The 55257-nt window shown below is 65.4% G+C and carries 54 protein-coding genes (2 of these 54 only partly in view); 25 read left to right on the forward strand and 29 right to left on the reverse strand.

What is annotated here, in order from left to right:
* Positions 1 to 212 carry the start of a sulfurtransferase gene (locus tag VUG52_RS25670; protein ID WP_050707372.1) on the reverse strand. 643 nt of this gene lie to the left of the window's left edge, so only the first 212 of its 855 coding nucleotides appear in the window; the start codon lies at positions 210 to 212; the stop codon falls past the left edge of the window.
* 35 nt (positions 213 to 247) lie between these two features.
* Entirely contained in the window at positions 248 to 913 is a 666-nt protein-coding gene (locus tag VUG52_RS25675; protein ID WP_050707373.1) for a TetR/AcrR family transcriptional regulator, read from the reverse strand.
* A gap of 145 nt (positions 914 to 1058) precedes the next feature.
* On the opposite strand from VUG52_RS25675, the gene VUG52_RS25680 reads away from it, so the two are divergent.
* The 6 genes from VUG52_RS25680 to ggt all read left to right on the forward strand — a co-directional run bounded on the left by VUG52_RS25680 (position 1059) and on the right by ggt (position 7350).
* Positions 1059 to 2489 carry a coniferyl aldehyde dehydrogenase gene (locus tag VUG52_RS25680; protein WP_331832247.1) on the forward strand — a complete coding sequence of 477 codons (1431 nt, stop codon included), beginning with the start codon at positions 1059 to 1061 and terminating at the stop codon, positions 2487 to 2489.
* Between the two features lie 12 nt (positions 2490 to 2501).
* Positions 2502 to 2987 carry a hypothetical protein gene (locus tag VUG52_RS25685; RefSeq protein WP_050707375.1) on the forward strand — a complete coding sequence of 162 codons (486 nt, stop codon included), beginning with the start codon at positions 2502 to 2504 and terminating at the stop codon, positions 2985 to 2987.
* A gap of 130 nt (positions 2988 to 3117) precedes the next feature.
* Complete coding sequence (locus tag VUG52_RS25690) at positions 3118 to 4716, forward strand: GMC family oxidoreductase (RefSeq protein ID WP_331832248.1); 1599 nt, start codon at positions 3118 to 3120, stop codon at positions 4714 to 4716.
* A gap of 111 nt (positions 4717 to 4827) precedes the next feature.
* Positions 4828 to 5307, forward strand: a complete 480-nt coding sequence (gene coaD, locus VUG52_RS25695) for a pantetheine-phosphate adenylyltransferase (RefSeq protein ID WP_028689146.1) — start codon at positions 4828 to 4830, stop codon at positions 5305 to 5307.
* 109 nt (positions 5308 to 5416) lie between these two features.
* Positions 5417 to 5668, forward strand: a complete 252-nt coding sequence (locus tag VUG52_RS25700; protein WP_011531711.1) for a YfhL family 4Fe-4S dicluster ferredoxin — start codon at positions 5417 to 5419, stop codon at positions 5666 to 5668.
* A complete protein-coding gene (gene ggt / locus VUG52_RS25705) occupies positions 5668 to 7350 on the forward strand; it encodes a gamma-glutamyltransferase (protein ID WP_331832251.1) in 1683 nt (560 codons plus the stop codon). Before VUG52_RS25700 ends, ggt begins: the two co-directional genes overlap by 1 nt.
* A gap of 90 nt (positions 7351 to 7440) precedes the next feature.
* Here ggt and mutM read toward each other — a convergent pair whose 3' ends face one another.
* Both mutM and VUG52_RS25715 read right to left on the reverse strand, forming a co-directional pair.
* Positions 7441 to 8253: a bifunctional DNA-formamidopyrimidine glycosylase/DNA-(apurinic or apyrimidinic site) lyase gene (gene mutM / locus VUG52_RS25710; protein WP_050707378.1), complete on the reverse strand. Its 813-nt coding sequence runs from the start codon at positions 8251 to 8253 to the stop codon at positions 7441 to 7443.
* Positions 8254 to 8256: 3 nt separating this feature from the next.
* Positions 8257 to 9075 carry an HDOD domain-containing protein gene (locus VUG52_RS25715; RefSeq protein ID WP_172402408.1) on the reverse strand — a complete coding sequence of 273 codons (819 nt, stop codon included), beginning with the start codon at positions 9073 to 9075 and terminating at the stop codon, positions 8257 to 8259.
* Between the two features lie 252 nt (positions 9076 to 9327).
* Here VUG52_RS25715 and VUG52_RS25720 point away from each other — a divergent pair, with 252 nt between their 5' ends.
* Positions 9328 to 10524 carry a class I SAM-dependent rRNA methyltransferase gene (locus VUG52_RS25720; protein ID WP_050707380.1) on the forward strand — a complete coding sequence of 399 codons (1197 nt, stop codon included), beginning with the start codon at positions 9328 to 9330 and terminating at the stop codon, positions 10522 to 10524.
* Between the two features lie 83 nt (positions 10525 to 10607).
* Here VUG52_RS25720 and VUG52_RS25725 read toward each other — a convergent pair whose 3' ends face one another.
* Positions 10608 to 12284 carry a DUF4153 domain-containing protein gene (locus VUG52_RS25725; RefSeq protein ID WP_331832252.1) on the reverse strand — a complete coding sequence of 559 codons (1677 nt, stop codon included), beginning with the start codon at positions 12282 to 12284 and terminating at the stop codon, positions 10608 to 10610.
* 317 nt (positions 12285 to 12601) lie between these two features.
* Between VUG52_RS25725 and ilvD the strand changes: the two genes are divergently transcribed.
* Positions 12602 to 14443, forward strand: coding sequence for a dihydroxy-acid dehydratase (ilvD, locus tag VUG52_RS25730; RefSeq protein ID WP_331832253.1), 1842 nt, complete (start codon positions 12602 to 12604; stop codon positions 14441 to 14443).
* Between the two features lie 171 nt (positions 14444 to 14614).
* Here the strand turns inward: ilvD and VUG52_RS25735 are convergent, their stop codons facing one another.
* The 4 genes from VUG52_RS25735 to serA form a co-directional block, all read right to left on the reverse strand.
* Complete coding sequence (locus VUG52_RS25735) at positions 14615 to 15637, reverse strand: putative 2-aminoethylphosphonate ABC transporter substrate-binding protein (RefSeq protein WP_050707383.1); 1023 nt, start codon at positions 15635 to 15637, stop codon at positions 14615 to 14617.
* Positions 15638 to 15667: 30 nt separating this feature from the next.
* Positions 15668 to 17392, reverse strand: coding sequence for a putative 2-aminoethylphosphonate ABC transporter permease subunit (locus VUG52_RS25740; RefSeq protein ID WP_262950708.1), 1725 nt, complete (start codon positions 17390 to 17392; stop codon positions 15668 to 15670).
* Between the two features lies 1 nt (position 17393).
* Positions 17394 to 18452, reverse strand: coding sequence for a putative 2-aminoethylphosphonate ABC transporter ATP-binding protein (locus VUG52_RS25745; protein WP_262950710.1), 1059 nt, complete (start codon positions 18450 to 18452; stop codon positions 17394 to 17396).
* A gap of 183 nt (positions 18453 to 18635) precedes the next feature.
* Positions 18636 to 19865 carry a phosphoglycerate dehydrogenase gene (serA, locus tag VUG52_RS25750; protein WP_262950711.1) on the reverse strand — a complete coding sequence of 410 codons (1230 nt, stop codon included), beginning with the start codon at positions 19863 to 19865 and terminating at the stop codon, positions 18636 to 18638.
* A 170-nt stretch (positions 19866 to 20035) separates the two neighbouring features.
* Between serA and VUG52_RS25755 the strand changes: the two genes are divergently transcribed.
* The 4 genes from VUG52_RS25755 (at position 20036) to VUG52_RS25770 (ending at position 24188) form a co-directional block, all read left to right on the forward strand.
* Positions 20036 to 21433, forward strand: a complete 1398-nt coding sequence (locus VUG52_RS25755; RefSeq protein ID WP_262950712.1) for an FAD-binding oxidoreductase — start codon at positions 20036 to 20038, stop codon at positions 21431 to 21433.
* A gap of 25 nt (positions 21434 to 21458) precedes the next feature.
* The gene (locus VUG52_RS25760; RefSeq protein WP_050707388.1) at positions 21459 to 22124 is read left to right on the forward strand and encodes a fumarylacetoacetate hydrolase family protein; all 666 of its coding nucleotides are present in this window, start codon (positions 21459 to 21461) and stop codon (positions 22122 to 22124) included.
* Positions 22125 to 22275: 151 nt separating this feature from the next.
* Positions 22276 to 23196, forward strand: coding sequence for an SdiA-regulated domain-containing protein (locus VUG52_RS25765; RefSeq protein ID WP_262950714.1), 921 nt, complete (start codon positions 22276 to 22278; stop codon positions 23194 to 23196).
* An 86-nt stretch (positions 23197 to 23282) separates the two neighbouring features.
* A complete protein-coding gene (locus tag VUG52_RS25770; RefSeq protein WP_262950715.1) occupies positions 23283 to 24188 on the forward strand; it encodes an SdiA-regulated domain-containing protein in 906 nt (301 codons plus the stop codon).
* A 71-nt stretch (positions 24189 to 24259) separates the two neighbouring features.
* Here VUG52_RS25770 and rpiA read toward each other — a convergent pair whose 3' ends face one another.
* The gene (gene rpiA, locus VUG52_RS25775; protein ID WP_011536226.1) at positions 24260 to 24934 is read right to left on the reverse strand and encodes a ribose-5-phosphate isomerase RpiA; all 675 of its coding nucleotides are present in this window, start codon (positions 24932 to 24934) and stop codon (positions 24260 to 24262) included.
* A gap of 133 nt (positions 24935 to 25067) precedes the next feature.
* Between rpiA and ilvA the strand changes: the two genes are divergently transcribed.
* Both ilvA and VUG52_RS25785 read left to right on the forward strand, forming a co-directional pair.
* Entirely contained in the window at positions 25068 to 26582 is a 1515-nt protein-coding gene (gene ilvA / locus VUG52_RS25780) for a threonine ammonia-lyase, biosynthetic (protein WP_262950716.1), read from the forward strand.
* Positions 26583 to 26710: 128 nt separating this feature from the next.
* Positions 26711 to 27136: a DUF2269 domain-containing protein gene (locus VUG52_RS25785; RefSeq protein ID WP_262950717.1), complete on the forward strand. Its 426-nt coding sequence runs from the start codon at positions 26711 to 26713 to the stop codon at positions 27134 to 27136.
* Positions 27137 to 27256: 120 nt separating this feature from the next.
* On the opposite strand, the gene VUG52_RS25790 is transcribed toward VUG52_RS25785, so the two are convergent.
* Positions 27257 to 27913: an HAD family hydrolase gene (locus tag VUG52_RS25790; protein WP_050707394.1), complete on the reverse strand. Its 657-nt coding sequence runs from the start codon at positions 27911 to 27913 to the stop codon at positions 27257 to 27259.
* Between the two features lie 141 nt (positions 27914 to 28054).
* Here VUG52_RS25790 and VUG52_RS25795 point away from each other — a divergent pair, with 141 nt between their 5' ends.
* Together VUG52_RS25795 and ptsP are read left to right on the forward strand one after the other, a co-directional pair.
* Positions 28055 to 28534, forward strand: coding sequence for an RNA pyrophosphohydrolase (locus VUG52_RS25795; RefSeq protein WP_028688498.1), 480 nt, complete (start codon positions 28055 to 28057; stop codon positions 28532 to 28534).
* A 22-nt stretch (positions 28535 to 28556) separates the two neighbouring features.
* The gene (ptsP, locus tag VUG52_RS25800) at positions 28557 to 30830 is read left to right on the forward strand and encodes a phosphoenolpyruvate--protein phosphotransferase (protein WP_050707395.1); all 2274 of its coding nucleotides are present in this window, start codon (positions 28557 to 28559) and stop codon (positions 30828 to 30830) included.
* A gap of 109 nt (positions 30831 to 30939) precedes the next feature.
* Here ptsP and VUG52_RS25805 read toward each other — a convergent pair whose 3' ends face one another.
* On the reverse strand, positions 30940 to 31686 hold the full coding sequence (locus VUG52_RS25805; protein WP_050707396.1) for an NRDE family protein: 747 nt from the start codon (positions 31684 to 31686) through the stop codon (positions 30940 to 30942).
* A gap of 131 nt (positions 31687 to 31817) precedes the next feature.
* On the opposite strand from VUG52_RS25805, the gene VUG52_RS25810 reads away from it, so the two are divergent.
* From VUG52_RS25810 to VUG52_RS25820, 3 genes are read left to right on the forward strand one after another with little or no spacing between them, the layout of a single operon-like run.
* Positions 31818 to 32600, forward strand: a complete 783-nt coding sequence (locus VUG52_RS25810; RefSeq protein ID WP_050707397.1) for a sulfite exporter TauE/SafE family protein — start codon at positions 31818 to 31820, stop codon at positions 32598 to 32600.
* A 16-nt stretch (positions 32601 to 32616) separates the two neighbouring features.
* Positions 32617 to 33426 carry a prolipoprotein diacylglyceryl transferase gene (gene lgt / locus VUG52_RS25815; RefSeq protein WP_050707398.1) on the forward strand — a complete coding sequence of 270 codons (810 nt, stop codon included), beginning with the start codon at positions 32617 to 32619 and terminating at the stop codon, positions 33424 to 33426.
* Between the two features lie 48 nt (positions 33427 to 33474).
* Positions 33475 to 34446, forward strand: a complete 972-nt coding sequence (locus VUG52_RS25820) for a thymidylate synthase (protein ID WP_050707399.1) — start codon at positions 33475 to 33477, stop codon at positions 34444 to 34446.
* A 102-nt stretch (positions 34447 to 34548) separates the two neighbouring features.
* Here VUG52_RS25820 and cadR read toward each other — a convergent pair whose 3' ends face one another.
* Entirely contained in the window at positions 34549 to 34992 is a 444-nt protein-coding gene (cadR, locus tag VUG52_RS25825) for a cadmium resistance transcriptional regulator CadR (RefSeq protein ID WP_050707402.1), read from the reverse strand.
* 110 nt (positions 34993 to 35102) lie between these two features.
* Here cadR and VUG52_RS25830 point away from each other — a divergent pair, with 110 nt between their 5' ends.
* Together VUG52_RS25830 and VUG52_RS25835 are read left to right on the forward strand one after the other, a co-directional pair.
* Positions 35103 to 37334, forward strand: a complete 2232-nt coding sequence (locus VUG52_RS25830; protein WP_050707403.1) for a heavy metal translocating P-type ATPase — start codon at positions 35103 to 35105, stop codon at positions 37332 to 37334.
* Positions 37335 to 37502: 168 nt separating this feature from the next.
* Positions 37503 to 38372: a LysR family transcriptional regulator gene (locus VUG52_RS25835; RefSeq protein WP_050707404.1), complete on the forward strand. Its 870-nt coding sequence runs from the start codon at positions 37503 to 37505 to the stop codon at positions 38370 to 38372.
* Between the two features lie 58 nt (positions 38373 to 38430).
* Here VUG52_RS25835 and VUG52_RS25840 read toward each other — a convergent pair whose 3' ends face one another.
* Entirely contained in the window at positions 38431 to 38907 is a 477-nt protein-coding gene (locus VUG52_RS25840) for a DUF4399 domain-containing protein (RefSeq protein ID WP_050707405.1), read from the reverse strand.
* 228 nt (positions 38908 to 39135) lie between these two features.
* Here VUG52_RS25840 and VUG52_RS25845 point away from each other — a divergent pair, with 228 nt between their 5' ends.
* Positions 39136 to 39618 (forward strand): transporter substrate-binding domain-containing protein, encoded by a 483-nt coding sequence (locus VUG52_RS25845; RefSeq protein ID WP_050707406.1) that lies wholly within the window; start codon positions 39136 to 39138, stop codon positions 39616 to 39618.
* 176 nt (positions 39619 to 39794) lie between these two features.
* Here VUG52_RS25845 and VUG52_RS25850 read toward each other — a convergent pair whose 3' ends face one another.
* Positions 39795 to 40298 carry a DUF523 domain-containing protein gene (locus tag VUG52_RS25850; RefSeq protein WP_050707407.1) on the reverse strand — a complete coding sequence of 168 codons (504 nt, stop codon included), beginning with the start codon at positions 40296 to 40298 and terminating at the stop codon, positions 39795 to 39797.
* Positions 40285 to 40908 carry a 2OG-Fe(II) oxygenase gene (locus tag VUG52_RS25855; RefSeq protein ID WP_050707408.1) on the reverse strand — a complete coding sequence of 208 codons (624 nt, stop codon included), beginning with the start codon at positions 40906 to 40908 and terminating at the stop codon, positions 40285 to 40287. Before VUG52_RS25855 ends, VUG52_RS25850 begins: the two co-directional genes overlap by 14 nt.
* 121 nt (positions 40909 to 41029) lie before the next feature.
* On the opposite strand from VUG52_RS25855, the gene VUG52_RS25860 reads away from it, so the two are divergent.
* Complete coding sequence (locus tag VUG52_RS25860; RefSeq protein ID WP_050707409.1) at positions 41030 to 41782, forward strand: DUF2059 domain-containing protein; 753 nt, start codon at positions 41030 to 41032, stop codon at positions 41780 to 41782.
* On the opposite strand, the gene VUG52_RS25865 is transcribed toward VUG52_RS25860, so the two are convergent.
* Positions 41783 to 42709: an alpha/beta hydrolase gene (locus tag VUG52_RS25865; RefSeq protein WP_331832255.1), complete on the reverse strand. Its 927-nt coding sequence runs from the start codon at positions 42707 to 42709 to the stop codon at positions 41783 to 41785.
* 191 nt (positions 42710 to 42900) lie between these two features.
* Here VUG52_RS25865 and VUG52_RS25870 point away from each other — a divergent pair, with 191 nt between their 5' ends.
* Complete coding sequence (locus tag VUG52_RS25870; RefSeq protein ID WP_050707411.1) at positions 42901 to 43458, forward strand: DUF6436 domain-containing protein; 558 nt, start codon at positions 42901 to 42903, stop codon at positions 43456 to 43458.
* Here the strand turns inward: VUG52_RS25870 and VUG52_RS25875 are convergent.
* Positions 43437 to 44003, reverse strand: a complete 567-nt coding sequence (locus VUG52_RS25875) for a sugar O-acetyltransferase (protein ID WP_331832256.1) — start codon at positions 44001 to 44003, stop codon at positions 43437 to 43439. The genes VUG52_RS25870 and VUG52_RS25875 overlap by 22 nt on opposite strands.
* 88 nt (positions 44004 to 44091) lie before the next feature.
* Between VUG52_RS25875 and VUG52_RS25880 the strand changes: the two genes are divergently transcribed.
* Entirely contained in the window at positions 44092 to 46458 is a 2367-nt protein-coding gene (locus VUG52_RS25880) for a penicillin acylase family protein (protein ID WP_331832257.1), read from the forward strand.
* Between the two features lie 84 nt (positions 46459 to 46542).
* Here the strand turns inward: VUG52_RS25880 and VUG52_RS25885 are convergent, their stop codons facing one another.
* From VUG52_RS25885 to VUG52_RS25935, 11 genes are all read right to left on the reverse strand, one after another.
* Positions 46543 to 47415, reverse strand: coding sequence for a transporter substrate-binding domain-containing protein (locus VUG52_RS25885; RefSeq protein ID WP_262950736.1), 873 nt, complete (start codon positions 47413 to 47415; stop codon positions 46543 to 46545).
* Positions 47412 to 48185 carry an amino acid ABC transporter ATP-binding protein gene (locus VUG52_RS25890; protein ID WP_331832258.1) on the reverse strand — a complete coding sequence of 258 codons (774 nt, stop codon included), beginning with the start codon at positions 48183 to 48185 and terminating at the stop codon, positions 47412 to 47414. Before VUG52_RS25890 ends, VUG52_RS25885 begins: the two co-directional genes overlap by 4 nt.
* Positions 48182 to 48841, reverse strand: a complete 660-nt coding sequence (locus VUG52_RS25895) for an amino acid ABC transporter permease (protein ID WP_050707416.1) — start codon at positions 48839 to 48841, stop codon at positions 48182 to 48184. The genes VUG52_RS25890 and VUG52_RS25895 overlap by 4 nt, the downstream gene beginning before the upstream one ends.
* Entirely contained in the window at positions 48822 to 49487 is a 666-nt protein-coding gene (locus tag VUG52_RS25900) for an amino acid ABC transporter permease (protein WP_186732404.1), read from the reverse strand. Before VUG52_RS25900 ends, VUG52_RS25895 begins: the two co-directional genes overlap by 20 nt.
* A gap of 553 nt (positions 49488 to 50040) precedes the next feature.
* Complete coding sequence (locus VUG52_RS25905; protein ID WP_050707418.1) at positions 50041 to 50826, reverse strand: MetQ/NlpA family ABC transporter substrate-binding protein; 786 nt, start codon at positions 50824 to 50826, stop codon at positions 50041 to 50043.
* 181 nt (positions 50827 to 51007) lie between these two features.
* Entirely contained in the window at positions 51008 to 51955 is a 948-nt protein-coding gene (locus tag VUG52_RS25910) for a sigma 54-interacting transcriptional regulator (RefSeq protein ID WP_050707419.1), read from the reverse strand.
* Positions 51956 to 52017: 62 nt separating this feature from the next.
* The gene (locus tag VUG52_RS25915; RefSeq protein ID WP_050707420.1) at positions 52018 to 52599 is read right to left on the reverse strand and encodes an alpha/beta hydrolase; all 582 of its coding nucleotides are present in this window, start codon (positions 52597 to 52599) and stop codon (positions 52018 to 52020) included.
* Between the two features lie 231 nt (positions 52600 to 52830).
* Positions 52831 to 53232: an ExbD/TolR family protein gene (locus VUG52_RS25920; protein WP_028688526.1), complete on the reverse strand. Its 402-nt coding sequence runs from the start codon at positions 53230 to 53232 to the stop codon at positions 52831 to 52833.
* A gap of 1 nt (position 53233) precedes the next feature.
* Complete coding sequence (locus tag VUG52_RS25925; protein WP_028688527.1) at positions 53234 to 53956, reverse strand: MotA/TolQ/ExbB proton channel family protein; 723 nt, start codon at positions 53954 to 53956, stop codon at positions 53234 to 53236.
* A 30-nt stretch (positions 53957 to 53986) separates the two neighbouring features.
* Positions 53987 to 54775: an energy transducer TonB gene (locus VUG52_RS25930; protein ID WP_050707421.1), complete on the reverse strand. Its 789-nt coding sequence runs from the start codon at positions 54773 to 54775 to the stop codon at positions 53987 to 53989.
* Positions 54776 to 55160: 385 nt separating this feature from the next.
* Positions 55161 to 55257 carry the final stretch of a sulfate/molybdate ABC transporter ATP-binding protein gene (locus VUG52_RS25935; protein ID WP_011536261.1) on the reverse strand. It continues 893 nt past the right edge of the window, so 97 of the gene's 990 nt are visible here — the last part of the coding sequence; the start codon falls outside the window, past its right edge; it ends in the stop codon at positions 55161 to 55163.

Raw genomic sequence — 55257 nt, forward strand, 5'->3', positions numbered from 1 at the left:
AACGGGTGACGCCCCGTGCGGCCCTTGACCACCGGCCCGCTCAGGTCACGCTCGAGGTCGGCGAAATGCGCCCCGGCGATATGCCCCTCGGCATAGCTGCGTTGGCCGTAATCGACGTCCTCCAGGGCAAAGCGGCAATCGAGGATCACCAGGCCGGGCGCGTCCAGGCGTTCGGCCAGCTGTTGCGGGGTGATCAGTTGCGCAAGGGGCATGACAATCTCCTGATGAATGGCTCGAAGACCCCGGATCACTGCTCCAGGGCCTGGTTGAACGGAACGTGGAACTCATCGCACAACGCCTGCACCGCGGCACGCGAGCCTGGGGTGACATACCCCAGTTCCAGCACCACCACCTGATAGACGCCGCGCATGAACGCTTCTTCACCCAGGTGCGCGCAATGCTCACGGGTGGTGCTGAGAAAACGCACCCAGGAGGTCAGCACGATCCACGCGTTGATGGTCAGCGACTCGATCTGCGGGCCGTCCATGCTCAAGATGCCGGCCTCGACGAAGCCGCGGTAGATCGCCTGTCCCTGCAGCAGACAGCGCCGCGAGAAACGCCGGTAACGGGCGGCCAGCTCCGGGTCGCTGTCGAGCAGGTGCTCCAGGTCGCGGTGCAGGAAACGGTAGTTCCACATCGCCGCCAGCAGCGCCTTGAGGTAGAAGCGCTTGTCCTCGACGGTGGCGATGCGGCCCTGGGGCGGGCGCAGGAAGCTGTCGACCAGCTCTTCGTACTGGTTGAACAGCACGGCGATGATCGCCTGCTTGTTGGGGAAGTGGTAGTACAGGTTGCCGGGCGAGATCTCCATGTGCGCGGCTATGTGGTTGGTGCTGACGCAACGCTCGCCCTGCTGGTTGAACAGCTCCAGGCTGCTCTGCACGATGCGCTCTCGGGTCTTCATGCGCGGGGCCATGCTCAGCTCCAGTCTCCAGCTTGATTGATCGGGCCCATCTTACGGCTTCCCGCAGGTCGGGTGCACCGCCGGCCAGGTGAAAAAGAGTGCACCATCGTACCAATTAGAGTATATGCTCTATTCACTTATCACCCCCGGAGCCGCCATGACCTCGCCTGCCGTCCTCCCCCCTGTGCAATCCGACCTCGACCTGCAAGCGACGTTCGACGCCCTGCGTCGGGCCTTCGCCGACAACCCGATGCCCCCGGCCGCGCAGCGTCGGCAGTGGCTGAAAAGCCTGCGCGAGGCGCTGCTGGCAGAGCAGGAGACGCTGATCGCGACCATCGACGCCGACTTCAGTGGCCGCAGCCGCGACGAGACGCTGATCGCCGAGCTGATGCCGTCGGTCCTCGGCCTGCGCGACGCGGAAAAACAGCTGGGGCGCTGGATGCGCGCCTCGCGGCGCAAGGTCGGCCTGGCCTTCCAGCCCGCCAGCGCGCGGGTTGAGTACCAACCACTGGGGGTGGTGGGGATCATCGTGCCGTGGAACTACCCGCTGTTCCTCGCCATCGGCCCGCTGACCGGCGCCCTGGCCGCCGGCAACCGGGTGATGCTCAAGCTCAGCGAGTCCACACCCGCCAGCGGGCAGGCCATCAAGGACCTGCTTGGGCGTGTATTCCCCAGCGACCTGGTCAGTGTAGTACTGGGCGAGGTGGAGGTCGGCCAGGCCTTCGCCCGCCTGCCTTTCGACCACCTGCTGTTCACTGGTGCCACCAGCGTCGGCCGCCATGTGATGCTGGCCGCCGCGCAGAACCTCACCCCGGTGACCCTGGAGCTGGGCGGCAAGTCGCCGGCCATCGTCTCGGCCGACGTGCCGCTGGACACTGCCGCTGAACGCATCGCCTTCGGCAAGACCCTCAATGCCGGGCAGACCTGCGTCGCCCCCGACTACGTGCTGGTGCCCCGCGAGCGCCTGGACGCCTTCGCCGACGCCTACCGGCGTGCCGTGCACCGCTTCTATCCGCGCCTGACCGACAACACCGACTACAGCGCGATCATCAACGAGCGCCAACTCGGTCGCCTCAACCGCCTGCTGGATGATGCCCGCGAGCAAGGCGCCCAGGTGGTCGACCTCTACCCCGACGAGCCCCGCCAGGGCCGCCATCTGCCGCCACACCTGCTGCTGCAGGTGCACGACGGCATGCAGGTGATGCAGGACGAGATCTTCGGCCCGCTGCTGCCCCTGGTGCCCTACGACCGCCTGGACGACGCCCTGGCCTACATCAATCAGCGTCCCCGGCCCCTGGCGCTCTACTATTTCGGCTACGACAAGGGCGAGCAGGCACGGGTACTGCGCGACACCCACTCCGGCGGGGTCTGCCTCAACGACACCCTGCTGCACGTGGCCCAGGATGACCTGCCGTTCGGCGGCGTCGGCCCGTCCGGCATGGGCCACTACCATGGCCACGAGGGTTTCCTGACATTCAGCAAGGCCAAGGCCGTGCTGGCCAAGCAGCGCATCAATGCCGCCAAGACGATCTACCCGCCCTATGGCAAGGCCTTGCAGCGCCTGGTCTACAAGCTGTTCATCCGCTGAGTGCCGGCGCCTGTGCATCGCCGCGACCTGCTCAGGTTCAGCTTCGGCGCCAGCCTGTTCCTGGGCGCCACCAGTTTGGTCGGCTGCTCGCCGCAGACGGCCTCGCCCGGTTATCAGGTCCTGCGCGATGATGACCTGCCTCTGCTGCAGGCCCTGATACCCGTCGTGCTGGCGGGTACCCAGGCTTCCACCGAATGGGTGCTGCACAGCCTCGACCACAAGCTGGCGGCGCTGTCGCCCGCCATGCTCAAGCTGACCCGGCAACTGTTCGACGTGCTCACCCTGCCCCTGACCCGAGGGCCGCTGACCGGTATCTGGGGCGGCTGGGCCAGCGCCACGGACAGCGAGCTGGAGCGCTTTCTCGAACGCTGGCGGGACAGTTCGCTGAACCTGCTGCGCCAGGGTCATGCCTCGCTGCTGCAACTGCTGCTCATGGCCTGGTACGAACGCCCCGAGGCCTGGGCGGCCTGCGGCTATCCAGGACCGCCGAAGATCTGACCTGTCACATACTCCTGTGGGAGCGGGCTTGCCGCGCGAACACCGGCAAAGCCGACGCCAGGCACAGCGCTGCTTGCTTCGCGGGGCAAGCCCGCTCCCACGAACCGTCGACTCATAAAAAGGGAAGCCAATGCCCGTCCCCGACCCGTTTCGCCAAGGCCTCGCTCGAGGCTGGATCACCCACGATGGCTCGCGCCTGGAGCAGGACCTGAGCCTCGAAGCCGACGTCGCCGTGATCGGCAGCGGCGCGGGCGGCGCCACAACCGCCGAACGGCTGAGCGCGGCCGGGCTGAAGGTGCTGCTGATCGAGGAAGGCCCGCTGAAGACCAGCAGCGACTTCCACCTACTTGAGCACGAGGCCTATGCCGATCTCTACCAGGAGGGCCTGGGTCGCCTGAGCAAGGACGGCGCCATCACCATCCTGCAGGGCCGGGCGGTAGGCGGTACCACCCTGGTCAACTGGACCTCGAGTTTCCGCACGCCGCCACAGACCCTGGAACACTGGGCCCGCGAACATGGGGTCAAGGGCCTGGACAGCGACAGCCTGAAACCCTGGTTCGAACGCATGGAGCAGCACCTGGGCATCAGCCCCTGGATGATGCCGCCCAATGCCAACAACGACGTGTTGCGTCGCGGCTGCGAGGCGCTCGGCCTGCGCTGGGCGGTGATCCCGCGCAACGTTCGCGGCTGCTGGAACCTGGGCTACTGCGGCATGGGCTGCCCGGTCAACGCCAAGCAGTCGATGCTGGTCACCAGCATTCCGGCCACCCTCGAGCAAGGCGGCGAATTGCTTTACCTGGCCCGCGCCGAGCGCTTCAGCCACGACGGCCAACGCATCGACCACCTGCAATGCCAGGCCCTGGACGCCCAGGGGATCCAGCCCACCGGCCGACAGGTGCTCGTGCGTGCCCGGCATTACGTACTGGCCGGCGGCGGCATCAACAGCCCGGCGCTGCTGCTGCGCTCCGGCGCGCCCGACCCTCACCAGCGCCTGGGCAAACGCACCTTCCTGCACCTGGTCAACTTCAGCGCCGCGCAGTTCGAGGCGAAGATCGACCCGTACTACGGCGCGCCGCAGTCGATCTACAGCGACCAGTTCCAGTGGCAGGACGGCGTCGCCGGCCCGGTCGGCTACAAGCTCGAAGTCCCGCCACTGCACCCGGCCCTGGCCAGCACCCTGCTCGGCGGCCATGGACAGGACAATGCCCTGCGCATGGCCGAGCTGCCCCATACCCACGTGATGCTGGCGCTGCTGCGCGATGGTTTCCACCCGGACAGCCCCGGCGGCCAGGTGGAGTTGCGTGGCGATGGCTCGCCGGTGCTCGACTATCCGGTCACCGACTACCTGCGCGACGGGCTGCGCCGGGCCTGGCACAGCATGGCGCAGATCCAGTTCGCCGCCGGTGCCCGCCGGGTGCTGCCGGTGCATGCCGATGCCCGGTATGCCGACAACCCGGTACACGCCAAGGCATTGATCGACAACCTGCCCCTGGAACTGTTTCGCATGCGCCTGGGCAGCGCCCACGTCATGGGCGGCTGCGCCCTGGGCGAGGATCCGCGCCAGGCGGTGTGCGACAGTCTGGGCCGGCATCACCAGCTGGAAAACCTGTCGGTCCACGACGGTTCGCTGTTCCCCACCAGCATCGGCGCCAACCCGCAGCTGTCGGTCTATGCCCTGACCGCCCTGCTCAGCGAGGCGCTGGTCGGCCGCCTGGCATCCGGCGCATGACAGCCAATAGCCATGCTGTCTATAGTGCCATCGACCAGCCACGCGACTTGGCCGGGCGCAATCGCTGCGCTACCATCCGACTCCCCAACGCACTCCAGCCAGGATGACGCGATGAACCGAGTGTTGTACCCGGGTACTTTCGACCCCATTACCAAAGGCCATGGCGACCTGGTCGAGCGTGCTTCGCGCCTGTTCGACCACGTGATCATCGCCGTGGCGGCCAGCCCCAAGAAGAACCCCCTGTTCCCCCTGGAACAGCGGGTAGCGCTGGCCCGCGAGGTCACCAAGCACCTGCCCAATGTCGAAGTCATCGGCTTCTCCTCGCTACTGGCGCATTTTGCCAAGGAGCAGAACGCCAATGTCTTCCTGCGCGGCCTGCGCGCGGTGTCCGATTTCGAGTACGAGTTCCAGCTGGCCAACATGAACCGCCAGCTGGCGCCGGACGTCGAGAGCCTGTTCCTCACGCCGTCCGAGCGCTATTCGTTCATTTCCTCGACGTTGGTCCGGGAAATCGCCGCGTTGGGCGGTGATATCAGCAAGTTCGTCCACCCTGCCGTGGCCGACGCGCTGACCGAGCGCTTTCGCAAGTAAGCCTCGCGGTCACGATGTCGCGCCCGCGTGCACTGCGGGCGCGAATCCGGCACAATTGTGCCCATCGCTTTGAAACATGCCCGGGCCCAACGCCCCGGCCGGAGTCCCCATGTCCCTGATCATCACCGACGATTGCATCAACTGCGACGTCTGCGAACCCGAGTGCCCGAACGCCGCCATCTCGCAAGGCGAAGAGATCTACGTGATCGACCCGAACCTGTGCACCCAGTGCGTCGGCCACTACGACGAGCCCCAGTGCCAGCAGGTCTGTCCGGTGGACTGCATCCCCCTGGATGAAGCCCACCCGGAAACCGAAGACGAACTGATGGCCAAGTACCGCCGGATCACCGGCAAGGCCTGATGCCGTTCGTCGCCGCGCTTCGCCACGCAGCCCTCGGCGCCCTCCTGGCGCTGCTGGCCCATGGCGCCCTGGCCGCCGGGCCAGGCCAGGCGGCGATCGCCAGCCCGCACGGTGAAGCCACCGCGGCGGCAAGGCAGATCCTGCAGCAGGGCGGCAACGCCTTCGATGCCGCCGTGGCCATCGGCGCCACGCTGGCCGTTGTCGAGCCCTATGGCTCCGGCCTTGGCGGTGGCGGCTTCTTCCTGCTGCGCGAGAGCGCCGACAGCCCACGCTATGCCTTCCTCGACGCCCGTGAGCGCGCCCCGGCCGCCGCCCGGGCCGACATGTACCTCAAGGACGGCCAGGTGCAGGCGGGCCTGTCGGTCAATGGCCCACTGGCCGCGGCCATCCCCGGCCTGCCCCAGGCGCTGGCCGACCTGGCCGCGACCCACGGCAGGCTGCCGCTCAAGGACAGCCTGGCCCCAGCCATTCGCCTGGCCAACCAGGGCTTTGCCGTCGATCGCATCTACCGCGACCGCGCAACCATGCGCCTGAGTGCCCTGCGCGACAATGCCGAAAGCGCCCGGCTGTTCCTCGCCGACAACGACGTACCGGCGCTCGGCACGGTGATTCGTCAACCGGAACTGGCCGCGACCCTGCTGGCGTTGGCCGAGCATGGGCGCGACGGTTTCTACCGTGGCCCGACGGCCCACCGGCTGGTCGATGGCGTGCGCCAGGCCGGCGGCGTCTGGACCCTCGATGACCTCGCCGGCTACCACACCGCCTGGCGCGAGCCGCTGCGTTATCCACTGGCCGACCAGCGCGAGCTGATCAGCAGTCCGCCGCCCTCGGCCGGTGGCGTGGCCCTGGCCCAGAGCCTGGCCATGCTCCAGCGCCTGCCCTGGCAGAGCGCCGAACCCATGCAGCGCAGCCATTATGTGATCGAAGTGCTGCGCCGGGCCTACCGCGACCGCGGCCTGCTGGGCGACCCGGACTACGTGGCCAACCCCATCAACCGCCTGCTGGCGCGCCAGTACCTGACCGGCCTGGCCGACAGCATCGACGTGCGCCAGGCCACCCCCAGCAACGCCCTGCCGCCTTCGCCGGCCTGGCGCGAGGGCGACCACACCACCCACTTCACGGTGATCGACGCCGACGGCAATGCGGTGTCCGCCACGCTGTCGGTCAACCTGCCGTTCGGCGCGGCGTTCAGCGTGCCGGGCACCGGCGTTGTGCTGAACAACGAGATGGACGACTTTGCCGCCGATCCCACCGGCAGCAACAGCTATGGCCTGGCCGGCAGCCCGGCCAACGCGGTGGCGGCGGGCAAGCGACCCTTGTCGAGCATGAGCCCGACCTTCATCGAAAGCCCAAGGCAGTTCGCCAGCTTTGGCACGCCCGGCGGAAGCCGGATTCCGAGCATGGTGCTGCTGTCGGTGATGGGCTTCCTCGAAGGGCGGCCGGTGACCGAGTGGCCGGCGACGCCGCGCTACCACCATCAGTACCTGCCGGACGTGGTGGAGCATGAGCCGGGGACGTTCAGCGCTCAGCAGAAGGCCGAGCTTGAGGAACGTGGATATCGGCTGAAGGATGTCGGGCGCCAATACGGGAATCAGCAGGTGCTGTATTGGGACAAGGCTGGCGGGACCGTGGAGGCGGCCAGTGACCCCAGGGGTGTAGGGCAGGCGGCGGTAGTCGACTGATCCGGCCCTATCGCGGGGCAAGCCCGCTCCCACGACTGGCTTGGCTCGCTTTCGTGGGAGCGGGCTTGCCCCGCGATAGGGCCTGAGGCATCAGCGCTGGCATTTTGGGCAGAACACGCTCGCCCGCTGCCCCAGCTTCACTTCACGCAACTCGGTGCCACACACCTTGCACGGCTGCCCACCGCGCCCATAGACGAACAATTCCTGCTGGAAATACCCCGGCTGGCCATCGCCACCGATGAAGTCGCGCAAGGTGGTCCCGCCCTGCTCGATGGCTGCCGTCAGCACCTGCTTGATCTCGATAGCCAGCTTCAGGTAACGCGCCCGGGAGATCCCACCTGCCTCGCGGCGCGGGTCGATCCCGGCGGCGAACAGTGCTTCGGTGGCGTAGATGTTACCCACCCCCACCACCACCGCGTTGTCCATGATGAACGGCTTGACCGCCATCGACCGACCTCGGGACAGCTGGAACAGCCGCTCGCCGTCGAACAGGTCGGTCAGCGGCTCCGGCCCCAGGCGAATCAGCAGTTCATGGTTGAGCGGATCGACGCTCCAGAGCATGGCCCCGAAACGGCGCGGGTCGGTATAGCGCAGCATCAGCCCTGACTCGAGCTCGATATCCACATGCTCGTGCTTGGCCGCCGGCAAGCCCAGTTCGACCAGGCGCAGGTTGCCCGACATACCCAGGTGGCTGATCAAGGTGCCGACCTCGGCGTTGATCAGCAGGTACTTGGCGCGGCGCTCGACGCTGACGATACGCTGCCCCGACAGGCGCACGTCGAGGTCTTCCGGGATCGGCCAGCGCAGGCGCCGGTCGCGAACCACCACACGACTGACCCGCTGCCCTTCCAGGTGGGGCGCGATGCCGCGCCGCGTCGTCTCGACCTCTGGCAGTTCCGGCATGACTCAGTGCCCGCCCATTTCGCGGATGTTCTGCTTGAGCTGCTCGAAGTCGTATTCGGTCAGGCCGATGTAATCCAGCACCAGCGGGCCAACCATGTTCCACTCGTGATCGACGCTCTGGTTGCCCAGCACGCGGTAGGAGGCGCAGATATGCTCGGACATCTTCAACACCGCCAAGAGGTTCTTCAGCTGGGTCTGGGTATTGCGCGAGGATTCGTCGCGGAACACCGCCAGGGCGTTGTGGTGGTTGGCGATGGCGGCGCTGATGTGCTCCGGCAGGCGCCAGGACTTGGCGGTGAAATAGCCGACCACCGAGTGGTTGGTGTTGAACACGCGGTTCTCGGTGTCCACCACACGGACCTCGTCATTGGTCTTGGCGTAGGACTCCTCCAGCACTTCCATGTAGTTGGGGAAACGCTTGTGCATCAACGGCACGCCGCAGTCGTGGAACAGGCCCAAGGTGTAGGCCTCGTCCACCGCCTGGATGCCGGTGCGCTTGGCCAGGGTCAGGCAGGTCATGGCCACGTCCTGGGCGGTGTCCCAGAACGGGTTGAGGGTGACGATGGTCTCGTCGGTCATTTCACCCCTGATCGACTGGGCGTTGATCAGGTTGATGATCGAGCGGCTACCCAGCAAGTTCACCGCGCGCTGGATCGAGCCGATCTTGTTCGCCAGGCCGAACTGCGCCGAATTGACCAGTTTCAACAGGGCGCCGGACAGACCGGGATCCTGGCTGATCAGCTTGGCGATGGTCTCCAGGTCCGGATCGGGCATGTACTGCTCGAACTGCAGGTCGACCATGATCTGCGGCTGCGGCGGGATGGTGATGCCCTGCAGGGCTTGCTGAATCTGTTCGGCGGTAAGTTCCTGGGACATTCGTGCATTCTCGCTGGGGACGGGGGATTCTAACCCTGTACGCCGGCAGGGTAACTATCAGTGGATCGTTGGATCCAAGAATTTCTTTAGCCTGCCGGAGCCGGTCGGCCCCAAGACGAGGCTCGCGCTTGGTCGCGCCCACCAGCGAAGCCGAGGCCAACACGGTATACTCCCGCTCTTTTTTCCCGGAGCGACGTCATGTCCCTGCCCAGCCTTCGCCTCAAAGCCAATGCCGACCGCCGCCTGCGCGCCGGCCACCTGTGGGTCTACAGCAATGAAGTCGACGTCGCCGCGACCCCGCTGCAAGGCCTGAAGGCCGGCCAGCAGGCCATCCTCGAAGCCGCCAACGGCAAGCCCCTGGGCGTGGTGGCCATGAGCCCGAACAACCTGATCTGCGCCCGCCTGCTGTCGCGCGACGTCAAGCTGCCGCTGGACAAGTCGCTGCTGGTGCACCGCCTGAACGTGGCCCTGTCGCTGCGCGAGCGCCTGTTCGACAAGCCGTGCTACCGCCTGGTCTACGGCGACTCCGACCTGCTGCCGGGCCTGGTGGTCGACCGCTTCTTCGACATCCTCGTGGTACAGCTGGCCTCGGCCACCATGGAAGCGCACAAGGACGACGTCATCGCCGCCCTGGTCCAGGTCCTCAAGCCTAGCGGCATCCTGTTCAAGAACGACTCCGCCGCCCGTGACGCCGAAGGCCTCGGCCGCTATGTCGAGACCGTCTACGGCGAAGTGCCGGACTGGGTCGCGCTGGAAGAGAACGGCGTGAAGTTCGAAGCCCCGGTGCGCGAAGGCCAGAAGACCGGCTGGTTCTACGACCACCGCATGAACCGCGCCCGCCTGGCCCCCTACGTCAAGGGCAAGCGCGTGCTCGACCTGTTCAGCTACATCGGTGGCTGGGGCGTGCAGGCCGGCGCGTTCGGCGCCAGCGAAGTATTCTGCGTGGACGCCTCGGGCTTCGCCCTCGACGGTGTCGAGCGCAACGCCGCGCTGAACGGCATCAGCGAGAAGCTGACCTGCATCGAAGGCGACGTGTTCGAGGCCCTGCGCGAGCTGAAGGCCGCCGAAGAGCGTTTCGACGTGATCATTGCCGACCCGCCCGCCTTCATCAAGCGCAAGAAGGACCTGAAGAACGGCGAGGCCGCCTACCGTCGCCTCAACGAACAGGCCATGCGCATGCTCACCAAGGACGGCATCCTGGTCAGCGCCTCGTGCTCGATGCACCTGCCCGAGGACGACCTGAACAACATCCTGCTGACCAGCGCCCGCCACCTGGACCGCAACCTGCAAATGCTCGAGCGCGGCGGCCAGGGCCCGGACCACCCGGTGCACCCGGCGATCGCCGAAACCCGCTACATCAAGAGCATCACCTGCCGGTTGCTGCCCAACAGCTAAGCGGCGTTTCTTTGAGACTGCCGCGAAAGGGCCGCAGAGCGGCCCCGGCTCTCTCAAACGCTCACGCTCATGCGCGCCAACCGCTACCGCCTGAAGTCCGGCACCAATTCCTGCCCATCGATGCTGAGCGTCTTGTAACGCGGAGCCACCAGTTTCACCGCGCCCTCGCGAATGCCCCTGGCCAGGCCCTCGAGGTTTTCCATCTTGCCGCTCAGGCTGCCCACCTCACGCCACTCCCGCTCTTCCCAGGTGAACACGAACACACTCGATGCATAGGTGTGCCGGGGGATCATCAACACTTCATTGTGCCCATCACCATCCAGATCGACCGCCCACAGGTAGCATCCCTTGCCACCGCACTGGCTTTGGCCAAGGGTCGAGTCGGCGAGTGACTCGCTGGTGGATTGCACGGGCCCTAGCCACTCGAACTTCGGACCATACGTTTCGACCACCTCCGGCCGACGTACCTGCGCCATCAACGCCAGCAATTGCTCGCGGCGACCCGCATCGAACAGTTCATCCGTTTCCAGCCGCTTCTCCAGTTGCTCGAAGGCTGCACGCCCAGGCTGACCGAGGTCGCGGTACAAGGTCCCGGCATCGAACTCGGTAATCGGCGTGCGTCCACCGAGCAGGCGCTCTACCTGACTTTTCGCACTCAACACCTGCGGGTCGAGCAACGGTGTGTAGAACAGCACTATCAGCACCGCGCTGAGCAAGGCGATCAACGGGTTGCTCAGCCGTAGGCTATTCAGCCAGGCCTGCCGTGAGCTTGCCACCGCCCACACCGCCGCCAGGCTGTGCGCCAGCATCACACCCACCAACAGCATGGCCATGATGCGCGATGGGGTCAGACCGTACTGGTCGATGCGCATCCAGCTGGCATAAGCCGCCAGGCCCACCAGTACCGGCAGGCAGAACAGGCTCGCTTCGACCAAGCGCTTGAGCGGCGCAGGATAGGCATTGCCTTGATGGCCGTCCTGAAACACGCCATTGGCCAGGAACAGGTTGATACCTGCCAGCACCAACAGCAGAGCGGTCGAATAGCCCGTGTCCCACACCGGCTGCAGGCCGCTGAAGGGCAGTGTCAGGGTGAACACCACGGCGATCAGCGCACTCAACGGCAACAGGAAGCGACAGAGTGTCAACAGGATGCCGCGCAACAACCCAATGACCTTCTCGTTGTCCCGCCCCATGCGCATCCCCAGGGAGAACACCACCGGCAGTACCAGCCAGAGAAACACCGGGGACTCCACTGCGTCCGTGACCTGTGGTATGCCGAGCATGCCGAACAGCAACGCACACAGCCACAGCAACTGCCAGAACAGGCCGGTCAACAGTTGCGCCAGAAACAGGATGAACACGTTGTTCCAGGCATGCCGGAACAGGTCCTCATAGCGCGGCCGCCCATTTTCGCGGGTCGGCCAGGCAAGAATGAACGCGGTGCCGATATAGCCCAGCACGACGGCGGCCAGGAACCAGGTCTGCTGCAGCCAGCCCATGCGCTCGCTATCCAGGACCCAGGCACTGATCCCGCTGATCAGCAGGGTCAGCCCCAGCACCAGCCAGCCGGTGCCACGCTGGCGCACCGCGTTGCCGAGCAGTTGCAGGTTCACGCCGGCCACGACCACCGCGGCGCACAGGGCTACCGACAGGTTGAAGCCAAGCAGCTCGCCTTGCCCCTTCACGGTGGTGAGCAGCACCAGGCCCTGGATCAGGCCGATGACGACGTAGAACAATAAGGAGCGACTTGGCGCTGGCATTGCAAATCCTTTTGGCCAGTGGGGTAGAAGGCGCGCAAGTCTACCGAAACCTGCCTGAATCATGCCAAGGCCTTTACCTTGGGGGCTGGCGACAGCCAATTATCACAACGCCATTCCCTCGCGGGCGCGGCGGTGTAGAATCGAGCCATTCATCGCCAGACATCCCCGGCGGGTTTATGAGCTCTGGTCGAGCCTGCGGCGATCCCGCGCGGTCCTTCGATCCCCCATCCGTGCCAGTGGCAACCGGCCCAGGCGTTCAGGACAAGAGAAGCTCACTCCCCTAGTTAGATACCTGATTTAGCCGCCAGGAGCGCTCCATGCCTGATTATCGTTCCAAGACTTCCACCCAAGGCCGTAACATGGCCGGTGCCCGTGCCCTGTGGCGCGCCACCGGGATGAAGGACGAAGATTTCAAGAAACCGATCATCGCCATCGCCAACTCGTTCACCCAGTTCGTCCCGGGGCACGTGCACCTGAAGGACCTGGGCCAACTGGTCGCCCGCGAGATCGAACGCGCCGGTGGCGTGGCGAAAGAGTTCAACACCATCGCCGTGGACGACGGCATCGCCATGGGCCACGACGGCATGCTGTACTCGCTGCCCAGCCGCGAGATCATCGCCGACGCCGTCGAGTACATGGTCAACGCCCACTGCGCCGATGCCATCGTCTGCATCTCCAACTGCGACAAGATCACCCCCGGCATGCTGATGGCCGCCCTGCGCCTGAACATCCCGGTGATCTTCGTCTCCGGCGGCCCGATGGAAGCCGGCAAGACCAAGCTGGCCAGCCACGGCCTGGATCTGGTCGACGCCATGGTCATCGCCGCCGACTCCAGCGCCTCCGACGAGAAAGTCGCCGAGTACGAGCGCAGCGCCTGCCCGACCTGCGGCTCGTGCTCCGGCATGTTCACCGCCAACTCGATGAACTGCCTGACCGAAGCCTTAGGTCTCGCCCTGCCGGGCAACGGCTCGACGCTTGCGACACACTCGGACCGTGAGCAGCTGTTCCTCACCGCCGGCCGCACCATCGTCGAGCTGTGCAAACGCTACTACGGCGAGAACGATGCGTCGGTACTGCCGCGCAGCATCGCCAACTTCAAGGCGTTCGAGAACGCCATGATGCTCGACATCGCCATGGGCGGTTCGACCAACACCATCCTGCACCTGCTGGCCGCGGCCCAGGAGGCCGAGGTGGACTTCGACTTGCGCGACATCGATCGCCTGTCACGCAAGGTACCGCAGCTGTGCAAGGTGGCGCCGAACATCCAGAAGTACCACATGGAAGACGTGCACCGCGCCGGCGGCATTTTCAGCATCCTCGGCTCGCTGGCCCGTGGCGGCCTGCTGCACACCGACCTGCCGACCGTGCACAGTCCAAGCATGGAGGAAGCCATCGCCAAGTGGGACATCACCCAGACCGATGACGAAGCCGTGCACACCTTCTTCAAGGCAGGCCCGGCCGGTATCCCGACGCAGACCGCGTTCAGCCAGTCGACCCGCTGGGAAACCCTGGACGATGACCGCGAGAACGGCTGCATCCGCAGCTTCGAGCACGCCTACTCGCAGGAGGGCGGCCTGGCCGTGCTGTACGGCAACATCGCCCTGGACGGCTGCGTGGTGAAGACCGCCGGCGTCGATGAGTCGATCCACGTGTTCGAAGGCACCGCGAAGATCTTCGAGAGCCAGGACAGCGCCGTGCGCGGCATCCTCGCCGACGAAGTGCAGGCCGGCGACATCGTCATCATCCGCTACGAAGGCCCGAAAGGCGGCCCGGGCATGCAAGAGATGCTGTACCCGACCTCGTACCTGAAGTCCAAGGGCCTGGGCAAGGCCTGCGCCCTGCTCACCGACGGTCGTTTCTCCGGCGGTACCTCGGGCCTGTCGATCGGCCACGCCTCGCCGGAAGCGGCAGCGGGCGGCGCCATCGGCCTGGTGCGCGATGGCGACAAGGTGCTGATCGATATCCCCAACCGTTCGATCAACCTGCTGGTCAGTGATGAAGAGCTGGCCGAACGTCGCGTCGAGCAGGACAAGAAGGGCTGGAAGCCGGCCGAGGTGCGTCCACGCAAGGTGACCACCGCGCTCAAGGCTTACGCCCTGCTGGCTACCAGCGCCGACAAGGGCGCAGTGCGCAACAAGGCAATGCTCGAAGGGCTGTGAGGCTCTGACGGCATCACCAGTGTGGGAGCGGGCTTGCCCCGCGATGCGGTGTATGGCACCGGCATAGCCGGTGATCGCGGGGCAAGCCCGCTCCCACGTTTCCCCAGTCAAATCAAGGAACTATGTTTTTGTTCCATTAGAGCGGGCATACCCACCAATGAGGTCGACGCGTTACTGTTGCGCGACCTTTTCCGACTTGCCGTCATAGCGCTTGCGCCACTCGCTGAGGATCTCGTCGCGGTTCTTCGAGGCCCAGGCGAAGTCGTTCTTGATCAGGCGCTGCTCGTAGTCCGCCGGCAACTCGGTCTGCGGCTTGGCGATACCCGGCGCAGCGAGCACGGCGAAGTTCTCCTTGTACAGCTCCATGGCCGCGGGGCTGGCGGAGAAGTCAGCCAGGCGCCTGGCGGCATCGGCCTTTGGCGAGCCCTTGATCACCGCGGTGGCTTCGATCTCCCAGCCCAGGCCTTCCTTGGGCAGCACGATATCCAGCGGCGCGCCCTGGCGCTTGAGCTGCACGGCCGGGTATTCGAACGAGATGCCGATCGGGAATTCACCGGCGGCCGCCAGCTTGCACGGCTTGGAGCCGGAATGGACGTACTGGCCGATGTTCTGGTGCAGCGCATCCATGTAGGCCCAGCCCTGCGGTTCGCCGAAGGTCTGCAGCCAGGCGCTCACATCCAGGAAGCCGGTGCCGGACGAGGCCGGGTTGGGCATGACGATCTTGCCCTTGTATTCAGGCTTGGTCAGGTCCTGCCAGCTCACCGGCTTGCTCAGGCCCTGCTTCTCGGCCTCGACGGTATTGAAGCAGATGGTCGCGGCCCACACGTCCATGCCCACCCAGGCCGGCGGGTTGGCGGCGTCGCGGTAGTTGGGCGAGATCTTGCCCAGGTCCTTCGGCGCATAGGCTTCGAGCATGCCGTTCTGGTCGAGGATGGCCAGGCTGGAAGCGGCCAGGCCCCACACCGCGTCGGCCTGCGGACGGTCCTTCTCGGCCAGCAGCTTGGCGGTAATGATGCCGGTGGAGTCGCGCACCCACTTGATCTCGATGTCAGGGTTGGCCTTTTCGAAAGCCTGCTTGTAGCTCTTGAGCTGCTCGGCCTCGAGGGCGGTGTAGACCGTCAGCTGGGTCGCGGCCGAGGCCTGCAGGCTGAAGACGGCGGATACGGCAGCGGCAAGTGCGAGGGGCTTGAACATGATGCGGTTCCTATCAGTGTGGGCAGTCGGTCAATGGCCTGGCGCGCGCTGGCGCCAGGCCTGGGAGCGGCGCAGCAGGCCGCGTGAGGCACCGGCCAGCAGCAAGGATGCGGCGGCGCTGGTGAGCAGGATCAGGGTCGACATGGCGGCGGCGCCGCCGACGTTGCCGGCGTCGTCCATGTTCAGCACGGCGACGGCGGCGAGGATGGTGTCGGGGCTGTATAGAAAGATCGCCGCCGACACGGTGGTCATCGCCGAGACGAACAGGTAGCGGATGATGTCCAGCAGCGCCGGCAGGCAGATCGGCACGGTGACCCGCATGAAATGCTTGTACAGCGGCGCCTTGAGCGACAGCGCGGCGGCCTCGAACTCGCCATCGAGCTGGCGCAGGGCCGTGGTGGCGGTCATCTGCGCGGTGGTCAGGTAGTGGGCGATGGTGCACACCACCAGCAGCGCCATGCTGCCGTAGAACACATGCAGCGGGTTGCCGTTGAGGTTGAAGAAGAAAACGTAGCCCAGGCCCAGCACCAGGCCAGGCACCGCCATCGGGATGAAGCTGAGCAGGCGCAGCAGCTGGTTGAGCAGGCGCTGCCCGTGGGTCTTCTCCATCAGGTAGGCGCCGGTGAAGATCACCACGCTGCCGATCAGCGCGGTGCCGATGGCCATGGTCACGCTGTTGCGGTAGGCCAGCCAGCCGCCACCGGCGGTGTCCTCGAACATGTAGTGCTTGAGCGACAGCGACAGGTTGTACGGCCAGAACTTGACCAGCGACGAGTACACCGCCATGCCGATCACCGCCAGCAGTGCCGCGCACACCAGCAGCGCGATGGCCAGGAAGCAGCCATCGCGCAGCCGCGACGGCTTGGGCTCGAACACCTGGGCGCGGCCGCTCATGGCCTCGCCCTGGCGGCGGCGCAGCCAGGCATCGACGCTGAAGCTGAGCAGTGCCGGTACCAGCAGCACCATGCCGATCAGCGCGCCGCGACCGAACTGTTGCTGACCAACCACCGCCTTGTAGGCTTCCAGGGCCAGTACCTGATAATCCCCACCCACCACGACAGGCACGCCGAAGTCGGTGATGGTCAGGGTGAACACCAGGCAGAACGCGGCGAACACCGCCTGGCGCGTGGCCGGCCAGGTGATGCTGAAGAATGCCCGCGCCGGCCCCGCCCCCATGCTTGAGGCAGCGTCGAACAGCCGTGCGTCGGCCAGCGACAGCGCCGAAAGCAGGATCATCAGGGCGTGGGGGAAGGTGTAGATGGCCTCGCCGAGAACGATGCCCCAGAAACCGTAGATATTGTCGCTGAACAGCCCACGCAGCAGGCCCTGGTTGCCGAACAGGTACACCAGCGCGATGGCCGGCAGCATCGATGGCGCCAGCAGCGGCAGCAGCGAGATGCCGCGCCACAGGCCCTTGGCCGGGATCAGCGTGCGTTGCAGGGCATAGGCGAACAGGTAGGCCAGCGGCACGACGATGGCGGCGACGGTGAACGCCACCGACAGGCTGTTGCCGAGCAGCCAGTGGAAGTTCTCGCTGGCGAACAGCTCACGGGCAGCCGGCAGTCCGCCGCCCTGCCCGGCTTCGGCGCTGAAGCCGCGCCAGAAGATCGCCAGCAGCGGCATCAGCACCGCCAGCACCAGCAGGATCAGCAGCAGGCTCTTGCCACCGACCACGAACAGGCGGTCCCCCAGGGCGACACCGCTGCGAGGTGCGGCCTTGGCGGCGGTGAGCGACAGGGTCATCGGCGCGGCCATCTCAGGCGAACACCTGCAGGCTCTGCGGCGGCAGCGCCACCCAGATGTCCTGCGAACCCAGGCGCGGCATCGCCTCTGGCGCCAACTCCGCGAGCAACGCGTGGCCCGGCAGGGCCTTGAACTCGAAGCTCATGCGGCAGCGGTTGCCGAGGAAGGTGATCTCGCGGACCTTCGCCGGGAACAGGTTTTCCTCGTGTACCACCGGGTTGACGGTGATCGCCTCGGGCCGGCAGAACAGCCGGCCGCTGCTGGCACCGGCGGCATTGGCCGCCAGGCGCATGTGCAGGCCGCCGACCTGGGCATGGCTGTCGCCGCTGCGCTGGAACGGCAGCCAGTTGCCCTGGCCGACGAATTCGGCGACGAACGGCGTGGCCGGCTGGTCGTAGATTTCCTGGGGCGTGGCGTACTGCTCGACCTGGCCGTTGTTCATCACGGCGATGCGGTCGGCCATCAGCATGGCCTCGTCCTGGTTATGGGTGACCATCAGCGTGGTGATACCCAGCTGGCGCTGCAACTGGCGCAGTTCGGTACACAGGTGCTCGCGCACACGGGCGTCCAGCGCCGACATCGGCTCGTCGAGCAGCAACAGCGACGGCGAAGGCGCCAGGGCGCGGGCCAGGGCCACGCGTTGTTGCTGGCCGCCGGACAGCTGGCCGGGGTACTTCTTCTCGCTGCCGGCAAGGCCGACCAGTTCGAGCATTTCACCAACCCTCTGGCGCGAGGCCTCGCGGTTGTTGCCGGTCAGGCCGTAGGCGATGTTGGCTTCGACGGTGAGGTTGGGGAACAGGGCGTAGGACTGGAACAGGATGCCGTAGTCGCGGGCCTGGGGTGGCAGCTCGGAGATGTCGCGGTCGCCGATGTACAGCGTGCCACGGTCCTGGCGCTCGAGCCCGGCGATGCAGCGCAGCAGGGTGGTCTTGCCACAGCCTGACGGGCCGAGCAGGCACACCAGCTCGCCGGCGGCGATGTCGAGGGAGACGTCGTTGAGTGCGGTGAAGGCGCCGAAGCGCTTGTGGATACCGCGCACTTTCATCTGTGCGCCTGGAGTGGCGTTGTTCATGGCAAGGCCTCATCGAAGAGATGGGGCCATGCTAGGAAGGCTGTGAGACGGTTGTGTGGCGAGGGGGCAAAAACGAGTGATAGTGGTATTGGTGGATTTTTGTAGCGACCATCCGGCTTTCAGTCGTTAGCCGAATAAAAAAGGGAGGCCACCAGGGCCTCCCTTTTCATGACGCAGTGAAACTCAGAACAGTACGCGCGAGCGGATGGTGCCCTTCACGTGCTGCAGTTTCTCCTGGGCCAGGTCCGAGTACTCGGCGTCGACGTCGATGACCACGTAGCCCACCTTCTCGTTGGTCTGCAGGAACTGACCGGAGATGTTGATGGCGTTTTCGGCGAACACCTTATTGATCTCGCTGAGCACGCCCGGGATGTTTTCGTGGATGTGAAGCAGGCGGTGTTTGCCCGGGTGGGCCGGCAGGGCCACTTCCGGGAAGTTGACCGACGATACGGAGGTACCGTTATCACTGTACTTGACCAGCTTCTCGGCCACTTCCAGGCCGATGTTGGCCTGGGCCTCGGCGGTGGACCCGCCGATGTGCGGGGTCAGGATCACGTTGTCCAGGCCGCGCAGCGGGCTTTCGAACTCTTCGTCGTTGGAGCGCGGCTCGATCGGGAACACGTCGATGGCGGCGCCGATCAGGTGCTTGTCCTTGATCGCGGCGGCCAGGTGGTCCAGCTCGACCACGGTGCCACGGGCGGCGTTGATCAGGATCGAGCCCTTCTTCATCGCGCGGATTTCCTTCTCGCCGATCATCCACTGGGTGGACGGCAGCTCAGGCACGTGCAGCGAGACGATGTCGGCCAGGCCCAGCAGCTCGTGCAGGCTGGTGACCTGTACTGCGTTGCCCAGCGGCAGCTTGGTCAGCGGGTCGAAGAAGTACACCTGCATGCCCAGGCTTTCGGCCAGGACCGACAGCTGGGTGCCGATCGAGCCGTAGCCGACGATACCCAGCTTCTTGCCACGGATCTCGAAGGAGTTGGCCGCACTCTTGATCCAGCCGCCACGGTGGCAGGAAGCGTTCTTCTCGGGGATGCCGCGCAGCAGCAGGATGGCTTCGGCCAGCACCAGCTCGGCCACCGAACGGGTGTTCGAGTAAGGGGCGTTGAACACGGCGATACCGCGCTCGCGGGCCGCTTCCAGGTCGACCTGGTTGGTGCCGATGCAGAAGCAGCCGACCGCGACCAGTTTCTTCGCGCAGTCGAAGATCTCTTCGGTCAGTTGGGTGCGCGAACGGATGCCGATGAAGTGGGCATCGGCGATCTTTTCCTTCAGCTCGGCTTCCGGCAGCGAACCAGTGAGGTATTCGATGTTGGTGTAGCCGGCAGCCTTGAGGGTATCGACCGCGTTCTGGTGCACACCTTCAAGAAGAAGGAACCTGATCTTGCTCTTGTCGAGAGAAGTCTTGCTCATCTGCGTAAACCTGTATCCCGGAGAAAAATGGCGAGGAGGGTAAAGCGGCGCGGCGTCGGCCTTAGCACGAACGGCGGGAGGGCTATGCTAGCATACGCGACACAACCTGAGCTTATCCCGACAGGTGAAGCCTGCTCAGGGTGACTATGAATAAGTCGAGAGTTCCAGCGATGACCCAGTCCGTGGTAATTGATGAGCTGATGACCCTGGTCGACCCTGGCAAGGTCCTCACCGACCCGGCCTCGCTCGAGGCCTACGGCAAGGACTGGACCAAGCACTACCCGCCGGCGCCAAGCGCCATCGTCTTCCCCAAGTCCGTCGAGCAGGTGCAGGCCATCGTGCGCTGGGCCAACCGGCACAAGGTCGCCCTGGTGCCGTCGGGCGGGCGTACCGGGCTGTCGGGCGCCGCCGTGGCCGCCCATGGCGAGGTGGTGGTGGCCTTCGACTACATGAACCAGATCCTCGCCTTCAACGAATTCGACCGTACCGTGGTCTGCCAGCCAGGGGTCGTCACCCGCCAGTTGCAGCAGTTCGCCGAGGACCAGGGGCTTTACTACCCGGTGGACTTCGCCTCGAGCGGCTCCAGCCAGATCGGCGGCAATATCGGTACCAACGCCGGCGGGATCAAGGTGATTCGCTATGGCATGACCCGCAACTGGGTGGCCGGGCTGAAGGTGGTCACCGGCAAGGGTGAGCTGCTCGAGCTGAACAGGGACCTGATCAAGAACGCCACCGGCTACGACCTGCGCCAGCTGTTCATCGGCGCCGAAGGCACCCTGGGCTTCGTGGTCGAGGCGACCATGCGCCTGGACCGCGCGCCGCGCAACCTCACCGCCATGGTCCTGGGCACCCCCGATTTCGACGCGATCATGCCGGTGCTGCACGCCTTCCAGGGCAAGCTCGACCTGACGGCCTTCGAGTTCTTTTCCGACAAGGGCCTGGCCAGGATCCTCGCCCGGGGCGATGTGCCCGCGCCGTTCGAAACCGACTGCCCGTTCTATGCCCTGCTGGAGTTCGAAGCCAGTACCGAGGAAGTGGCCAACGAAGCCCTGGCCACCTTCGAGCACTGCGTCGAGCAGGGCTGGGTGCTCGATGGCGTGATGAGCCAGAGCGAGACCCAGCTGAAGAACCTGTGGAAGCTGCGCGAGTACCTGTCCGAGACCATCTCGCACTGGACACCGTACAAGAACGACATCTCGGTCACCGTATCGAAGGTGCCGGCCTTCCTGCGCGATATCGACGCCATCGTCGGCGAGCACTACCCGGACTACGAAGTGGTCTGGTATGGCCATATCGGCGACGGCAACCTGCACCTGAACATCCTCAAGCCCGACCACATGAGCAAGGACGACTTCTTCGCCTCCTGTGCCAAGGTCAACAAGTGGGTGTTCGAGATCGTCGAACGCTACAACGGCTCGATCTCCGCCGAGCATGGCGTGGGCATGACCAAGCGCGACTACCTGGGCTACAGCCGCTCGCCGGAGGAAATCGCCTGCATGAAGGCGATCAAGGCGGTGTTCGACCCGAACGGCATCATGAATCCGGGTAAGATCTTCGCTCCCGAATAAAAAGCAGTATTCACAGGAGTCGGCCATGAGTTACCAGCACCAGTACGTAGACGGCACGCGCATCCACTTCCCGCTGGGCAAGGTGGTGTGCATCGGCCGCAACTACGCCGAGCATGCCAAGGAACTGGACAACCCCATTCCCAGCGAGCCGCTGTTGTTCATCAAGCCCGGCAGCTGCGTGGTGCCCCTGGAAGGCGGCTTCAAGATCCCGACCGAGCGCGGTTCGGTGCACTACGAGGCGGAGATCGCCGTGCTGCTGGGCAAACCCCTGTCCACCCACCCTTCCGAGGAAGAGGTGCTCGACGCCATCTCCGGCTTTGCCCCGGCGCTGGACCTGACCCTGCGTGATGTGCAGGCGAAACTGAAGGAAAAGGGCCTGCCCTGGGAGCTGGCCAAGTGCTTTGACGGCGCCTGCGTGCTGCCGCCGTTCGTGTCGGCCGGCACCTTCGAGGACCTGACAGACATCGGCATCCGCCTGACCATCAACGGCGAGGTGCGCCAGGACGGCAACAGCGCGCTGATGCTCAACCCGATCGTACCGATGATCCAGCACATGGCCACGCACTTCTCCCTGCAGGCCGGCGATGTCATCCTCACCGGTACCCCGGCGGGCGTGGGGCCGTTCAATGTCGGCGATGAGCTGGTGCTGGAACTTCCCGGCGCAAGCCGGTTCGAAGGCCGGGTGCTTTGACTCCGGGCGACGACGGTGCAACGCCGTCGTCGCTGACTGTTCCGCCGGGATTTGTCGTTTTTTTCACAATTGATCCGGATAATTCGTCTATTAACCTTCATTTGCCGACAGTGGCGAGCACGCTGCCGCCTACTTTCAGGATCTCCGATCGATGACCAACCCTTCCAGCGCATCCCTTCCGCCAAAGCGACGCCTGATCACCCGCTGGTCGCTGTGGATAATTGCGCTGGCGATCATCGCCTATGGCCTGGTGGTGGCCATGCACTGGGATGACCGTGGCCTGCTGTGGATAAAGGAAGGTTTCGAAAGCCAGGCCGAGCGCCAGGAAAGTATCTGGTTGCCAGACTACGTGGCCGACATCGATGCCAAACCGTTGCCGGGCATGGAGCGCGACGAGGCTTCGGACCTGGCGTTCAATCCGCACACCCGGACGTTGTTCTCGGTCATGGGCAAACATCCGTTCCTGGTCGAACTCACCCTCGATGGCGATGTGTTGCGCAAGATTGCCCTGGTTGGCTGGTCCAACCCGGAAGGCGTGGCGGTGCTTGAGGACGGCCAGATCGCCATTGTCGACGAGCGCAATCACGACCTGACATTGGTCAAGGTGGATGCCGCCACGACATCGCTGAACCGCGCCGACTACCAGCCCCATGACCTGGGCGATACCGAGGATGGCAACAAGGGCTTCGAAGCCATTGCCTGGGACCAAATCCGCCAGCGCCTGATCATCGGCGCCGAGCGGCCACCGAAGCTGTTCATCTGGAGCACCGATGGCCACGGCCCGCTCAAGGGCGAAAAGCAGCCGCTGCCCAGCGACGAGCTGGACCTGCGCAACCTGTCCGCGCTGGGCATCGACCCGCGCACCGGGCACCTGCTGGCACTGTCGGCGGACTCCAACATGCTGCTCGAGCTGGATGAGAAAGGTGAGCAGGTCAGCTTCATGACCTTGTTGGGCGGCTTCAATGGCCTGGCTGACACCATCCCCCGGGCCGAAGGCGTGGCGATGGATGACCAGGGCAACCTGTACATCGTCAGCGAGCCCAACCTGTTCTATCGCTTCAGGAAGCCCTGATCGTTCAGATTGGTCTGATGATGGCATTAAGCTTTACTTCAGTTGATAGTGGTTAGATACGTGCTCCTTTCGCCGAGTCCGACCGCATGCGCCGCCACCTTCGCCTGATCTTCGCCTTCATCGTGCTTGTTGCCCTGCTCGTCCTGGGCGCCGCCGGGCATGAGTTCCGCCTGTTCGAGCGCGGCTGGTTCAACCTCAAGACCTGGTGGCAGCCGGCCGAGCAGAGCATCGGCCTGGACCACTACCAGGTGGCGATCGAAGCACAGCCCATCGTCGGGCTGGACGACGACATTTCGGCGCTTACCTACGACCCCGACCGCAAGAGCCTGTTCACCGTCACCAATGCCCGCTCGGAGCTGATCGAGCTGTCGTTGGACGGCCGCATCCTGCGCCGCGTGCCGTTGACCGGTTTCGGCGACCCCGAGGCGGTGGAGTATGTGGGGCCCAACAGCTACGTGATCACCGACGAGCGCCAGCAGCGGCTGATTCGCGTGCGCCTGGACGACGACACCCTGTTCCTGGACGCCAACGATGCCGAGCAGTTGTCCCTGGGCATTGGCCTCAACGGCAACAAAGGTTTCGAGGGTCTGGCCTACGACTCGGCGGGCAAGCGCCTGTTCGTGGCCAAGGAGCGGGACCCGATGATGATCTACGAGGTGCATGGTTTTCCCCATGACAACCCCGACAAACCCTATGCCGTGCATGTGGTGCAGGATCGCAAGCGTGACCGGCGGTTGTTCGTGAGGGACCTGTCGAGCCTGCAGTTCGACGAACGCAGCGGGCACCTGCTGGCGCTGTCGGACGAGTCGCGGCTGGTGCTGGAACTGGATGTGAAGGGCAAGCCGTTGAGCACGCTGTCGCTGCGCAAGGGGTTCCAGGGCTTGAAACAGACGGTGCCGCAGGCGGAGGGGATTGCCATGGACGACGCCGGGACCATCTACCTGGTCAGCGAGCCAAACCTGTTCTATGTGTTCAAGCAGCCGGCTGATTGATTGCCTGGGCTGACGCTATCGCGGGGCAAGCCCGCTCCCACCGTGGGAGCGGGCTTGCCCCGCGATGAGGCTTACTCGGCCTTGAGGGTCTTCACGCCTTCAGCGGTCCCCAGCAGCAGCACATCCGCCGGACGCGCCGCGAACAGGCCATTGGTGACCACGCCGACGATGGCGTTGATCTGGCTCTCCAGCTCCACCGGGTTGGTGATCTGCAGGTTGTGCACATCCAGGATGACGTTGCCGTTGTCGGTCACCACGCCTTCACGGTAGACCGGGTCGCCGCCCAGCTTGACCAGCTGGCGCGCCACATGGCTGCGGGCCATCGGAATCACCTCGACCGGCAGCGGGAAGGCGCCCAGCACCGGCACCAGCTTGCTGGCGTCGGCGATGCAGATGAAGGTCTTGGCCACCGCCGCGACGATCTTCTCGCGGGTCAGGGCCGCCCCGCCGCCCTTGATCAGGTTCAGGTGAGCGTCGCTTTCGTCGGCGCCGTCGACATAGAACTCCAGCTCGCTGACGCTGTTCAGCTCGTAGACCGGGATGCCATGGCCCTTCAGGCGCTGGGCGGTGGCCTCGGAGCTGGCGACGGCGCCGTCGAAGGCGGTCTTGTGCTGGGCCAGGGCGTCGATGAAGAAGTTGGCGGTCGAACCGGTACCGACGCCGACGACGCTTTTCTCATCCAGTTTCGGCAGGATGAGATCGACGGCGGCCTGGGCGACGGCCTGTTTGAGTTGGTCCTGGGTCATGCGGGCTCCGGGAGGGGCTGGGCGGATTTCAAAGTTGCCTAGTATAACGGCTCCCGCGGCTTTGCTGTGGTCGCCCGACGTGACGCTGCGGTAGACTCCCAGCCCTTGTCCCGCGGCCCAGTGATGCTTTCCGATGCTCGAACAGTACGTCAAGAAGATCCTCACCTCGCGCGTCTACGACGTTGCCGTCGAAACCCCGCTGCACAGTGCCGGGCAGTTGAGCAAGCGCCTGGGCAACACGGTGCTGCTCAAGCGCGAGGACCTGCAGCCGGTGTTCTCGTTCAAGATCCGCGGGGCTTACAACAAGCTGGCGCAACTGAGCGCCGAGGAACTGGCCCGCGGCGTGGTCACAGCCTCCGCCGGCAACCACGCCCAGGGCCTGGCCCTGGCGGCGCGGGAGCTGGGGATCAAGGCGACCATCGTCATGCCCAAGACCACTCCGGAGATCAAGATCGAAGGCGTGCGCTCCCGGGGCGGCAAGGTGGTGCTGCACGGTGACACCTTCCCCGAGGCGCTGGCCTACTCGCTGAAGCTGGTGGAGGAAAAGGGCTTCGTCTACATCCACCCCTACGACGATCCGCACACCATCGCCGGGCAAGGCACGGTGGCCATGGAGATCCTGCGCCAGCACCCGGGCCAGCTGGACGCGATTTTCGTGCCGGTCGGCGGCGGCGGGCTGATCGCCGGCATCGCCGCCTACGTGAAGTACCTGCGCCCCGAGATCAAGGTGATCGGCGTCGAGCCGGATGACTCCAACTGCCTGCAGGCCGCCATGGCCGCGGACGAACGCGTGGTGCTGCCACAAGTCGGGCTGTTCGCCGACGGCGTGGCGGTGGCGCAGATCGGCCAGCACACCTTCGACATCTGCCGTCACCATGTGGACGAGGTGATCACCGTCAGCACCGACGAGATCTGCGCGGCAATCAAGGATATCTACGACGATACCCGCTCGATCACCGAACCTGCTGGCGCATTGGGCGTGGCCGGCATCAAGAAGTACGTCGAACTCAAGGGCGTTGCCGGGCAGACCTTGGTGGCCATCGACTCGGGCGCCAACGTCAATTTCGACCGTTTGCGCCATGTGGCCGAGCGCGCCGAGCTGGGCGAGAAGCGCGAGGCGATCATCGCCGTGACCATTCCCGAGCGCCCGGGCAGCTTCAAGGCCTTCTGCGAAGCCATCGGCAAGCGCCAGATCACCGAATTCAACTACCGCAAGCACACCTCGGACGAAGCGCATATCTTCGTCGGTGTGCAGACCCACCCGGAAACCGACCCGCGCGCGGCGTTGGTCCAGCAGTTGACCGAGCAAGGCTTCCCGGTCACCGACCTGACCGACAACGAGCTGGCCAAGCTGCACATCCGCCACATGGTCGGTGGCCATTCGGCCGGGGCCAGCGACGAGATGGTGCTGCGCTTCGAGTTCCCCGAGCGGCCGGGCGCGCTGTTCAACTTCCTCAACAAGCTGGGCGGGCGCTGGAACATCTCGATGTTCCACTACCGCAACCATGGCGCCGCCGATGGCCGCGTGGTCGCGGGCCTGCAGGTACCAGAGGAGGAGCGCCACCTGGTGCCGGCGGCGCTGGCCAAGATCGGCTATCCGTATTGGGACGAGACCGAGAACCCGGCCTACCGGCTGTTCTTGGGTTAACTGACTAAGCTGGGCGTATGGCCCTTCGCGGGTAAACCCGCTCCCACAGGGTTGGCGCGTCACCTGTGGGAGCGGGTTTACCCGCGAAGAGACGGGCGCGAATTACCCTGCTGAAGGACGATGAAGACATGGAACACCTGACCACCCTGAAGACCCTGCATATCCTCGCCACCGCCCTGTTGCTGCTGGGCGGCCTGGGCCTGGCGATCTGGACTGTCCGCGCCCGCCGCCAGGGCGATGCCGAGGCCTACGGCAAGCTGTTGCGCCGACCGCTGGTGTTCGTCTGGCTGCTGATGGGGTTGTGCCTGGTGAGCATGCCGTTCACCGGCTGGTGGCTGGTGCACCTGGTCGGCTGGCCGCTGGGGCAGACCTGGGTGCTGGCGTCCAGCATCATCTATACGCTGGGCGCGTTTGCCGTGTGGTGGCTGGTGGTGCGTCTGAACCGGATGCGCAAGGCTGAAACCGTGGGTTTGAAGTTCACCTTGGCATTGGCGCTGTTCAGCGGCGTCTGCTTCCTGTCCATCGCGGGCCTGATGGGCGCCAAGCCGGTCTGAAGCATCGCGGGGCAAGCCCGCTCCCACGCCAGATCGAGTTGCGCCCAAGATATTGGACATTGATCCAACACCCGGAAGCAGTTCAGATCGTGGGAGCGGGCTTGCCCCGCGATCAGGCCTTCAAGCGCGCAACGAAACGACCGGCCACCCCCGCCGCTCGGCCTCCGCCCGCAGCCTCGGATCCGGATCCACCGCCACCGGGTTCGCCACCACCTCCAGCAACGGCACATCGTTCAGCGAATCGCTATAGAAGTAGCTGTCCTCCAGGTCAAAGCCGTTCTCCAGCATCCAGCGGTTCAGCCGCGTCACCTTGCCTTCACGGAAACAGGGTATATCGGTACTGCGCCCGGTATAGCGCCCGTCCTGCGCTTCGCATTCGGTCGCCAGCAGCACGCGCACGCCCAGGCGGCGGGCGATCGGCGCGGTGACGAAGCGGTTGGTGGCGGTGATGATCACCAGCTGGTCGCCAGCCTCGCGGTGCTGGCGCAGCAGGGCCTCGGCCCTGGGCAGGATGATCGGCTCGATGCAGTCGCGCATGAACTCGCGGTGCCACTGCTCCAGCTGCACGGGTTCGCTGGCCGCGAGGATTTCCATGGAGAAGGCCAGGTAGGCCTGCATGTCCAGGGTGCCGTTGAGGTAGTCCTGGTAGAAGGCATCGTTGCGTTGCTTGTAGGCGACCGGGTCGAGAATGCCCCGCTCGCACAGGTAGTCACCCCAGGCGTGGTCGCTATCGCCACCGAGGAGGGTATTGTCCAGGTCGAATAAAGCCAGGCGCATCGCGGTCACTCGCATCAGCCACGGAAGAGTCCCGCAGAATACGGAGTTTTCACCTCGCTGCACATAAGCTTGGCGGGCGCGTTGCTGCGCGCTCAGGCTTTGTGGAACAATGCGGTGACATGCGTTTGCGAGGTTGCTGCCGTGATCGACCCGGATGGTTTTCGCCCCAATGTCGGGATCATTCTCACGAATGATGCCGGGCAGGTGCTATGGGCTCGGCGGATCAACCAGGATGCCTGGCAGTTTCCCCAGGGTGGCATCAACCCTGACGAGACGCCGGAAGATGCCCTGTACCGCGAGCTGAACGAAGAAGTGGGCCTGGAACGCCAGGACGTGGAAATTCTTGCCTGCACCCGTGGCTGGTTGCGTTATCGTTTACCCCAGCGCCTGGTGCGCACCCACAGCCAGCCGCTGTGCATCGGCCAGAAACAGAAGTGGTTCCTGCTGCGCCTTGTGAGCAACGAGCAACGGGTGCGCATGGACCTCACCGGCAAACCGGAATTCGATGGCTGGCGCTGGGTCAGCTACTGGTATCCGCTGGGCCAGGTGGTGACATTCAAGCGCGAGGTATACCGCCGCGCCCTGAAAGAGCTAGCCCCGCGCCTGCTGACGCGCGACTGACGACGGAGTCCGACCCCGAGCCATGCTCAATACGCTGCGCAAGATCGTCCAGGAAGTGAACTCCGCCAAAGATCTCAAGACGGCGTTGGGTATCATTGTCTTGCGCGTCAAGGAGGCGATGGGCAGCCAGGTCTGCTCCGTCTACCTGCTCGACCCGGACAGCAACCGCTTCGTGCTGATGGCCACCGAGGGCCTGAACAAGCGCTCCATCGGCAAGGTCAGCATGGCCCCCAACGAGGGCCTGGTCGGCCTGGTCGGCACCCGCGAGGAGCCGCTGAACCTCGAGAACGCCGCCGACCACCCCCGCTACCGCTACTTCGCCGAAACTGGCGAAGAGAAATTCGCCTCCTTCCTCGGCGCGCCGATCATCCACCACCGCCGCGTGGTGGGGGTACTGGTCATCCAGCAGAAGGAGCGCCGCCAGTTCGACGAAGGCGAAGAGGCCTTCCTGGTCACCATGAGCGCCCAGCTCGCCGGGGTTATCGCCCATGCCGAGGCAACCGGCTCCATTCGTGGACTGGGCCGCCAGGGCAAGGGTATCCAGGAGGCCCGCTTCGTCGGCGTGCCAGGCTCCCCGGGCGCCGCCGTCGGCCGCTCGGTGGTGATGCTGCCGCCCGCCGACCTCGAGGTGGTGCCGGACCGCACCGTCGAGGACATCGACAACGAACTCAAGCTGTTCAACAACGCCCTCGAAGGCGTGCGCGAGGACATGCGCAAGCTGTCGGCCAAGCTCGCCACCCAGCTGCGCCCCGAAGAGCGCGCATTGTTCGACGTGTACCTGATGATGCTCGAGGACGCCGCCCTCGGTGGCGAGGTGGTCGAGGTCATCAAGACCGGCCAGTGGGCCCAGGGCGCCCTGCGCCAGGTGGTCGGCGAGCACGTCAACCGCTTCGAGCTGATGGACGACGACTACCTGCGCGAGCGCGCCTCGGACGTCAAGGACCTGGGCCGGCGCCTGCTGGCCTACCTGCAGGAAGCCCGTTCGCAGTCGCTGGTCTACCAGGACAACACCATCCTGGTCAGCGAGGAGCTGACCCCGGCCATGCTCGGCGAGGTGCCGGAGGGCAAGCTGGTGGGCCTGGTCTCGGTACTGGGCTCGGGCAACTCCCATGTGGCGATTCTAGCCCGTGCCATGGGCATCCCGACCGTCATGGGCGTGGTCGACCTGCCATATTCGAAGGCCGACGGCATCGAGATGATCGTCGACGGCTACAAGGGCGAGGTGTTCACCAACCCCGGCGAGGTGCTGCGCAAGCAGTACAGCGATGTGGTCGAGGAGGAGCGCCAGCTGGCCCGTGGCCTCGACGCCCTGCGCGAGCTGCCGTGCATCACCCCGGACGGCCATCGCATGCCGCTGTGGGTCAACACCGGCCTGCTCGCCGACGTGGCCCGTGCCCAGCAGCGCGGCGCCGAGGGCGTCGGCCTGTACCGCACCGAAGTGCCATTCATGATCAACCAGCGCTTCCCCAGCGAGAAGGAACAGCTGGCGATCTACCGCGAGCAATTGCAGGCGTTCCACCCGCTGCCGGTGACCATGCGCAGCCTCGACATCGGCGGCGACAAGTCGCTGTCGTACTTCCCGATCAAGGAAGAAAACCCGTTCCTCGGCTGGCGCGGTATCCGCGTCACCCTCGATCACCCGGAAATCTTCCTGGTGCAGACCCGCGCCATGCTCAAGGCCAGCGAGGGCCTGAACAACCTGCGCATCCTGCTGCCGATGATTTCCGGCATCCACGAGCTGGAAGAAGCCCAGCACCTGATCCACCGTGCCTGGGGCGAGGTGCGCGACGAAGGCACCGACGTGCCGATGCCGCCGGTGGGGGTGATGGTGGAGATTCCCGCCGCCGTGTACCAGACCCGCGAACTGGCGCGCCAGGTCGACTTCCTCTCGGTCGGTTCCAACGACCTGACCCAGTACCTGCTGGCGGTCGACCGCAACAACCCGCGGGTCGCCGACCTGTACGACTACCTGCACCCGGCGGTGCTGCAGGCGTTGCAGACCGTGGTCAGCGTCGCCCACGAGGAAGGCAAGCCGGTGAGCATCTGCGGCGAGATGGCCGGTGACCCTGCCGCAGCGATCCTGCTGATGGCCATGGGCTTCGACAGCCTGTCGATGAACGCCACCAACCTGCCGAAGGTGAAGTGGATGCTGCGCCAGATCAACCTGGGCAAAGCCAAGGAACTGCTGGCCGACGCCATGAGCCATGACAACCCGCAGGTTATCCACAGCTCGCTGCAACTGGCGCTGAAGAACCTTGGCCTGGCGCGGATGATCGGGCCGAACAAGACCCTCTGAAGCCCTTACTGGCCTCTTCGCGGGTAAACCCGCTCCCACAGGTTCTGCGCGCAACCTGTGGGAGCGGGTTTACCCGCGAAGAGGCCAGTACAGGCGATGCATACCTTGATCACGCCTCCAGCTCTACCTCACCCAGGTGCCCACCAAACGGCCCGAAACTGCGCTCGACCATCCGCCGCCGCCCCTGGTCATCGACGATCAGCACCGTGCTCGCCCGCGTCCCGTAGTTCTGGCTGGCGATAAACACGCTCGACAGCAGCCTCTCGGTGGCAAGCCCCACACCAGTCTCCGGCAGCTCGCCGTCCGGCGCGGGCTGTGCATCGCCCAGCAAGGCCAATAGCTGTTGCGGATCGGCGGCCTCGAGCAACGCCTCAAGCCCGCTGCGCGCCTTGACCAGCTTCGGCCACGGCGTATCCAGCCCGGCATTCGACAGCCCGTAGACACCAGGCGCCAGCATGCGCGGCGCGGCCTCGCGGGCATGCAGGTAGCCCAGCCGTTCGCCATCACCCACCAGCAGGTTGAAGCCCGAGTACTGCCCGCTGCGACTGGCCACCTGGTCCAGGTAGGCTTCGACCCCCAGCTCGCCCTGAAGGTACGCCGCCACCAGCTCGCCCCGTGAGCGCGGCCCGAGCGGCTGGCGCGGATCGCGGATATTGGTCAGCGCGGCGAAGCGCCCGTTCGGCCCTACCCCCAGCCAGGTTCCGCCTGCCTCCAGGTCACGCCCGGCATGCACCCCCGGGGCATCCTCCCAGGCGGCCAGGGCCTGGGTCGGCCGGGCGTAGAACTCGTCGCGGTTGGCCGCGACGATCAACGGCCGGGCTGTCCCCGGCCGCCAGGCGAATACGATCAGGCACATAGGTTGTCCCCTGTGTTTTCGGCCACTCTACCCGCGCCGCCGACCGCTAGCCATCATCTGACACAGAGTTCACTAGAGCGCCGGGCTTGGCTTCCGTTACCATGCCGGATTGTTTTCCACTGGGGCCACGAATGGAATTCGCTCTCTATCTGCTGTTGGGCGCCTGCGCCGGCGTGCTGGCCGGGCTGTTCGGCGTCGGTGGCGGCATCATCATCGTGCCGGTGCTGGTGTTCAGCTTCACCCTGCAGGGCTTCGACCCTTCGGTGCTGACCCACCTGGCGGTCGGCACGTCGCTGGCGACCATCGTCTTCACCTCGATCAATGCCGTGCGCGAGCACCAGCGCAAGGGCGCGGTGCAGTGGCCGATCTTCGCCTGGATGACCGTGGGCATCCTGCTCGGCGCGCTGGTCGGGGCCAAGACCGCCTCGCTGATCCAGGGCCCGATGCTGCAGAAGATCATCGGCGTGTTCGCCCTGGTGATCGCCGCGCAGATGGCCCTGGACCTCAAGCCCAAGGCCAGCCGCGGCATCCCCGGCAAGCCCGGCTTGACCGCCGCCGGCGGGGTGATCGGCTGGGCCTCGGCCATCTTCGGCATCGGTGGCGGCTCGTTGACCGTGCCGTTCCTCACCTGGCGCAGCCTGCCCATGCAGCAGGCAGTGGCGACTTCGTCGGCCTGCGGCCTGCCGATCGCCCTGGCCAGTGCCCTGGGCTTCATCTGGCTGGGCTGGCACGAGGAACACCTGCCGGCCCACAGCCTGGGCTACGTCTACCTTCCGGCGCTGGTCGGCATCGCTGCCACCAGCATGTTCTTCGCCCGCTACGGCGCGCGACTGGCGCACAAGCTGTCGCCGCGCGTGCTCAAGCGTCTGTTCGCCGCGCTGCTGTTCTGCGTCGGACTCAGCTTCCTTATCTGAACCTAGAGGAAAGACAATGCTGCCTTACCCGCAGATCGACCCGGTGGCCGTGGCCCTCGGTCCACTGAAAATCCACTGGTACGGCCTGATGTACCTGATCGGCATCGGCGGCGCCTGGCTGCTGGCCTCGCGCCGGTTGAACCGCTTCGACCCGACCTGGAGCCGCGAGAAACTCTCCGACCTGGTGTTCTGGCTGTCGATGGGGGTGATCGTCGGCGGGCGCCTGGGCTACGTGCTGTTCTACGACCTGCACCAGTACCTGGCCAACCCGACCTTGATCTTCGAGGTGTGGAAAGGCGGCATGTCGTTCCACGGCGGTTTCATCGGCGTGATGCTGGCCGCGCTGTGGTTCGGCAAGCGCAACAACAAGTCGTTCTTCGAGCTGATGGACTTCGTCGCGCCGCTGGTGCCGATCGGCCTGGGCGCCGGGCGTATCGGCAACTTCATCAACGCCGAACTGTGGGGCAAGGCCACCGACGTGCCGTGGGCAATGGTGTTCCCGCCGTTCAGCGACCCGGCCCAGTTGCCGCGTCACCCGTCGCAGCTGTACCAGTTCGCCCTCGAAGGTGTGGCATTATTCGTCATCCTTTGGCTGTACTCGCGCAAGCCGCGCCCAACCATGGCCGTTTCCGGCATGTTCGCGCTGTTCTACGGCATCTTCCGCTTCATCGTGGAATTCGTGCGGGTACCCGACGCCCAGCTGGGCTACATCGCCTTCGGCTGGTTGACCATGGGTCAGCTGCTCTGCGTGCCGATGATCGTCGGCGGCATCTTCCTGATCTGGTGGGCCTACAACCGTAAACCGTCGGCCAAGGCCACCGTCTGATTTTCACGGCAGGGGCGATCCTCCTGCCGTTCTTGCTACAGGTAAGCCATGAAAGAGTATCTAGATCTGGTCCGTGACGTCATCGAAAACGGCACGCTGCAGGAAAACCGCACCGGCATCCGCACCATCAGCCTGCCGGGCGCCATGCTCAAGTTCGACCTGCAGAAAGGCTTCCCGGCCATCACCACGCGCAAGCTGGCGTTCAAGTCGGCGATCGGCGAGATGGTGGGCTTTTTGCGCGGAGTGAAGAACGCCGGCGAGTTCCGCGAGCTGGGCTGCAAGGTCTGGGACCAGAACGCCAACGAGAACGCCCAGTGGCTGGCCAACCCGTTCCGCCAGGGCCATGACGACCTCGGCGAGATCTACGGCGTGCAATGGCGCCAGTGGCCGGGCTACAAGCGTATCCCGCTGAGCAACCCGGCGGCCATCGAGATGGCCGAGAAGGCCGGTTTCCGCCGTATCGCCCAGGACGAGGAAGACGGCCAGGCGTTCGTCATCCTGTACAAGGCCATCGACCAGGTGCGCCAGTGCCTGGACACCATCGCCAACGACCCGGGCAGCCGGCGCATCCTGTTCCACGGCTGGAACTGCGCCCAGCTGGATGAGATGGCCCTGCCGCCGTGCCACCTGCTGTACCAGTTCCACCCGAATGTCGAGACCAAGGAAATCTCCCTGACCCTCTACATCCGCTCCAACGACCTGGGCCTGGGCACGCCGTTCAACCTCACCGAAGGCGCGGCGCTGCTGTCGCTGTTCGGCCGCCTGACCGGCTACACCCCGCGCTGGTTCACCTACTTCATCGGCGATGCCCATGTGTACGAGAACCACCTGGACATGCTGGGCGAGCAGATGAAGCGCGAACCGCTGGCCGCGCCGAAGCTTGTGATCAGCGACCGCGTGCCGGCATTCGCCGAGACCGGCAAATACGAGCCGCAGTGGCTGGAGAAGATCGAGCCGAGCGACTTCTGGCTGGAAGGCTACGAGCACCATGCGCCGATGACGGCGCCGATGGCGGTCTGACAGATCTTCATCTGTCTGAGCTGACGCAGTCGCGGGGCAAGCCCGCTCCCACGTATGCATTTAGTCACGTGGGAGCGGGCTTGCCCCGCGATGCTTTTGGTATCAATGCCCGTGACTGCGCCCCACATGGGAATGCTCGGTCTCCGGCACCGTCACCGCCCCATTGGTCTCCAGCTGCTGCAGAATCGCGCACTCCGCCCCCTGCGCATTGCATTGCTGGCGCAACTCCACCAGCTGCGCCTGCAGCGCCACCAGCCCGTCGATCCTCGCCTGCACATGCTCGATATGCTCGTCGATCAGCGCATTGACGCTGCCGCATGAGCCGTCGGGGCTGTCGCGCAGGCTCAACAGGCTGCGGATTTCATCGAGGGTCATGTCCAGGGTGCGGCAGTTGCGGATGAAGGTCAGCCGCTCGACATGGGCCTGGGTGTAGAGCCGATAGTTGCCGTCGCTGCGGGCGGGCTCGGGCAGCAGCTGCTCGCGTTCATAGTAGCGGATGGTCTCCACGGCGCAGTCGGTGGCCTTGGCCAGTTCTCCGATCTTCATGGCAAATCTCCAGCAGAGGGCTTGACCCTATAGTGACTACAGGGTGTTCACTTGGCAACAACCACTCTGTGGATATCCGCAGAGGCCAGTGCTCAGTTAAGGATGATTCCATGAACCAGCCTGTCAGCCCCGACCACAAGCATGACCACGCGCATGGCCATGAGCCCCACGCCCACAGCTGCTGTGCCAGCAAGGCTGCCCCGGCCCTGGTGCAGCTGACCGAAAAGGCCAGCGCCCAGGCGCAGCTCAGCCGCTTCCGCATCGAGGCCATGGACTGCCCCACCGAACAGACCCTGATCCAGGACAAGCTGGGCAAGCTGGCCGGCATCGAGCAGCTGGAATTCAACCTGATCAACCGGGTGCTCGGCGTGCGCCACACGCTGGTTGGCACCGCCGAGATCGAGCGGGCCATCGACAGCCTGGGGATGAAGGCCGAACCGCTGGCCGCCGAGGACGACGGCAGCGCCAATGCACCCCAGCCGAGCAAGACCCGCTGGTGGCCGCTGGCCTTGTCGGGTATTGCCGCGATCGCCGCCGAAGTCGTGCACTTCTCCGGCAAGGCGCCGGAGTGGGTGGTCGCCGCGCTGGCCCTGGCGGCGATCCTCGGCTGTGGCCTGGGCACCTACAAGAAGGGCTGGATCGCCCTGAAGAACCGCAACCTCAACATCAATGCCCTGATGAGCATCGCCGTGACCGGCGCCGTGCTGATCGGCCAATGGCCGGAGGCGGCCATGGTCATGGTGCTGTTCACCATCGCCGAGCTGATCGAGGCACGCTCGCTGGATCGCGCGCGCAATGCCATTGGCGGCTTGATGCAACTGGCGCCGGACCTGGCCACCGTGCAGCAGGCTGACGGCCAGTGGCGCGAGCTCGACGTGCGCGAGGTGCCGATCGGCACCCTGGTGCGGGTGCGTCCGGGCGAGCGTATCGGCCTGGATGGCGAGGTGGTCAGTGGCCAGTCCAGCGTCGACCAGGCGCCGATCACTGGCGAGAGCCTGCCGGTCGAGAAGGCCGTGGGCGACAAGCTGTTCGCCGGCACCATCAACCAGGCCGGCGCCCTGGAGTACCGCGTCACCGCCGCCGCCGGCCAGTCGACCCTGGCGCGGATCATCAAGGCCGTCGAGGAGGCCCAGGGCGCCCGTGCGCCGACCCAGCGCTTCGTCGACCAGTTCTCGCGCATCTACACCCCGGTAGTGTTCGCCGTGGCCCTGGCCGTGGCGGTGATCCCGCCGCTGTTCATGGCCGGCGCCTGGTTCGACTGGATCTACCGCGCCCTGGTGCTGCTGGTGGTGGCCTGCCCGTGCGCGCTGGTGATCTCGACCCCGGTGACCATCGTCAGCGGCCTGGCCGCGGCGGCGCGCAAGGGCATCCTGATCAAGGGCGGCGTGTACCTCGAAGGCGGGCGCAAGCTGGACTTCCTCGCCCTGGACAAGACCGGCACCATCACCCACGGCAAGCCGGTGCAGACCGACAGCAAGGTACTCGACCCGCTGTTCGAAGGCCGGGCCCAAGCCTTGGCCGCCAGCCTGGCTGCCCGCTCCGATCACCCGGTGTCCGGTGCCATCGCCCTGTTTGCCAAGGACCAGAGCCTGGCCTTGAGCGAGGTCAGCGATTTCGCCGCCCTGGCCGGTCGCGGTGTGCGCGGTGATATCGAGGGCCAGACCTACCACCTGGGCAACCATCGCCTGGTGGAAGAGCTCGGCCTGTGCTCCCCGGAGCTTGAAGCGCAGCTCGATGTGCTGGAGCGCCAGGGCAAGACCGTGGTGCTGCTGCTCGACCGCTCCGGTCCGCTGGCGCTGTTCGCCGTGGCCGACACGGTCAAGGACAGCAGCCGCCAGGCCATCGCCGAACTGCACGAGCTGGGCATCAAGACTGTCATGCTGACCGGCGACAATCCCCACACCGCCCAGGCCATCGCCGCCCAGGTGGGGATCGATCGCGCCGAGGGCAACCTGCTGCCGGCGGACAAGCTGGCCAGCATCGAGCGCCTGTACGGCGAGGGCCATCGGGTCGGCATGGTCGGTGACGGCATCAACGACGCACCGGCCCTGGCCCGTGCCGAGATAGGCTTCGCCATGGCCGCCGCCGGCACCGACACGGCCATCGAGACCGCCGACGTGGCGCTGATGGACGACGACTTGCGCAAAATCCCGGCGTTCGTCAGGCTGTCGCGCCAAAGCGCGGCGATCCTCACCCAGAACATCGTGCTGGCCCTGGGGATCAAGGCGATCTTCCTGGCGATCACCTTTGCCGGCATGGCCACCATGTGGATGGCGGTGTTCGCCGACATGGGCGTGAGCCTGCTGGTGGTGTTCAACGGCTTACGCCTGCTGCGCAAGTAAGGTTGGGACGTTCCCTGTAGGAGCGGCCTTGTGCCGCGAAAGGGCCGCAACGCGGCCCCAGCGATGTCCCATGATGCCGAAATCCTGGGGCTGCCATGCAGCCCTTTCGCGGCACAAGGCCGCTCCTACAGAGTACACAGCGAATCTTTCAACTAGAGGTTATCCACAATGCTGAGCGCCGAGCTCAAAGCCTTCTACATGGTGGCCCGTCTGGGCAGCATCACCCTGGCGGCGAAGAAGCTCGGGCTCAGCCAGCCGACGGTGACCACGCAGATTCGCAATCTCGAAGGCCAATACAACGTCGAGCTGTTCTACCGCGGTGGCCGGCGCCTGGTGCTGAGCGAGGAAGGCGTGCGCCTGCTGCCGATGGTCAAGGCACTGCTGCAGCAGGAGGCCGACATCGAGTTCGAGCTGCGCAACAGCGGTCAGGCCCAGGGCAGCCTGCGCATCGCCGCCACGGCGCCCTACTACATCCTCGACCTGGTGAAGATCTTCCGCGAGCGCCTGCCCCAGGTGGAAGTGGCAGTGGAAATCGGCAACTCGCAGCAGGTGCTGGAGATGCTCGAGGATTACCGGGTGGATATCGCCGCGTCCTCACAACTGCTCGAGGATGCGCGCCTGGTGCGCCGGGTGCTGGGCACCGACCCGCTGGTGGTGGCGGTGCACCGCAATCATCCGCTGGCCCAGCGTCAGGCGGTGTCCATCGACGTGGTGGCCGGGCATTGCCTGCTGATGCGCGAGCAGGGCTCGACCACGCGCAAGCTGACCGAGCAGATGATGCAAGAAGCCAATGTGAAGGCCGGGGCCTTGCTGGAGATCGGCAGCCGCGAGTCGATCCGCGAGGCGGTGCTGCGCAATATCGGCATCAGCATCATCGCCCGCCACGAGGTGCCGCATAACCCGGAACTGCGGGTGCTGGCGCTGGAGGAGGCACCGGTGATGCACGAGTACCTGTACTGCCTGAAGGAACGGCGCCAGGCGCGACTGCCGGCGGCTTTTCTGGGCGTGGCGCAGGAAGTGGTTGGCTCGCAGTTCTGAAACGGCCGGCAATGAGCTCATCGCCGGCAAGCGGGCCGGCCGGCGATGGCGCGGCGGGTCACTTCACGTTGACGGTGATCTTCTGCGACTCGACGCTTGGCTTGAACGGCACGTGGTACTTGTCGCCCAGCACCAGCTGCAGGGTGTGTTTGCCTGGCGTGAGGGTGATGGTCGCCTCAGTCTGCGCCTTGCCGAAGTGCAACACCTGCGGACCTGCCGGCAGCGGCGCGTTGTTTTCCGGCATCAGGCTGGTGGGCAGCGGCTGGTCGGCCAGCGGGGCCTTGTCCACGTCCACCAGCAGGTGGTGATGGCCGGTGTGCGGGGTCTGGTCACCTGCGGGCTTGAGGCCCATGCCTTCGATGCCGAACTTGACGGTGAAGGTCTTGTCGACCGTGGCCCCATCGGCGGGCGAAACGATGAAGACCTTGGCGCCTTCCGGTGGCTGCTCGCTCTTCAGGGCATCCGCGGCACTGGCGAACACCGACGCCCCCATCAGCAGACCGGCGACGGCAGCACGCGAAATTAGGCTTTTCATTCACTTCTCCTGTGATTCACTTCAATTGACCGCTATCACTTAAACGAAGTATGGCGGTACTTCACCATAGTCCAGCTCGGCCGGCAGAGGTTCAAAAACAGGGACAGAAATATTTCAGGGCAGAAGAAAACCTTGCCGCGACCTGGAGGTCTTAGGCTGCGTTCGACCGGGGCAGACGAGAAAGCCACGGCGAATGCACTTCATCTGCCGAACAAGAAAGGGGCACTCATGCGTTTGACCATTGGCATTCTGCTGGCGGTACTGTTCAGCCCACTGGCCCAGGCCGAACTGATCGACGAAATCAATGACCGTGGCGAACTGCGCATCGCCGTGCTTGGCGACGCGCCACCCTATGCGTTCAAGGAGAACGAACACCTGACTGGCTTCGAGATCGAGTTGGGGCAGGCCTTGGCCAAGGAGCTGGATGTGCGGGCCGAGTTCGTCGAGACCGCCGCCGAAGAGGTGCTGCCCGGGGTGGAGAGCGGCAAGTACGACATGACCTTCAACAAGCAGGACATCGAACTGAGCGACAAGCTCGACGCCATTCGTACCCTGGCCAGTCAGAAACTGGTGATCCCGTACCAGAAGGGCAATCCGGCCTTCGAGACGGCTGTGAACAATGCCCTGCAGCGGATCGAGGACGATGGCCGCCTGGCAGCGCTGGAGAAGAAATGGCTTACGGCTGCGCGCGAGACCAGCGCCGGACAGTAGTCATGCTACCAATGCAAGTCCGCACCGACCTGTAGGAGCGGCCTTGTGCCGCGAAAGGGCTGCGTAGCAGCCCCAGGTGACGCAGAGATAGCCGGGGCCGCTTTGCGGCCCTTTCGCGGCACGAGGCCGCTCCTACAGGGATTGCGCATGGTCTGAAGATTTGGGTTTACCCGCGACTACAGATGGGTACCCAACAACGCTCGCTGCGCGTCTTCCAGCTCCAGCTCGCTGAAAACGAGCACCCCTTCGCGACGCAGCAAGGCCGTGGTCACTCCTTCCCCCGCCACCTTCACACCGCTGAAGCTGCCGTCATAGGTCTGCAGGTTGCCACACGACGGGCTGCCGGACTTGAGCACCGCCACACGGATACCATGCCGACGCACCAGCTCCAGCGCCAGTCGGGCCCCGGCCAGAAACGCCTCGCTGACATCGTCGCCAGACACCGTCACTACCCGCGCCTGCCCATCCAGGACCTGGCCGCCCTGCCCGCCCGGAATTTCCGCAGGCGGGCGCGGCGTCGGCAAGCCACCGGCCACCTCCGGGCACAGCGGCACCACCCGGCCTTCGGCCTGCCAGCGCTGCAACACGTCGGGATGACCGCTGGCACGCCCGTCATAGCGCACCGGCTGGCCCAGCAGGCAGGCACTGACCAATACCTTCGGCAGCTCAGAATGGATCATTGCCACGGCGCCTGAACCAGCCGGTCAACGACAGGCGCTCACGCCCGGCCGGGAGCACTTCGTGCGGCACTTCACCCGACAGGAACACCACCAGGCTGCCCGCGACCGGTTGCACGTCGTGCTCGACACCGTCCTGCAGGAACATCCGCAACTGCCCGCCATCCTCCGGCTGCCAGCCTTCATTGAGGTAGAGCACGGCCGACACCATGCGCCGGTCGTCGTCACGGAAGCGGTCGAGATGGCGCTTGTAGAACGCCCCCGGCGGATACAGGGCAAAATGGCACTCGAAATCCTCAAGCCCCAGGAACAAGCCCTGGTTGATGGCCTGGCGCAGGCTGTCCATCGCGCCCAGGTAGCGGTCGCAGACCTCCGACTCACCGGGGTCGAGCCACTGGATCTGATCACCACGGATCGCCTCGCGGATCTCCTGCGCGGCGCCACGACCGACGCTGGCCGGGTTGAGTTCGCCCTCGGCGTGACGGCGACGGCATTCGGCCGCCAGCGCGCGCGACAGCGCGTCGGGCAGGAAGAGAGGTTGCTGCGACCAGCCACGGGTGGCCAGGTCGTCGACGATCGTCGACAGCAGAGGATGTTCGAAAGGAGTGTGCATGGCGCATCATAGCCATTCGCTAATCGCTCGCACAGCGCCACTTGGTCAGGAAGCGCCGCTGGCGACTCGACAAAGCCCCGCCACGCCTAGGACAATAGCGGCCTGCCGACAGGAGTCCTGAATGCGCCGTCTGTTTTCCCTGCTTCTGCTGATGATCTGCACCATGCCTGTCTGGGCAGACAGCCTCGATCAGCTGTACAAGGCCGCCGGCTGGCCCGACCAGCGCGCCCATTTCAACGATGCCGTGAGCGCCGCCCAGCAGCGCTACCGCAACAGCCTGCCGCCTGCCGTCTACCAGGCGCTGGTCAACAACAGCAACCAGCGCTTCCAGGCCCAGGCCATGGACCGCCGGGCTCAGGCGCAGCTGCGCGCCAACCTGGCGAACCCCTCGCCGGCCCTGGCGTTCTTCCAGTCGCCACTGGGGCGCAAGGTGGTGGCCGCCGAGCTGCTGGCCACGCGCAAGGACCAGCTGGCGAAGAACGCCAAGGGCCTGCCGAAGGTCCAGGCCAGCGACAACCGCCTGCTGATCGTCGGCCACCTGGCCCAGGCCCTGCCGGCCCGCGAAGCCGGCGCCGAGGTCAGCCTGGCAATCGCCGGGGTAGCGGCCGACAGCCTGAGCTCGATGCTGCCCGGTCTGTTCGGCGGCGGCCAGGCGCAGAACCTGCTCGATGGCCAGCGCCAGCGCCTGATGAACCAGGTCGGCGAAGACCTGAACAACACCCTGCTGTACGTCTATCGCGACCTGTCGGACGCCGAGCTGGAGCAATTCGCCACCTTCGCCGAATCCGCCGACGGCCAGGCCTACTACAAGGCAGCGGTGGCCGCAGTACGCGCCGCCCTGGCCGTGGGCCAGAACGCCGCCGAGCTGAAGTGATCAGCCCAGACGCTGGCCGATGAAGTCGAAGTAGCGCTGGCGAATGCCGGGCAGCTCGTTGGCCAGGTGATGCCGCGCCTCGGGCAGCATGAGGATCTGCGGCTCGGCGAACTTGGCCTTGAGCACCTTGAGGTTGTAGGGCCAGTCCACCGTGCCGTCCGCCTCGCCCTGCACGATCAGGGGCCGGCGTGTGCTGCGCGGCGCGGCTTCGATACGCCGGACCCATTTCATCAGCGCCCCGACCCAGGCGGTCGGCAGCCGCCGTGGCTGCAGCGGATCGGCCTCGAGGAAGGGCAGGAAGGCCGGGTCGTTGGTGTTCTCGCTGAAGCGCCGCTCGATGCCGTTGACGAAGTGGCGCAGCACCCGATAGCTCAGTTTCGACCAGTGCCAGGCACGCGGGCGCACCAGGGGTGCCAGCAGGATCACCTGGCCGTCGGCCGGGCTGCGTTCGCCCTGGTGCAGCAGGTGATCGACCACGATCGCCCCGCCGGTGCTCTGTCCACATAGATGCCAGGGGCGCGGTAGTTCCAGCAGGCGGGCCTGCTCGAACAGCGCATCGAGCACCTGCTGGTAGATGCCGAAGTCATCGATGCTGGCCCGCTCGCCGCTGGACAGGCCATGGCCGGGCAGGTCGCAGCCGATCACCGCGTAGCCCTGGCCCAATGCCCACGCGATCACATGCCGGTACAGGCCCAGGTGATCGTAATAGCCGTGCAGCAGGAACACCGTCGCCACCGGTTGCTCCGGCAGCCAGAGCTGGCCGACCAGATCGAAGCCCGCCACCCGGAAGCCACCCAGCCAACTGCGCGCAGGCAGATCCAGGCCATAGAAGCGCTGGTAGGCCTGGCCCTGGGCGGACAACGGCTGACGATCAACGAGGGGCGACAGGCTGGTACGCAGCTGGTCGGGATTGAAGCTAGCGGGCATCAGTAGATCCACAGTGAAGCAAGTATTGATCTGCGATATTCAGCTCTGGGCCGCGTCATGGCAAGCTTGGCCCCTCCTCCGACGAACAATGCGACCTCGTGGGAGCGGGCTTGCCCCGCGATGGCAGCGCCAGACTCACAGGCGCCATCGCGGGGCAAGCCCGCTCCCACGCAAATCGCGCCAAGGCCCCCATGGCGAAGCGACTTCTCACACTCCTTGTACTGCTACTCTGCGCCGCCGCCCTCTGGTGGGCCTACGACAGCTTCCAGTCCCGCTACCTGCGCACCTTCGACAACCAGACCACCTTCTTCGACGGCAGCCAGCTGCGCCTGCCCCCCGAGCTGGCAGGCCCGGGCCCGATTCGCGTGGTGCACTTCTGGGACCCGGCGTGCCCGTGCAACGTCGGCAACCAGCAGCACCTGGGCGAACTGGTCGAGCACTTCGCGCCGCAGGGCGTCAGCTTCCATGTTGTGCAGCGCGCCGGCAGCCACGGCCAGTTGCCGGCCAACCTCGCCGCGCTCAAGCCCCTGGCCAGCCTGCCCGGCAGCGAGCAGCTGCCAGCCACCCCCGCCGTGGCGATCTGGGACCGCGACGGCAACCTCGCCTACTTCGGCCCCTACAGCGAAGGCGCGGTGTGCAACTCCAGTAACAGTTTCATCGAGCCGATCCTCACGGCGCTAAATGAAGGCCGCCGGGTGCAGGCATCCAATACCCTGGCCGTCGGCTGCTATTGCCCCTGGGCCGGCTGACGCACCCGCGCCGGATTGCCCACCACAACCGCCCCCGCCGGCACATCGCGGGTTACCACACTCCCGGCGCCCACCACCGCATTGTCGCCGATAGCCACCCCCGGCAGGATAATCGCACCGCCACCGATCCATACATTGTCGCCGATGGTCACGGGACACCCGCGTTCCAGACCGCTACGGCGCAACTCATGATCCAACGGATGGTCGGCGGTATAGATCTGCACCGACGGAGCAATCTGGCAATCGGCACCGATGCGCACTGGCAGCACGTCGAGGATCACACAGTTGAAATTCATGAAGGTGTTGGCGCCCACGCTGATGTTGTAGCCGTAGTCGCAGTGGAACGGCGGTCGGATCACCACCCCTTCGCCCACGCTGGCGAAATGCGCCTTCAACAAATCATGGCGCGCCTCATTAGGTTGCTCGACGCTGCCGTTGTAGCGATGCATCCACTGCCGGTTGGCCGCCTGCTCGGCTTGCAGCTCGGGGCAGCCTGCATGGTAGAGCTGGCCTGCCAGCATTTTCTGTTTTTCGCTGAGGGACATGGAAACTCCTTCCAGGGGACTATGCTCAGTTCGCGAATCCACCGATGATCGGACCACATTTTCTCGTTCGAGTGCACAAGGAGTCTCGATGAAGCGCAGCCTGACCTTGCTGGCGGTGGTGATCGCCGTGGCCGCCGCAGGCGCCGGTTACTGGTACGTGCGGGACAAGCAGCCGCAACGTGACGGCGAGGTGGCCGTCGGCGGATTGCAGGCGCCGGTCAGCGTACGTTTCGATGCCCGGGGCGTGCCGCACCTGCAGGCCCAGAACGAGCAGGACCTGTACCGCGCCCTGGGCTATGTGCACGCCCAGGACCGCCTGTTCCAGATGGAGATCATGCGCCGCCTGGCCCGTGGCGAGCTGGCCGAGGTGCTGGGCGAGAAGTTGCTGCCCACCGACACCCTGTTCCGCAGCCTGCGCATCCGTGACCAGGCAGCCCTGATGGCGCAGCGCCAGGACCGCCAGTCGCCGGCCTGGCAGGCGCTGCAGGCTTACCTGGACGGCATCAACCAGTGGCAAGCCAGCCATCCCAAACCGATGGAGTTCGACCTGCTCGGCATCCCGCCACGCCCCTTCACCGCCGAGGACACCCTGAGCATCGCCGGCTACCTAGCCTACAGCTTCGCTGCGGCGTTTCGTACCGACCCCGCGCTGACCTACATCCGCGACCAGCTCGGCCCCGACTACCTGAAGATCTTCGACCTTGACTGGCAGCCCGACGGCGCCGTGGCCACGCCCCTGGCCGCCGCCGACTGGCGCAGCCTGGAGCAGCTGGCGCGGCTGAGCCACGACGCCCTGGGCGATGCCGGCATCCCGCAGTTCGAAGGCAGCAACGCCTGGGCCGTGGCCGGCAGTCGCACCCGCAGTGGCCGGCCGCTGCTGGCGGGCGACCCGCACATCAGCTTCGCCGTGCCGGCAATCTGGTACGAGGCGGAGCTGTCGGCGCCGGGGTTCAACCTGTATGGCTACTTCCAGGCGCTCAACCCGTTCGCCCTGCTCGGCCACAACCGCGATTTCGGCTGGAGCCTGACCATGTTCCAGAACGACGACGTCGACCTGATCGCGGAGCGGACCAATCCGCAGGACCCCGAGCAGGTGATGGTCGACGGCAAATGGCAGCCACTGGAAAAGACCGAGCAAAAGATCGCGGTCAAGGGCGCGGAACCTGCCAGCATCACCCTGCGCCGCTCGCCCCATGGGCCGATCGTCAACAACGTGCTCGGCGATACCGCCGGCCCGACGCCCATCGCCATGTGGTGGGCCTTCCTGGAAACCGACAACCCGATCCTCGAAGGCTTCTACCAGATCAACCGCGCCGACACCCTGGGCCAGATGCGCGAGGCGGCCGCCAAGGTCCAGGCGCCGGGGCTGAACCTGGTATGGGCCAATGCCCGGGGCGATATCGGCTGGTGGGCGGCGGCGCGCCTGCCGATCCGCCCGGACGGCGTCAACCCGGCGTTCATTCTCGATGGCACCAGCGGCCAGGCCGCCAAGCCGGGCTTCTACCCGTTCAGCACCAATCCGCAGCAGGAGAATCCGGCCAGCGGCTACATCGTCTCGGCCAACTACCAGCCGCCCGGCGCAATCCCGGTGCCCGGCTACTACAACCTGGCCGATCGCGGTCGTCAGCTCGATCGCCAGCTGAGCGACCCGGACATCAAGTGGGACACCCAGAACAGCCAGGCCCTGCAGTTGGACACCAGCACCGACTACGGCCCGCGTACCCTGGCACCGCTGCTCGGCACCTTGCGCAATATCGTCCAGGGCGACGAGGAGAAGGAGCTGGTCGAGCAACTGGCCGCCTGGCGCGGCGATTATCCGCTGGACTCCACCAGTGCCACACTGTTCAACCAGTTCCTCTACGAACTGGCGTTCGCCGCCCTGCACGACGAGCTGGGCGATACCTGGTTCCCGGTGTTGATCAGCACCCGCGCCATCGACGCCGCCCTGCCCCGCCTGGCCGCGGACCCGGCATCGCCGTGGTGGAACCAGCGCGGCGCCAGCGAACGCACCGACCGTGGCGCCATCGTGCGCCTGGCCTGGCAACGCAGCCTCAAGCACCTGCGCGAGACATTCGGCAAGGATCCGGCCAGTTGGCAATGGGGCAAGGCCCACACCCTCACCCACAACCATCCAATGGGGGTGAAGAAGCCGCTCAACCTACTGTTCAATGTCGGCCCGTTCGCCGCGCCCGGCACCCACGAGGTGCCGAACAACCTGTCGGCGAAGATCGGCCCGGCGCCCTGGCCGGTCACCTACGGCCCTTCCACCCGCCGGTTGATCGACTTTGCCGACGCAGGCACCGCGCTGACCATCAACCCGGTCGGGCAGAGTGGCGTGCCGTTCGACCGGCATTACGGCGACCAGGCCGAAGACTATATCGAGGGGCGCTATCACAAGGCGCGGATGGGGGTGATTCCGGCGCAGAGCACGTTGCGGCTGGTGCCGGGGAATTGATTCACCCCATCGCGGGGCAAGCCCGCTCCCACGCACGAATGCCAGTTGTGGGAGCGGGCTTGTCCCGCGATCAGCAGGCGGGGCTCAACCCTGCCACTTGCCGCCTTCGACGATGACGCTTTCAGGCTTGGTGTCGTCGCTCAGTTCCTTGCGCACGTACTGGTCGTACAGCTTGAGCAGGAACTTCTCCTCGCCCAGCTTGGCCAACTCGCTGTTCACCCAATCGCGCAACTCGGTGTTGCCCTTCTTCACGGCCGGAGCAATCGGCGCCTCGTCGCCCAGCAGCTGCGGCAGCACGCGGTAGCCCGGGTTCTGCTTGGCCCAGCTGAACAGGATCAGGTTGTCCTGGGCATAGGCGTCGCCGCGGCCATTGGCCAGGGCGGCCAGCGACTCGGTGTTCTTCTCGAACTTCAGCAGCTTCCAGTCCGGGTGATTCTTGGTCAGCCAGATATCGGCTGTGGTACCGGTGGTGACAATAATGGTCTTGTCGGCCAGGTCGTCGAGCTTCTGCACCGGACTGCCGTCGGCGACGATGGCCTGTACCGCCACGCGCAGGTTGGGGTTGGTGAAGTCCACCGCTTCCTTGCGCTCGGGGGTGACGGTCATGTTGGCGAGGATCAGGTCGACCTTGTCGCTCTGCAGGAACGGAATGCGGCTGGCGGGCTCGACGGCGACGAACTCGACCTTGCTTTCATCGCCCAGCAGGTCCTTGGCGAAGCGGCGGCCGATGTCGGTGTCGAAGCCCACGTAGCGGCCGCTTTCATCGACGAAGCCGAACGGTGGCTTGTCGGTGAACACGCCGACGATCAGCTTGTCGCGGGCCTTGATGGTTTCCAGGTAGCTGGTGGCCGGCGAGGCGTCGGCGGGCTTGGCCGGGTCTTCGGATTTGTTGCAGCCGGCCAGCAGGGCCAGGCCAAGCAGTGGAGCGAGCAGTTTGGCGAACGGGGCAGTCTTCATGACAGTTCCTTGTGCAGTGTCTTGGGCAGGCTTTCGACGAACGAGAATTTCTCCAGGAACTGCTGCGCGCGTGCGGTCTGCGGTTGGGTGAAGAAGCGCTCGGGGTGGTTCTGTTCAAGGATCCTGCCGGCCTCCATGAACACGATGCGGTCGGCCACCGCGCGGGCGAAGGCCATTTCGTGGGTGACGATGAGCAGGGTCATGCCTTCGCGGGCCAGGCCCTGGATCACCTGCAACACCTCCTTGACCATCTCCGGGTCGAGGGCGGCGGTGACCTCGTCGAACAGCATCACCTGGGGGTTCATGCACAGCGAACGGACGATGGCGATGCGTTGCTGCTGGCCACCGGAGAGCTGGCGGGGGAAGGCGTCGCGCTTGTCCAGCAGGCCGACCCGGGCCAACAGCGCCTCGGCCTGGGCCTGGGCCTCGCGACGTTCGCGCTTCTGCACCTTCAGCGGACCCAGCAGCAGGTTGTCGATCACGCTCATGTGGCCAAACAGGTGATAGCTCTGGAACACCATGCCGACCCGCTGGCGCACCTGGCGCCAGTCGGTGTCGGGGCCGAGCAGCTCCTGGCCGTCGAGGCGCAGGCTGCCGCCCTGGGCCTCCTCCAGCCCGTTGAGGCAGCGCAGCAGGGTGCTCTTGCCGCAGCCGCTGGGGCCGAGGATCACCACCACCTCGCCGGCCTGGACCTTGAGGTCGATGTCCGCGAGCACCTGGTGCTGGCCGAAGAACTTGTTGAAGCCTTGGAATTCGATCAATGGATTCATGCGTGGGCCCAGCGTCGCTCCAGCACGCGGGAGGCGGCCGACAGCGGATAGCAGACAAGAAAGAAGAACAGGAACAGCGCGCCGTAGATCAGCACCGACTCGTAGGTGCGTTCGATTATCTGCTGCCCCGCCTTGATCACTTCGACCACGCCGATCAGCACCGCCAGCGAGCTGGTCTTGATGATCCGCGTGTAGATGTTGATGGTCGGCGGGGTCATGCGCTTGAGCGCCTGGGGCAGCAGCACGTAGCCATACAGCTGCCAGCCGCCCAGGCCGATCGACAACCCCGCCTCGCGCTGCCCGCGTGGCAGCGACTGCAAGGCGCCGCGCACCACCTCGCCGACCTCGCTGGCGCCCCACAGACCCAGCACCAGCACCGCGCACCAGAAGCTGGGGATGCTCAGGCCGAAGAAGATCGGCAAGCCGAAGAACACCAGATACAGCCAGACCAGCACCGGAATCGCCCGGAACAACTCCAGGTACACCTGCAGCAGAATGTTCAGCCAACGGTTGCCGAGGGTCGCCAGCACGCCGTAGAGCACGCCGCCCAGGGTGGCGAACAGGATGCCCAGGGCCGAGATCGCCAAGGTCTGCCCGGCGCCCGTGGCCAGTTGCGGCAGCGAAACCAGCAGCAGCTCAATGCCCGAACTGGCCATGTTGCAGCCTCCGTTCCAGGTAGCGCAGCAGCAGCGACAGCGGCAGGAAGATCAGCACGCAGAGCAGGGTCAGCACGGCGAGCATTTCGTAGGTCTTGTAGTACAGGGCGATGTAGTTCTTGGTGGTGTAGAGGATCTCCGGCACCGCCACCGCCGAGACCACGGTGGTCTCCTTGAGCAGGAACACGAAGTTGGCGAACAATGCCGGCAGGCTGAGGATACCGGCCTGGGGCAGGATCACATGGCGCAGCAGCTGCCCTTCGGAGAGCCCGATGGAGCGCCCGGATTCCAGTTGCGCCCGCGGCACGGCCTCGACCCCGGCGCGCAGCACCTCGGTGAGGTAGGCACCGCCCATGAACGTCAGGGTGATGATCGCGGCGGCGAAGCCGGAGACCTTCAGCCCCAGGCTCGGCAAGGCGAAGTAGACGAAGAACAGCTGGATCAGCAGTGGTGTGTTGCGGGCAAGCTCCACGTAGCCCTTGACCAGGCGCCACAGGTACGGCGTGCGCAGCACCAGGATCGTCGCGTTGAGCAACGCCACCAGCAACGAAGTGACGATGGCGATCACCCCGACTTGCAGGGTCACGCCAACGGCCTTGAAGAAGGCCGGCAGTGTGCTAAGCATGAAAGCGGTGTCGAAGCTCATGGAAGGGGCCTCGACACGGAGTCACGAAGGTACGGCATGGGGAAGGTCCAGGGTCGGCACGAGGGTGGCTCGGCGTCGTTTCACGAATGGTGGCGCTGTGCCGGTAAGCACGATCCCTAGACTCTAAAGGCATAAAAATATTTTTATAAATATCTTTATTGCATATCTATATCACCACCCCGTGACGCTCGGAAATTTCCTTCATGACATGCGGATCTTTCCGAATAAATCCCTCTCCAAGGGGTCTCAAACTGTGACTTGCACGGCCCATCACATTCAACAAGGAAGACAACGATGAACAGCCCCTGCTTGCCTGCTTCGAATGAACAACTGCTGTGGCTCCTGGCCCTGCGCCGGGCGCTGGCCAGTCAGCGCTGAAGACGCCATCGCGGGGCAAGCCCGCTCCCACAAGCGTCCCCCACTTTGCGGGAGCGGGCTGCGTGGGAGCGGGCTTGCCCCGCGATAGGGCCGGACCTGCCGAGCCCTCTTCAAGCCAGCCCAAACAAAAACGCCGACGCAAAATGCGTCGGCGTTTTTCGTACCAGGCCGAGTATCAGAACGCCGGCAGTACCGCACCGCTGTATTTCTTCTCGATGAACGCCTTCACTTCCGGGCTGGTCAGCGCCTTGGCCAGTTTCTGGATGGCCTCGCTGTCCTTGTTGTCCGGACGGGCGACCAGGAAGTTAACGTAAGGCGAGTCGCTGCCTTCGATCACCAGGGCGTCCTTGGCCGGGTTCAGGCCGGCTTCCAGGGCGTAATTGGTGTTGATCATGTCCAGGTCGACCTGATCCAGCACACGCGGCAGCATGGCCGATTCCAGCTCGCGGAACTTGAGCTTCTTCGGGTTCTCGGCGATGTCTTTCGGCGTGGCCAGGGCGTTCTTCGGGTCTTTCAGGGTGATCAGGCCAGCCTTCTGCAGCAGAAGCAGGGCGCGGCCACTGTTGCTGCCTTCGTTGGGGATGGCGACGGTGGCGCCATCCTTCAGCTCGGCCAGGCTCTTGACCTTCTTCGAGTAGCCACCGAACGGCTCGACGTGCACGCCGATCACGGTCTCCAGGTGGGTGCCCTTGCCTTCGTTGAAGTTCTTCAGGTACGGCAGGGTCTGGAAGTAGTTGGCGTCCAGGCGCTTCTGGTCGACCTGCACGTTGGGCTGGACATAGTCGGTGAAGACCTTGATCTGCAGGTCCACGCCTTCCTTGGCCAGGGTCGGCTTGATCAGTTCGAGGATTTCGGCATGCGGCACGGGCGTGGCGGCGACCACCAGTTTCTCGGCGGCATTGGCCAGGCCAGCGAACGAAAGGGCGGCGGCCAGGGCGGTGGTCAGCAGGGTCTTTTTCATGGTGATCCTTGTTCTAAAGCTGGGCCATCGCAGATGGCGAGTCGGGTGCCCATCCGTTCGGGTGGGCGTGAAGCGGACAATACCGAGATTTTTTATTCCGTAACAATATCTTTTGATTAGCTGCTTATTCCAAAAACAAATCGCCATCACGACCTTTGCTTATGAGCGGCCACGCACAGCTCTACGGCGCGGATTTGCCCAATTGCGCCAAGGCTGCGCCCAGCAGCCCGCGCAGGTCGGCCAGGGTTTGCGGCTCCCGACTGGCACCCAGTTGCGCGAGCTGACGGGCCAGGCTGGCCAAGGGTGTGATATCCGGAAGGTCGAGATGCGCGGGAAGGATCTCCTCACCATCACTGACCAGCAGGGCGAAGTGAATGACGTTCTCCAGCTCACGGGTATTGCCCGGCCAGGCATGGGCCTCCAGCGCCTGCTGGGCCGCCTCGCTGATCAACGGCAGTGGCCGATCCAGGCGCACGCTGTAGATACCGACGAAGTACTCGGCCAGCGGCAGGATATCGCCGACCCGATCACGCAATGCCGGCAGCTCGAGCTCGCCCTCGTGCAGGTAATGGTAGAGCCGCTCGTTGAAGCGCCCGGCGCGCACGGCCTGTGCCAGGTCGATGCTGGAAGCGGCCACCAGCCGCACATCGACCGCCTGCGGCTGGGCGGCGCCGACCCGGGTCACCTCGCGGTTTTCCAGGGCCGCCAGCAGCTTGCCCTGGATCGCCAGGGGCAGGTCGGCGATCTCGTCCAGGTACAGCGTGCCGCCGTTGGCCGAGCCGAACCAGCCGGCTCGACTGCTGGCGGTACCGCCCTGGGTGCCGGCGCTGTAGCCGAACAGCTCGGCATCGGCGTAGGTCGGGCTGATGGCCGCGCAATTGACCGATACGAACAACCCGCCGCGGTCACTGGCGCGGTGGATCTGCCGGGCCAGCAACTCCTTGCCGGTGCCGGTCTCGCCACGGATCAGCACCGGCAGCGGTTGTGGCGCCAATCGCTCCAGGGCCTGGCGCAGCGCCTGGGAACGCGGATCGACGAACACCAGCGCCTTGGCGCGGATGCTCAGTGGGCTCTTGTCCAGTTCGGGGAAGGTCAGCAACGGCTGGCCGAAAGCAGTGTGAAACGTCATGGAATACTCCCGCCCCAGCCGCAGGCGGCCGGGGATTCGACTCGTTCGAAGAATCCGGCGGATCAGGCGCGGCGCAGCGCGCGCTGATCGACACGGGCCTGCAGGCGGTAGAGGTAGGCGAAGCCCTGTTCCCAACGCTCATGGCCGGACTTGACGTTGATATGCCCGGCGTCGGCCAGCAGCCCGGCCTCGGCGCCCCAGGCCTGGGCCAGGTACAGCGCGCGCGGCACGCTCACCGCCGGGTCGTTGTCGGAGCTGACCACCTGGCTGGGGAACGGCAAGGCCTGCAGTGGAATCGGCGCGAAATTGCGCAAGGCCGGCGCGCAGGTCGGACGCTCGACATCCGCCGGCGCCACCAGCAATGCACCACGTACCCGGCGTAGCAGCTCGGGACTGGCCTGGGCGGCCCAATGGGCGACCGTGATGCAGCCCAGGCTGTGGGCGATGAGAATCACCGGCGAGCGTTCGGCGGCAATCGCCTGCTCCAGCGCCTGGACCCAGTCGCGTCGTTGCGGGGTCAGCCAGTCATGCTGCTCGACCCGGGCGCTGTTGGGCAGGCTGCGCTGCCAGTGACTCTGCCAATGGTTGTCTGGCGATCCTTGCCAGCCCGGCACAATCAGGTAACGAATCGACTCATTGCGCATGGGGACGCCTCCGGAAGTTTGCGTGCTTGGGTGCAAGTATAGGGAGGGGGTTATATTCGTAAAGGAATAAGAAGCTATTTATTAATAACCATAAATTCAAAGCCACAGTGTTCGAGCCCTGCCCCTGCAGGGATCGCGAAAGGCTTCAAATCCGCTTCTCCAATAAAAAAAGGGCCATCCCCTGCCAAGGAAAATGGCCCCTAAGCACTTGCCTGAAGAGGGTATCGCCGGTCAGCGGGCGGTAATCACCGCCAGCTTGCTGATCCCGGCACGTTCGATCGCCGCCATCGCGCGGGCGACCTCGCCGTAGTTCACACCATCGTCGGCCTGCAGCTGCACACGCAGCTCGGCGTCCTTGTCCTTGGCAGCCTTGAGGTTGGTCTCCAGCAGGTCGGGCTGGATCTCGTCCTTGTTGATGAACAGCTTGCCGCTGCCGTCGATGCTCACCACCAGCGGGTCCTTCTGCTCGACCGGGGCCACGGCCTCGGTCTTGGGCAGGTTGATCGGGATGGCATTGGTCAGCAACGGCGCGGTGACGATGAACACCACCAACAGCACCAGCATGACGTCCACCAATGGCGTGACGTTGATTTCACTCAACACTTCATCGCTGTCCTGGGTCGAGAAGGCCATGTCAGGAGGCCTCCTTCACAGGCTGGGTGAAGCCGGTGTGCTGGCGCTGCACCGCCGGGTGCACCAGCACGCGGAAGGCACTCTTCTGCGCCAGGCTGTAGAAGTCGTGGGCGAAGTCGTCGAGGTCCGCCGCGGTCAGCTTCAGGCGACGGAGGAAGTAGTTGTAGACCAGCACCGCCGGCACCGCGACGGCGATGCCCACGCCGGTGGCGACCAGCGCCGCGCCGATCGGGCCGGCCACGGTTTCCAGGCTGGCCGAGCCCGCCGCGCTGATACCCTTGAGCGCCTCCATGATGCCCCACACGGTGCCGAACAGGCCGATGAAGGGCGAGGTGCTGCCGATACTGGCGACCACCGCCAGGCCGGTTTCCAGCGAGCGGCGCTCGCGGACGATCTGCTGGCGCAGGGCGCGCTCCAGGCGGTCCTGGTGGTTGATGGCCTGGCTGAGGTCACTGGCCTGGCCAGGCTCGCCAACCGCGATCGCGGCAAAGCCCGCCTGGGCGACACGGGCGGCCGGGCCGGGCAGGTCGTGGGCGGGCTCGGCGGCAGAGTCGAGGCTGGACGCGGCCCAGAACTGCTGGTGGAAGCGTTTGTCCTGGTTCTTCAGGCGCACGAACTGCACGACCTTGACCAGGGCCAGCGCCCAGGTGGCGACGGAGAAGCCGACCAGCAGCCAGATGACCGCGCTTTCAACGGATTCGAGGGGAGATGCCAACAAGCTCATGATGAAGTCCTTCCTGTATGCGGTCGCAAGTTAACGAAGCTTGAAATCGATCGGTACGCTGACCCAGCCCACCTGGGCCACGTCGCCCTGCTTGGCCGGGACGAAGCTCCAGCGCTTCACCGCAGCCAGCGCAGCGGCGTCCAGGGCGTCGCGGCCACTGCTCTTCTGGATCTGGATCTGCCCCGGCTTGCCACTGGGCAGCACCTCCACGCGCAGCAGCACCGTGCCTTCCCAGCCGCGGCGCTGGGCCATCTGCGGATACTCCGGCGCCGGGTTCTTCAGGTACGCGGCGTTGGCCGAGGCCGGGGTCACTGGCGCAGGTGCGGGTGGTGCAGGTGCCGGGGGTGCTGGCGCGGCAACCGGTGTCGGCGGTGGCGCCTCGACTGGCTTGGGCTGCGGCTTGGCCACGGGCTTGGGCACTGGCTTGGGTTTCGGGACCGGCTTGGGCGCGGGCTTGGCAGCCAGTTCGTCGACCACCGGTGGCGGTGGTGGTGGCTGGACCACAGGGGCCGGCGGCGGCTCGACCACCGGTGGTGCGGGCGCGGCGAACTCGATGGTCATGGGCGGAATCTTCGGCGGGATGACCGGCAGCTCGGGGGTCGGCTGGTGGCTGACCCAGTACGCCGCCGCGCCGTGCAGCACCAGCACCAGCAGGCCCAGCACCAGCTTGTCGCGACGCTTGAGACCGCTGACCGGCGTGCGTTGCAGGCGCAACTGGCCCAGCGGCAGGCGTAGCGTGCGTCCGAGCTCGACCAGATCACCCGATGCCGGGCGCCATGGCTGGTCGTAGGCCCTGACGGCCGTCTGGACATTGCCCATTGCTAAAACTCCTGGGGTTCTTGATTCAGGTGTGTGGCTGAATCATCGGGCCCAGAGACTTAGCTCATAAAGTAATGTTTAAACGTAAAACTAGATCTTAATGGAATAATGATTTTGGTGGTCTGCCCACAGCCCGCGTCGTTCGCGGCCTGCCGCAGAACAGCTCACGAATGATGCCTTGTAGGCATTCAAAATATTCGTTCAAGGCATCAATTCACGCGAGGGCTTCGCCCTCGATCGCGGCACAAGGCCGCTCCTACAGGGCACCGCAATCTCTTATGTAGGAGCGGCCTTGTGCCGCGATCGGCTGCGCAGCAGCCCCGGCAATCTCACAGGCAATAAAAAACCCAGGACCATGCCCGGGTTTTCCATCACAAGCACCAGCTCAGATATCCGCCACCTTCTGCCACACCTTCGGCCGGAAGAACAACGTCTCCCCACGCGCCAGCCCGGTGAGGCTGTCGTGATCCTTGACCACTTCG

This window comes from Pseudomonas sp. LH21 (assembly GCF_036549575.1).
Classification (GTDB): Bacteria; Pseudomonadota; Gammaproteobacteria; order Pseudomonadales; family Pseudomonadaceae; genus Aquipseudomonas; species Aquipseudomonas peradeniyensis.

Coding starts and splice junctions, on each gene's coding strand:
- VUG52_RS25805 (WP_050707396.1), bottom strand. CDS start 31,686: ATGTGCCTGATCGTATTCGCCTGGCGGCCGGGGACAGCCCGGCCGTTG.
- VUG52_RS25930 (WP_050707421.1), bottom strand. CDS start 54,775: ATGGGCAATGTCCAGACGGCCGTCAGGGCCTACGACCAGCCATGGCGC.
- serA (WP_262950711.1), bottom strand. CDS start 19,865: ATGAGCAAGACTTCTCTCGACAAGAGCAAGATCAGGTTCCTTCTTCTT.
- lgt (WP_050707398.1), top strand. CDS start 32,617: ATGCTGCCTTACCCGCAGATCGACCCGGTGGCCGTGGCCCTCGGTCCA.
- VUG52_RS25905 (WP_050707418.1), bottom strand. CDS start 50,826: ATGAAAAAGACCCTGCTGACCACCGCCCTGGCCGCCGCCCTTTCGTTC.
- cadR (WP_050707402.1), bottom strand. CDS start 34,992: ATGAAGATCGGAGAACTGGCCAAGGCCACCGACTGCGCCGTGGAGACC.
- VUG52_RS25855 (WP_050707408.1), bottom strand. CDS start 40,908: ATGCACACTCCTTTCGAACATCCTCTGCTGTCGACGATCGTCGACGAC.
- VUG52_RS25925 (WP_028688527.1), bottom strand. CDS start 53,956: ATGAGCTTGTTGGCATCTCCCCTCGAATCCGTTGAAAGCGCGGTCATC.
- VUG52_RS25820 (WP_050707399.1), top strand. CDS start 33,475: ATGAAAGAGTATCTAGATCTGGTCCGTGACGTCATCGAAAACGGCACG.
- VUG52_RS25850 (WP_050707407.1), bottom strand. CDS start 40,298: ATGATCCATTCTGAGCTGCCGAAGGTATTGGTCAGTGCCTGCCTGCTG.
- ilvD (WP_331832253.1), top strand. CDS start 12,602: ATGCCTGATTATCGTTCCAAGACTTCCACCCAAGGCCGTAACATGGCC.
- VUG52_RS25790 (WP_050707394.1), bottom strand. CDS start 27,913: ATGCGCCTGGCTTTATTCGACCTGGACAATACCCTCCTCGGTGGCGAT.
- VUG52_RS25745 (WP_262950710.1), bottom strand. CDS start 18,452: ATGAACAACGCCACTCCAGGCGCACAGATGAAAGTGCGCGGTATCCAC.
- VUG52_RS25915 (WP_050707420.1), bottom strand. CDS start 52,599: ATGCGCAATGAGTCGATTCGTTACCTGATTGTGCCGGGCTGGCAAGGA.
- VUG52_RS25865 (WP_331832255.1), bottom strand. CDS start 42,709: ATGCCCGCTAGCTTCAATCCCGACCAGCTGCGTACCAGCCTGTCGCCC.
- VUG52_RS25770 (WP_262950715.1), top strand. CDS start 23,283: ATGCGCCGCCACCTTCGCCTGATCTTCGCCTTCATCGTGCTTGTTGCC.
- mutM (WP_050707378.1), bottom strand. CDS start 8,253: ATGCCGGAACTGCCAGAGGTCGAGACGACGCGGCGCGGCATCGCGCCC.
- ggt (WP_331832251.1), top strand. CDS start 5,668: ATGCCGTTCGTCGCCGCGCTTCGCCACGCAGCCCTCGGCGCCCTCCTG.
- VUG52_RS25895 (WP_050707416.1), bottom strand. CDS start 48,841: ATGGCCAGTTCGGGCATTGAGCTGCTGCTGGTTTCGCTGCCGCAACTG.
- VUG52_RS25785 (WP_262950717.1), top strand. CDS start 26,711: ATGGAACACCTGACCACCCTGAAGACCCTGCATATCCTCGCCACCGCC.
- VUG52_RS25690 (WP_331832248.1), top strand. CDS start 3,118: ATGCCCGTCCCCGACCCGTTTCGCCAAGGCCTCGCTCGAGGCTGGATC.
- VUG52_RS25840 (WP_050707405.1), bottom strand. CDS start 38,907: ATGAAAAGCCTAATTTCGCGTGCTGCCGTCGCCGGTCTGCTGATGGGG.
- VUG52_RS25765 (WP_262950714.1), top strand. CDS start 22,276: ATGACCAACCCTTCCAGCGCATCCCTTCCGCCAAAGCGACGCCTGATC.
- VUG52_RS25880 (WP_331832257.1), top strand. CDS start 44,092: ATGAAGCGCAGCCTGACCTTGCTGGCGGTGGTGATCGCCGTGGCCGCC.
- VUG52_RS25870 (WP_050707411.1), top strand. CDS start 42,901: ATGGCGAAGCGACTTCTCACACTCCTTGTACTGCTACTCTGCGCCGCC.
- VUG52_RS25700 (WP_011531711.1), top strand. CDS start 5,417: ATGTCCCTGATCATCACCGACGATTGCATCAACTGCGACGTCTGCGAA.
- VUG52_RS25760 (WP_050707388.1), top strand. CDS start 21,459: ATGAGTTACCAGCACCAGTACGTAGACGGCACGCGCATCCACTTCCCG.
- VUG52_RS25720 (WP_050707380.1), top strand. CDS start 9,328: ATGTCCCTGCCCAGCCTTCGCCTCAAAGCCAATGCCGACCGCCGCCTG.
- VUG52_RS25830 (WP_050707403.1), top strand. CDS start 35,103: ATGAACCAGCCTGTCAGCCCCGACCACAAGCATGACCACGCGCATGGC.
- coaD (WP_028689146.1), top strand. CDS start 4,828: ATGAACCGAGTGTTGTACCCGGGTACTTTCGACCCCATTACCAAAGGC.
- VUG52_RS25900 (WP_186732404.1), bottom strand. CDS start 49,487: ATGAGCTTCGACACCGCTTTCATGCTTAGCACACTGCCGGCCTTCTTC.
- ptsP (WP_050707395.1), top strand. CDS start 28,557: ATGCTCAATACGCTGCGCAAGATCGTCCAGGAAGTGAACTCCGCCAAA.
- VUG52_RS25890 (WP_331832258.1), bottom strand. CDS start 48,185: ATGAATCCATTGATCGAATTCCAAGGCTTCAACAAGTTCTTCGGCCAG.
- VUG52_RS25910 (WP_050707419.1), bottom strand. CDS start 51,955: ATGACGTTTCACACTGCTTTCGGCCAGCCGTTGCTGACCTTCCCCGAA.
- ilvA (WP_262950716.1), top strand. CDS start 25,068: ATGCTCGAACAGTACGTCAAGAAGATCCTCACCTCGCGCGTCTACGAC.
- VUG52_RS25885 (WP_262950736.1), bottom strand. CDS start 47,415: ATGAAGACTGCCCCGTTCGCCAAACTGCTCGCTCCACTGCTTGGCCTG.
- VUG52_RS25860 (WP_050707409.1), top strand. CDS start 41,030: ATGCGCCGTCTGTTTTCCCTGCTTCTGCTGATGATCTGCACCATGCCT.
- VUG52_RS25920 (WP_028688526.1), bottom strand. CDS start 53,232: ATGGCCTTCTCGACCCAGGACAGCGATGAAGTGTTGAGTGAAATCAAC.
- VUG52_RS25740 (WP_262950708.1), bottom strand. CDS start 17,392: ATGGCCGCGCCGATGACCCTGTCGCTCACCGCCGCCAAGGCCGCACCT.
- VUG52_RS25680 (WP_331832247.1), top strand. CDS start 1,059: ATGACCTCGCCTGCCGTCCTCCCCCCTGTGCAATCCGACCTCGACCTG.
- VUG52_RS25810 (WP_050707397.1), top strand. CDS start 31,818: ATGGAATTCGCTCTCTATCTGCTGTTGGGCGCCTGCGCCGGCGTGCTG.
- VUG52_RS25675 (WP_050707373.1), bottom strand. CDS start 913: ATGGCCCCGCGCATGAAGACCCGAGAGCGCATCGTGCAGAGCAGCCTG.
- VUG52_RS25735 (WP_050707383.1), bottom strand. CDS start 15,637: ATGTTCAAGCCCCTCGCACTTGCCGCTGCCGTATCCGCCGTCTTCAGC.
- VUG52_RS25725 (WP_331832252.1), bottom strand. CDS start 12,284: ATGCCAGCGCCAAGTCGCTCCTTATTGTTCTACGTCGTCATCGGCCTG.
- VUG52_RS25835 (WP_050707404.1), top strand. CDS start 37,503: ATGCTGAGCGCCGAGCTCAAAGCCTTCTACATGGTGGCCCGTCTGGGC.
- VUG52_RS25755 (WP_262950712.1), top strand. CDS start 20,036: ATGACCCAGTCCGTGGTAATTGATGAGCTGATGACCCTGGTCGACCCT.
- VUG52_RS25845 (WP_050707406.1), top strand. CDS start 39,136: ATGCGTTTGACCATTGGCATTCTGCTGGCGGTACTGTTCAGCCCACTG.
- rpiA (WP_011536226.1), bottom strand. CDS start 24,934: ATGACCCAGGACCAACTCAAACAGGCCGTCGCCCAGGCCGCCGTCGAT.
- VUG52_RS25875 (WP_331832256.1), bottom strand. CDS start 44,003: ATGTCCCTCAGCGAAAAACAGAAAATGCTGGCAGGCCAGCTCTACCAT.